54 protein-coding genes and 1 pseudogene (1 of these 55 cut by a window edge) are annotated in these 55837 nt (G+C 66.7%); 37 read left to right on the top strand and 18 right to left on the bottom strand.

The window, feature by feature from the left end:
• A pseudogene (locus tag QMZ16_RS14560) lies at positions 1-95 on the bottom strand (IS481 family transposase) (its annotated part extends 205 nt beyond the left edge of the window); the annotation flags it as partial.
• A gap of 266 nt (positions 96-361) precedes the next feature.
• Between QMZ16_RS14560 and QMZ16_RS14555 the strand changes: the two are divergent.
• Together QMZ16_RS14555 and cysE are read left to right on the top strand one after the other, a co-directional pair.
• Positions 362-1045, top strand: a complete 684-nt coding sequence (locus tag QMZ16_RS14555; protein WP_282603761.1) for a DUF2793 domain-containing protein — start codon at positions 362-364, stop codon at positions 1043-1045.
• 82 nt (positions 1046-1127) lie between these two features.
• Positions 1128-1949, top strand: a complete 822-nt coding sequence (gene cysE, locus QMZ16_RS14550) for a serine O-acetyltransferase (RefSeq protein WP_022707347.1) — start codon at positions 1128-1130, stop codon at positions 1947-1949.
• Here the strand turns inward: cysE and QMZ16_RS14545 are convergent.
• Together QMZ16_RS14545 and QMZ16_RS14540 are read right to left on the bottom strand one after the other, a co-directional pair.
• The gene (locus QMZ16_RS14545; protein WP_282603760.1) at positions 1946-3004 is read right to left on the bottom strand and encodes a quinone-dependent dihydroorotate dehydrogenase; all 1059 of its coding nucleotides are present in this window, start codon (positions 3002-3004) and stop codon (positions 1946-1948) included. The genes cysE and QMZ16_RS14545 overlap by 4 nt on opposite strands.
• A complete protein-coding gene (locus tag QMZ16_RS14540) occupies positions 3001-3336 on the bottom strand; it encodes a DUF952 domain-containing protein (protein WP_282603759.1) in 336 nt (111 codons plus the stop codon). Before QMZ16_RS14540 ends, QMZ16_RS14545 begins: the two co-directional genes overlap by 4 nt.
• A gap of 120 nt (positions 3337-3456) precedes the next feature.
• Here QMZ16_RS14540 and QMZ16_RS14535 point away from each other — a divergent pair, with 120 nt between their 5' ends.
• The 3 genes from QMZ16_RS14535 to dacB are packed head-to-tail and all read left to right on the top strand — an operon-like array spanning position 3457 to position 7091.
• Positions 3457-5055: a bifunctional metallophosphatase/5'-nucleotidase gene (locus QMZ16_RS14535; protein WP_282603758.1), complete on the top strand. Its 1599-nt coding sequence runs from the start codon at positions 3457-3459 to the stop codon at positions 5053-5055.
• Positions 5056-5109: 54 nt separating this feature from the next.
• Positions 5110-5700 (top strand): nicotinate-nucleotide adenylyltransferase, encoded by a 591-nt coding sequence (locus QMZ16_RS14530; RefSeq protein ID WP_282603757.1) that lies wholly within the window; start codon positions 5110-5112, stop codon positions 5698-5700.
• Positions 5697-7091: a D-alanyl-D-alanine carboxypeptidase/D-alanyl-D-alanine-endopeptidase gene (gene dacB, locus QMZ16_RS14525; RefSeq protein ID WP_282603756.1), complete on the top strand. Its 1395-nt coding sequence runs from the start codon at positions 5697-5699 to the stop codon at positions 7089-7091. Before QMZ16_RS14530 ends, dacB begins: the two co-directional genes overlap by 4 nt.
• On the opposite strand, the gene QMZ16_RS14520 is transcribed toward dacB, so the two are convergent.
• A complete protein-coding gene (locus QMZ16_RS14520) occupies positions 7082-7510 on the bottom strand; it encodes a tellurite resistance TerB family protein (RefSeq protein ID WP_022707341.1) in 429 nt (142 codons plus the stop codon). The genes dacB and QMZ16_RS14520 overlap by 10 nt on opposite strands.
• An 84-nt stretch (positions 7511-7594) precedes the next feature.
• On the opposite strand from QMZ16_RS14520, the gene QMZ16_RS14515 reads away from it, so the two are divergent.
• From QMZ16_RS14515 to QMZ16_RS14475, 9 genes are all read left to right on the top strand, one after another.
• The gene (locus tag QMZ16_RS14515; protein ID WP_282603755.1) at positions 7595-9172 is read left to right on the top strand and encodes a lysine--tRNA ligase; all 1578 of its coding nucleotides are present in this window, start codon (positions 7595-7597) and stop codon (positions 9170-9172) included.
• A gap of 147 nt (positions 9173-9319) precedes the next feature.
• Positions 9320-11611, top strand: a complete 2292-nt coding sequence (locus QMZ16_RS14510; protein WP_282603754.1) for a glycosyl hydrolase family 28-related protein — start codon at positions 9320-9322, stop codon at positions 11609-11611.
• A gap of 216 nt (positions 11612-11827) precedes the next feature.
• Positions 11828-13783, top strand: coding sequence for an acetate--CoA ligase (gene acs / locus QMZ16_RS14505; RefSeq protein ID WP_022707339.1), 1956 nt, complete (start codon positions 11828-11830; stop codon positions 13781-13783).
• Positions 13784-13912: 129 nt separating this feature from the next.
• On the top strand, positions 13913-14170 hold the full coding sequence (locus tag QMZ16_RS14500; RefSeq protein ID WP_022707338.1) for a DUF4212 domain-containing protein: 258 nt from the start codon (positions 13913-13915) through the stop codon (positions 14168-14170).
• A gap of 13 nt (positions 14171-14183) precedes the next feature.
• A complete protein-coding gene (locus QMZ16_RS14495; RefSeq protein ID WP_282603753.1) occupies positions 14184-15992 on the top strand; it encodes a sodium:solute symporter family protein in 1809 nt (602 codons plus the stop codon).
• A 57-nt stretch (positions 15993-16049) separates the two neighbouring features.
• Positions 16050-17858, top strand: coding sequence for a DUF294 nucleotidyltransferase-like domain-containing protein (locus tag QMZ16_RS14490; RefSeq protein ID WP_282603752.1), 1809 nt, complete (start codon positions 16050-16052; stop codon positions 17856-17858).
• Complete coding sequence (locus QMZ16_RS14485; RefSeq protein ID WP_022707335.1) at positions 17855-18355, top strand: hypothetical protein; 501 nt, start codon at positions 17855-17857, stop codon at positions 18353-18355. The genes QMZ16_RS14490 and QMZ16_RS14485 overlap by 4 nt, the downstream gene beginning before the upstream one ends.
• Positions 18348-18716, top strand: coding sequence for a response regulator (locus QMZ16_RS14480; RefSeq protein ID WP_022707334.1), 369 nt, complete (start codon positions 18348-18350; stop codon positions 18714-18716). Before QMZ16_RS14485 ends, QMZ16_RS14480 begins: the two co-directional genes overlap by 8 nt.
• Positions 18710-20554, top strand: coding sequence for an exonuclease domain-containing protein (locus tag QMZ16_RS14475; RefSeq protein ID WP_282603751.1), 1845 nt, complete (start codon positions 18710-18712; stop codon positions 20552-20554). Before QMZ16_RS14480 ends, QMZ16_RS14475 begins: the two co-directional genes overlap by 7 nt.
• Here the strand turns inward: QMZ16_RS14475 and QMZ16_RS14470 are convergent, their stop codons facing one another.
• The 4 genes from QMZ16_RS14470 to trpA form a co-directional block, all read right to left on the bottom strand.
• Positions 20555-20863, bottom strand: coding sequence for a hypothetical protein (locus QMZ16_RS14470; protein ID WP_282603750.1), 309 nt, complete (start codon positions 20861-20863; stop codon positions 20555-20557). It lies immediately after the preceding gene.
• Entirely contained in the window at positions 20863-21606 is a 744-nt protein-coding gene (locus tag QMZ16_RS14465; RefSeq protein ID WP_022707331.1) for a molecular chaperone DjiA, read from the bottom strand. Before QMZ16_RS14465 ends, QMZ16_RS14470 begins: the two co-directional genes overlap by 1 nt.
• Positions 21607-21668: 62 nt before the next feature.
• Complete coding sequence (locus tag QMZ16_RS14460; protein ID WP_282603749.1) at positions 21669-22178, bottom strand: GNAT family N-acetyltransferase; 510 nt, start codon at positions 22176-22178, stop codon at positions 21669-21671.
• Positions 22168-22965 carry a tryptophan synthase subunit alpha gene (gene trpA / locus QMZ16_RS14455; RefSeq protein ID WP_282603748.1) on the bottom strand — a complete coding sequence of 266 codons (798 nt, stop codon included), beginning with the start codon at positions 22963-22965 and terminating at the stop codon, positions 22168-22170. Before trpA ends, QMZ16_RS14460 begins: the two co-directional genes overlap by 11 nt.
• Before the next feature lie 144 nt (positions 22966-23109).
• On the opposite strand from trpA, the gene ychF reads away from it, so the two are divergent.
• A complete protein-coding gene (gene ychF / locus QMZ16_RS14450; protein WP_282603747.1) occupies positions 23110-24207 on the top strand; it encodes a redox-regulated ATPase YchF in 1098 nt (365 codons plus the stop codon).
• 72 nt (positions 24208-24279) lie between these two features.
• Here ychF and QMZ16_RS14445 read toward each other — a convergent pair whose 3' ends face one another.
• On the bottom strand, positions 24280-25923 hold the full coding sequence (locus QMZ16_RS14445; protein ID WP_282603746.1) for a D-alanyl-D-alanine carboxypeptidase family protein: 1644 nt from the start codon (positions 25921-25923) through the stop codon (positions 24280-24282).
• Between the two features lie 262 nt (positions 25924-26185).
• On the opposite strand from QMZ16_RS14445, the gene clpS reads away from it, so the two are divergent.
• From clpS to QMZ16_RS14430, 3 genes are read left to right on the top strand one after another with little or no spacing between them, the layout of a single operon-like run.
• Complete coding sequence (gene clpS / locus QMZ16_RS14440) at positions 26186-26503, top strand: ATP-dependent Clp protease adapter ClpS (RefSeq protein ID WP_028725793.1); 318 nt, start codon at positions 26186-26188, stop codon at positions 26501-26503.
• A 4-nt stretch (positions 26504-26507) separates the two neighbouring features.
• On the top strand, positions 26508-27527 hold the full coding sequence (locus tag QMZ16_RS14435; RefSeq protein WP_282603745.1) for a class I SAM-dependent methyltransferase: 1020 nt from the start codon (positions 26508-26510) through the stop codon (positions 27525-27527).
• On the top strand, positions 27524-28327 hold the full coding sequence (locus QMZ16_RS14430) for an SDR family oxidoreductase (RefSeq protein WP_022707324.1): 804 nt from the start codon (positions 27524-27526) through the stop codon (positions 28325-28327). The genes QMZ16_RS14435 and QMZ16_RS14430 overlap by 4 nt, the downstream gene beginning before the upstream one ends.
• On the opposite strand, the gene QMZ16_RS14425 is transcribed toward QMZ16_RS14430, so the two are convergent.
• The gene (locus QMZ16_RS14425; RefSeq protein ID WP_022707323.1) at positions 28324-28740 is read right to left on the bottom strand and encodes a hypothetical protein; all 417 of its coding nucleotides are present in this window, start codon (positions 28738-28740) and stop codon (positions 28324-28326) included. The genes QMZ16_RS14430 and QMZ16_RS14425 overlap by 4 nt on opposite strands.
• 77 nt (positions 28741-28817) lie before the next feature.
• Between QMZ16_RS14425 and hemF the strand changes: the two genes are divergently transcribed.
• Positions 28818-29672, top strand: a complete 855-nt coding sequence (gene hemF, locus QMZ16_RS14420; RefSeq protein ID WP_282603744.1) for an oxygen-dependent coproporphyrinogen oxidase — start codon at positions 28818-28820, stop codon at positions 29670-29672.
• 5 nt (positions 29673-29677) lie between these two features.
• A complete protein-coding gene (locus tag QMZ16_RS14415; protein WP_282603743.1) occupies positions 29678-30385 on the top strand; it encodes a hypothetical protein in 708 nt (235 codons plus the stop codon).
• Here QMZ16_RS14415 and parE read toward each other — a convergent pair.
• From parE to QMZ16_RS14400, 3 genes are all read right to left on the bottom strand, one after another.
• Positions 30382-32340: a DNA topoisomerase IV subunit B gene (gene parE / locus QMZ16_RS14410; protein ID WP_282603742.1), complete on the bottom strand. Its 1959-nt coding sequence runs from the start codon at positions 32338-32340 to the stop codon at positions 30382-30384. The genes QMZ16_RS14415 and parE overlap by 4 nt on opposite strands.
• 105 nt (positions 32341-32445) lie before the next feature.
• Positions 32446-33087, bottom strand: coding sequence for a glutathione S-transferase family protein (locus tag QMZ16_RS14405; RefSeq protein ID WP_282603741.1), 642 nt, complete (start codon positions 33085-33087; stop codon positions 32446-32448).
• 12 nt (positions 33088-33099) lie between these two features.
• A complete protein-coding gene (locus tag QMZ16_RS14400; protein ID WP_282603740.1) occupies positions 33100-34080 on the bottom strand; it encodes an alpha/beta hydrolase in 981 nt (326 codons plus the stop codon).
• Between the two features lie 118 nt (positions 34081-34198).
• Here QMZ16_RS14400 and QMZ16_RS14395 point away from each other — a divergent pair, with 118 nt between their 5' ends.
• Together QMZ16_RS14395 and QMZ16_RS14390 are read left to right on the top strand one after the other, a co-directional pair.
• A complete protein-coding gene (locus tag QMZ16_RS14395) occupies positions 34199-34858 on the top strand; it encodes a DUF1007 family protein (RefSeq protein WP_282603739.1) in 660 nt (219 codons plus the stop codon).
• The gene (locus tag QMZ16_RS14390) at positions 34855-35742 is read left to right on the top strand and encodes a hypothetical protein (RefSeq protein WP_282603738.1); all 888 of its coding nucleotides are present in this window, start codon (positions 34855-34857) and stop codon (positions 35740-35742) included. The genes QMZ16_RS14395 and QMZ16_RS14390 overlap by 4 nt, the downstream gene beginning before the upstream one ends.
• On the opposite strand, the gene hisG is transcribed toward QMZ16_RS14390, so the two are convergent.
• The 3 genes from hisG to hisS are packed head-to-tail and all read right to left on the bottom strand — an operon-like array spanning position 35739 to position 38955.
• Positions 35739-36416, bottom strand: a complete 678-nt coding sequence (gene hisG, locus QMZ16_RS14385) for an ATP phosphoribosyltransferase (RefSeq protein ID WP_282603737.1) — start codon at positions 36414-36416, stop codon at positions 35739-35741. The genes QMZ16_RS14390 and hisG overlap by 4 nt on opposite strands.
• The gene (locus tag QMZ16_RS14380; RefSeq protein WP_282603736.1) at positions 36413-37474 is read right to left on the bottom strand and encodes an ATP phosphoribosyltransferase regulatory subunit; all 1062 of its coding nucleotides are present in this window, start codon (positions 37472-37474) and stop codon (positions 36413-36415) included. Before QMZ16_RS14380 ends, hisG begins: the two co-directional genes overlap by 4 nt.
• Positions 37471-38955 (bottom strand): histidine--tRNA ligase, encoded by a 1485-nt coding sequence (gene hisS / locus QMZ16_RS14375; RefSeq protein WP_282603735.1) that lies wholly within the window; start codon positions 38953-38955, stop codon positions 37471-37473. Before hisS ends, QMZ16_RS14380 begins: the two co-directional genes overlap by 4 nt.
• Positions 38956-39012: 57 nt before the next feature.
• Here hisS and QMZ16_RS14370 point away from each other — a divergent pair, with 57 nt between their 5' ends.
• From QMZ16_RS14370 to uvrB, 14 genes are all read left to right on the top strand, one after another.
• Positions 39013-39231 (top strand): SlyX family protein, encoded by a 219-nt coding sequence (locus QMZ16_RS14370; RefSeq protein ID WP_022707315.1) that lies wholly within the window; start codon positions 39013-39015, stop codon positions 39229-39231.
• Positions 39232-39315: 84 nt separating this feature from the next.
• Positions 39316-40608, top strand: coding sequence for an adenylosuccinate synthase (locus QMZ16_RS14365; protein ID WP_022707314.1), 1293 nt, complete (start codon positions 39316-39318; stop codon positions 40606-40608).
• 17 nt (positions 40609-40625) lie between these two features.
• The gene (locus QMZ16_RS14360) at positions 40626-40835 is read left to right on the top strand and encodes a DUF2842 domain-containing protein (RefSeq protein ID WP_022707313.1); all 210 of its coding nucleotides are present in this window, start codon (positions 40626-40628) and stop codon (positions 40833-40835) included.
• On the top strand, positions 40832-41470 hold the full coding sequence (locus QMZ16_RS14355) for a thiamine diphosphokinase (protein ID WP_282603734.1): 639 nt from the start codon (positions 40832-40834) through the stop codon (positions 41468-41470). The genes QMZ16_RS14360 and QMZ16_RS14355 overlap by 4 nt, the downstream gene beginning before the upstream one ends.
• Before the next feature lie 81 nt (positions 41471-41551).
• A complete protein-coding gene (gene coaBC / locus QMZ16_RS14350; RefSeq protein ID WP_282603733.1) occupies positions 41552-42748 on the top strand; it encodes a bifunctional phosphopantothenoylcysteine decarboxylase/phosphopantothenate--cysteine ligase CoaBC in 1197 nt (398 codons plus the stop codon).
• Positions 42745-43788 (top strand): cysteine desulfurase family protein, encoded by a 1044-nt coding sequence (locus tag QMZ16_RS14345; RefSeq protein WP_022707310.1) that lies wholly within the window; start codon positions 42745-42747, stop codon positions 43786-43788. The genes coaBC and QMZ16_RS14345 overlap by 4 nt, the downstream gene beginning before the upstream one ends.
• A 43-nt stretch (positions 43789-43831) precedes the next feature.
• On the top strand, positions 43832-45352 hold the full coding sequence (sufB, locus tag QMZ16_RS14340) for a Fe-S cluster assembly protein SufB (protein WP_282603732.1): 1521 nt from the start codon (positions 43832-43834) through the stop codon (positions 45350-45352).
• A 68-nt stretch (positions 45353-45420) separates the two neighbouring features.
• Entirely contained in the window at positions 45421-46176 is a 756-nt protein-coding gene (gene sufC / locus QMZ16_RS14335) for a Fe-S cluster assembly ATPase SufC (RefSeq protein WP_282603731.1), read from the top strand.
• Complete coding sequence (locus QMZ16_RS14330; RefSeq protein WP_282603730.1) at positions 46176-47513, top strand: SufD family Fe-S cluster assembly protein; 1338 nt, start codon at positions 46176-46178, stop codon at positions 47511-47513. The genes sufC and QMZ16_RS14330 overlap by 1 nt, the downstream gene beginning before the upstream one ends.
• Entirely contained in the window at positions 47486-48004 is a 519-nt protein-coding gene (locus QMZ16_RS14325) for a hypothetical protein (RefSeq protein WP_282603729.1), read from the top strand. Before QMZ16_RS14330 ends, QMZ16_RS14325 begins: the two co-directional genes overlap by 28 nt.
• Positions 48001-48594 carry a Yip1 family protein gene (locus QMZ16_RS14320; RefSeq protein WP_282603728.1) on the top strand — a complete coding sequence of 198 codons (594 nt, stop codon included), beginning with the start codon at positions 48001-48003 and terminating at the stop codon, positions 48592-48594. The genes QMZ16_RS14325 and QMZ16_RS14320 overlap by 4 nt, the downstream gene beginning before the upstream one ends.
• Complete coding sequence (locus QMZ16_RS14315) at positions 48591-49802, top strand: cysteine desulfurase (RefSeq protein WP_022707304.1); 1212 nt, start codon at positions 48591-48593, stop codon at positions 49800-49802. The genes QMZ16_RS14320 and QMZ16_RS14315 overlap by 4 nt, the downstream gene beginning before the upstream one ends.
• Before the next feature lie 102 nt (positions 49803-49904).
• A complete protein-coding gene (locus QMZ16_RS14310; RefSeq protein ID WP_282603727.1) occupies positions 49905-51122 on the top strand; it encodes an FAD-dependent oxidoreductase in 1218 nt (405 codons plus the stop codon).
• A gap of 55 nt (positions 51123-51177) precedes the next feature.
• Positions 51178-53364 (top strand): excinuclease ABC subunit UvrB, encoded by a 2187-nt coding sequence (gene uvrB / locus QMZ16_RS14305; RefSeq protein WP_282603726.1) that lies wholly within the window; start codon positions 51178-51180, stop codon positions 53362-53364.
• On the opposite strand, the gene QMZ16_RS14300 is transcribed toward uvrB, so the two are convergent.
• Together QMZ16_RS14300 and QMZ16_RS14295 are read right to left on the bottom strand one after the other, a co-directional pair.
• A complete protein-coding gene (locus QMZ16_RS14300; protein ID WP_282603725.1) occupies positions 53361-53627 on the bottom strand; it encodes a hypothetical protein in 267 nt (88 codons plus the stop codon). The genes uvrB and QMZ16_RS14300 overlap by 4 nt on opposite strands.
• Positions 53628-53739: 112 nt before the next feature.
• Positions 53740-54279 (bottom strand): superoxide dismutase family protein, encoded by a 540-nt coding sequence (locus QMZ16_RS14295; protein ID WP_282603724.1) that lies wholly within the window; start codon positions 54277-54279, stop codon positions 53740-53742.
• Positions 54280-54411: 132 nt separating this feature from the next.
• Here QMZ16_RS14295 and QMZ16_RS14290 point away from each other — a divergent pair, with 132 nt between their 5' ends.
• Complete coding sequence (locus QMZ16_RS14290) at positions 54412-54723, top strand: ETC complex I subunit (protein WP_022707299.1); 312 nt, start codon at positions 54412-54414, stop codon at positions 54721-54723.
• Positions 54724-55837 lie beyond the last annotated feature (1114 nt).

Here is a 55837-nt window from a genome sequence, read left to right as displayed (position 1 = left end):
GGGAGGACCGTCGAACGAGGCCCCGTTGGACCGGTCTTACGATAATCGACCGTCTACCGTTTGCGCCACTTCGCGACCGTAGTGGGATTGATCCCCAGCTCCCAGCTCCCAGCTCCCAGCTCGCGGCTCAACGTCGCAAGCGAAGCTTGCGATCATTCGGGAAGGCCCTCTGACCGGTGGCGGGCCGCCCTCATTACTGCTGCTATGACGGCGTGCGTGGTTGTGGCGCCCCCATGACGAAATCGTCCCATAACGCTTTTCCAAGCTTGAGAAAGGATCACACTATCAAACCGTGCGATCAAACACCTACGGATACGGCCCCTTAGCAGGAAGAGATCTCGAATGAAACGGCGGCCTTGGCATGTCGCTGCTGCTGCCTGCGCGGGCGCAGAAGCATGTAACCGTGAACAAGGCGCTGATGCGCCTCGATGGGCTGGTGAACCTGGTGCTTGAGAGCGTTTCGGTCGCGACGCCGCCCGCGACGGTGCTGGACGGACAGTGCTGGAGCGTTCCCGACGGGGCGCAGGGTGCGTGGTCGGGGCAGGCCGGCATGGTTGCCATCGGCGCGAACGGGGGGTGGGTCTTTGTGGCCCCCCGTATCGGCATGCGCGGCTTCGTGCGGGACCGGGGCGCCGAGGCGGTCCATGACGGTTCCGAATGGGCCGTCGGAGCGATGACGATGGGCGCGTCCGGTTCCGGCATGATCGCCGGCATCGCCGAGGGAGAGGTCCTGCTGACCGCTTCAGGCACCGTCGTCAGCACCGTGGTCATCCCCGCCCATGCGATGGTGATCGGTGCCACGGCCCGCGTAACCGAGGCGATCACCGGCACCCTTGCCAACTGGCGTCTGGGCACGAGCGACGGCACGGACCGCTTCGGGAACGGGCTTGGCAAGGGGCAGGGATCCTGGGCGCGCGGAATGCTGGGGACGCCCATGACCTATTGGCAGGCCGAACCGCTGATCCTGACGGCCAATGGCGGGCAGTTCGCATCGGGGCGCGTGCATGTCGCGGTCCATTGGCTGGAACTGCGCCTGCCTTCCTGATCTCTCAAGGGCTTGCCCGGGTTCCACCCGGTACCCACTTGGTCTATGACCGATGGCAAGAAGGAACCGGGTGGGCCCCAGGATGAACATGCAGCACGCGAACAAGACACCGCTGAGCCTCGACCGAGATGCCATCTGGACGCAGCTTTGCGACGAGGCCCGTGCCGCCGTCGCCAACGAGCCGCTGCTGGGTGCGCTGATCCATGCGGGGCTGCTGCATCACCAGAGCCTCGAGGGGGCTCTGGCCTATCGGTTTTCGCTGAAGCTGGCCTCGGGCGAGATGAGCGAGCAGATCCTGCGCGAGATCGCCGACCAAGCCTATGCTGCATCCGAGGAACTGGGCGATGCGGCGCGGGCGGACCTGATGGCCGTCTATGACCGCGATCCGGCAACGCATCGGCTGCTGCAGCCGATCCTGTTCTTCAAGGGCTTCCAGGCGCTGCAGGCGTATCGCATGGCGCATTGGCTGTGGAACCAAGGCCGTCGCGACATGGCGTATTTCGTGCAGATGCGCTGCTCGGAATGCTTCGGGGTGGATATCCATCCGGCGGCGCGCATCGGGACCGGGGTGATGATCGATCACGCGCATTCCATCGTCATCGGCGAAACCGCCGTCGTGGGCAACGACGTGTCGATGCTGCACTCGGTGACGCTTGGCGGGACGGGCAAGGAGGATGGCGACCGCCATCCGAAGATCGGGCAGGGTGTGTTGATCGGCGCGGGTGCCAAGGTCCTCGGCAATATCGAGGTGGGTCACCATTCGCGCATCGCCGCCGGCTCGGTCGTCGTCCGCGAGGTTCCGCCCTGTAAGACGGTCGCGGGCGTTCCCGCGCAGATCGTGGGCGACGCGGGTTGCCCCGAGCCGTCCCACAGCATGAACCACCTGCTGGGCGGAGGCGACTAGGCCCAGTCGGCCGCGCCGCTTCCGGTCAGCTGTTCCAGGGTCATGCCCTCGGCCATCAGGCGTTGATCCAGCGCCTGCGCAAGGCGCGGTGCCAGCGACATCCCCTGATAGACAAGCGCGGAATAGACCTGAACCGCCGTGGCCCCGGCGCGCAGCTTCTGCCACACATCCTCGGGCGAGGAGATGCCGCCGACGCCGATCAGCGGCACCTTGCCCTCGGTTTCCTGCCACAGCCGTGCCAGCACGCGGGTCGAGCGTTCGAACAGGGGCTGCCCGGACAGGCCGCCCGCTTGACCGGCATCCGCGCTGGTCAGTCCATCGCGCGACAGGGTCGTGTTGGTCGCGATGATGGCGTTCACCCCGCAATCAAGCGCGACACCCGCGATCTGCGCGATCTCGGCATCCGACAGGTCGGGCGCGATCTTGAGGAATACCGGCAGCGCGGCATTCGTGGCGTCCCGCGTTCCGATCACGTGCCGCAGAAGGGCGGACAGGGCGTCGGCGCCCTGAAGGTCGCGCAGCTTCTCGGTATTCGGCGAGGACACGTTGACCGTGACGAAATCCGCCGTATCCGCTGCGGCGGCCAGAACCTGTGCGTAATCGTCGGCGCGGTCCTGGCTGTCCTTGTTCGCCCCCAGGTTCAGCCCGACGGGAATGCCGCGCGGGCGCGCCTGCATCCGCCCCACCACGGCATCCGCACCTTCGTTGTTGAAGCCGAAGCGGTTGATGATGGCCTTGTCCTGCGACAGACGGAACAGGCGCGGCTTGGGGTTGCCGGGCTGCGGTCGCGGGGTCGCCGCGCCGATCTCGACGAACCCGAAGCCGGATTTCATCAGGGGGGCGATGACCTTGCCGTTCTTGTCGTATCCGGCGGCAAGCCCGATCGGGTTCGGCAGATCCAGCCCCGCCAGCCGCGTCTGCAGGCGTGGACTGGTTACCGGCGCGCCCGCCGGCGGCACTAGCCCCGTCTGCAAGGCACGGATCGACAGGTCGTGCGCGCGCTCGGGGTCCATCCGGTGCAGCGCGGCAAGGCCCAGCTTCTCAATGATGCTCATTCCTCGACCCCCGTGATGTGGACGCCATCTGTCAGCGCGATCTCGCGCGACCAGATCACGTCCGACATGCGCAGGTTCCGGTAGAGATGCGGGAACAGCGCGCCGCCGCGCGATTCCTCCCACCTGATGTCCCGTTCCATGTCGTCGCTTTCGCAGGCCAGAAGCGTCAGGCCGGTTTCGTTCGCGAAATGCTTCGCAAGCGTTCCCGGCAGCTGCGCGGCCGTCGAAAGGTGAATGTAACCGTCGGCAAGATCGACGGGCGCGCCGGGCGTTTCGCCCCGCTGCTGCATGTCGGCCCATTCGGCCGCGCGGAATACCTTGTAGATCAGCATGCGGGCATTTGCCGTGCCGTGGCGTCGCCGGTCAAGCGCGAAGTCAGCTTCCGTTTGACCTGTGCCTGCGGGCGGGCCAATCTTTCGACGCCGACCGTCAGGGATTGGAAGGAATCACCCATGATCAGAAGCCTGTTCGCCGCGACCTCTGCGATTGCGTTGATGTCGGGGGCCGCACATGCCGACAGCGTGCTGCATATCCTGCACACCAACGATGTTCACAGCCGGATCGAGCCGGTCAACAAGTACGACAGCACCTGCGACGAGGAGACGAAGGCCGCGAACGAATGCTTTGGCGGCGTCGCGCGCATCGCTTCGAAGATCGCCGAACTGCGCCAGCAGATCGAGGCCGACGGCGAGCCGGTGATCGTGCTGGACGCGGGCGACCAGTACCAGGGCTCGATGTTCTACACGACCTACAAGGGCGAGGAGGTCGTCGAGTTCATGAACGCCATCGGCTATGACGCGATGGCGGTGGGCAACCACGAATTCGACGACGGACCTGAAGGGCTGGCAATGCTGGCCGACGGGGTCGAGTTCCCGGTCCTGTCCAGCAACCTGGACCTGTCGCAGTCGGACCTGAAGGACAAGGTCGTCAAGCAGGTGGTGATCGAGAAGGGCGACCAGAAGATCGGCATCATCTCGGCGCTGGCGACCGATACGCCCGAAACCTCGTCCCCCGGTCCCGACGTCATCTTCCAGGACGATATCGAAGCCCTGACCGCCGCCGCCGAGGCGCTGGAGGCCGAAGGCGTCGACAAGATCATCGCGCTGACCCATGTGGGCTATCTTCGCGATCAGGTCTTCGCAGCAGAGGTGCCGGGCATCGACGCGGTCATCGGCGGCCATTCGCACACGCTGCTGGGCCAGATGGAAGGTGCCGAGGGTGCCTATCCCACCATGGTCGGCGGGGTGGACGGCGTGCAGGTGCCCGTCGCGCAGGCCTATGCCTACAGCAAGTATGTCGGGCATCTGAAGCTGACCTTCGACGACGAGGGCAAGGTCACGGCGGTCGAAGGCCAGCCGATCCTTCTTGATGCCTCGGTTCCCGAGGACGAGGCCATCGCCGCCCGCGTGGCCGAGATGGCCGAGCCGATCGCCGAACTGCGCAGCAAGGTCGTGGCCCAGTCCGCCGCCACCATCGAAGGCGCACGCGAAGTGTGCCGTCAGCAGGAATGCGCGATGGGCAACCTTGTCGCGGATGCCATGCTGGCCCGCGTGGCCGACCAGGGCGTGACCATCGCGATCCAGAACGGCGGCGGGCTTCGCGCCTCGATCGACGAGGGCGAGGTGACGATGGGCGAGGTCTATACCGTCCTGCCGTTCCAGAACACGCTGGCCACCTTCCAGCTGACCGGTGCCGATATCGTCGCCGCGCTGGAAAACGGTGCCAGCCAGTACGAGGAACAGGCCGGCCGCTTCGCGCAGGTCGCGGGTCTGAAATACACCGTCGATCCGGCTGCCGAGGCAGGCGCCCGCATCAGCGACGTGATGGTCGAGAATGGCGAGGAATGGGTCGCGATCGACCCCGCCGCGACCTATGGCGTGACCACCAACAACTACATGCGTGGTGGTGGCGACGGCTATTCCATCTTCGCGCAGAACGGGCAGAACGCCTATGATTTCGGGCCGGATCTGGCCGAGGTCGTGGCCGAATACCTGGGCGCCGTCGATGGCGGCTACGAACCCTATACCGACGGGCGCATCACCGTGAAGTGACGCGTCTCGGCGCGGCCCGTTGGCAAGGCGGGCCGCGTCGGCTATTGCACCGGCATGAGGCATGGACTTCCCATAGCTATGGCCGGACAGCGGATCGGGATCCTTGGTGGTTCCTTCGATCCGCCGCATGACGGCCATCTCCAGATCACCTGCACCGCGATCGCGCGGCTTGGGTTGGATCGCGTCTGGTGGCTCGTCTCGCCCGGAAACCCCCTCAAGTCCCACGGCCCCGCGCCGATGCCCGAACGCATCGCGCAGGCGCGCGCATTGGCGCGCGATCCGCGCATCGTTGTCACGGATATCGAGGCGCGCATGGGAACGCGCATGACCGCCGACACGCTGGCGGGATTGCGAGCGTCCTATCCCGGCGTCGATTTCGTCTGGCTGATGGGTTCGGACAACCTCCTGCAGTTCGACCGTTGGGATCGCTGGCAGCAGATCGCGGGCTGCATGCCCTTCGCGGTCCTTGCGCGTCCCGGCACCCGGCTTGCGGCCCGCAACGCACGCGCGGCGCAGATCCTGCGCCCCCATCGACTGCCCGAGGGCGCGGCACGCATGCTGCCCGGCAGTTCCGCGCCGGCATGGGTCTTCCTGAACCTGCCGATGTCGCCTCTCTCCTCCTCCAGCATCAGGGCCATACGATGAGCCTTTCACGCCGCAGCTTTCTTCGCGCGGGGATCGCCTTCGGGGCCGCACCCGGGCTTGCGCTTGCCGATCCGCTTGCCATGAGTCCGCCGCTCAGACCCGCCATCGACGCTGGACGGGTCGTGGCCGCTGCCGGTCTGGCGGGCGAGGTGGGCCATGCGCTGCTGGATGCGCGCGGCGAAGCGCTGTCCCTGGGGCTGGCTGCGCGGCGCATGGCGCCTGCCAGCACGATGAAGGCGATCACCGCTGCCTTTGCGCTGGACCGGCTGGGACCAGCCCACCGCTTCCGCACGCAGATCCTGCGCGATGGCGATGCGCTTGTGCTGGTCGGAGGCGGCGATCCCGTGCTGAGCACCGACGATCTTGCAGCCCTTGCCGACGCGCTGGTCGCGTCCGGCGTGACGACGCCCGCACGTTTCGCGGTCTGGGGCGGGGCATTGCCGCAACTGCCGCAGATCACCCCCGAGCAGTCGCCGCACCTGGCCTACAACCCCTCGATCTCGGGGATGGTGCTGAACTTCAACCGGGTGCATCTGGGCTGGGGCTCGGGCGGGGCAGGCATGCAGCTTCAGGCACGTGCATCGCGGGAATCGCCGCGGGCCTATACCGTGACTGCGGCGGCGACGGATCAGGCGGCGCTGTTCGGCTATCGCGCGGACGAGGACCGGGAACACTGGACGGTGTCGCGCGGGGCGATCCGGCGCGCGGGCAGCAGGTGGCTGCCTGTCCGCCTGCCCGAACTCTATGCCGCCGATGTGTTCCAGACCCTGTGTCGCGCACGCGGTCTGGTCCTGCCCACCCCCGAGATCGCCACCCGCGCACCGCAGGGACCGGAGCTGGCAGGACATGACAGCCCGCCCGTGCTGGAACTGGTGCGCGACATGCTGAAATTCTCGACCAACCTGACCGCCGAGGTGCTGGGCCTGCACGCAAGCGGGCGTGCGGACCTTGGGTCGTCGGGGGCTGCGATGCAGGAATGGCTGGGGGATGCGGGGCAGGGGATGCGGCTGTCCGACCATTCCGGGCTGTCATCCGGCAGCCGGATCAGCGCCTTCGGCATGGCGCGGATCCTTGCGGGGCCGGGGCGCGACCTGGACCTGCCATCGGTCCTGAAGCGGAACCCCCTGTCCGAGGAACTGGGCGCCGATCCCGCGCAGACCCACGAGGTGCGGGCCAAGACGGGCACGCTGAACTTCGTGTCGAACCTTGCGGGATATGTCACGACGCGGGGCGGGCAGCAGGGCGTCTTTGCCATCTTCTGCGCGGATCCCGCGCGGCGCGATGCCTCGGTGGGGGCCGAACTGCCCGCAGGCGTCAGCACATGGACGAGGGCGGCGAAATCGCTGCAACGCGATGTGATCGCCGCCTTCGACGCGACGCTTCAGTCCTGAAGCGTCATGTGGCGCACCCGCGCCGACAGCTCGATCGCGGCGGCGTGCAGGCGGCTGATGTCCAGCTCCTCGCGGATCTCGGCCAGCATGCGGATCTCTCCGTCGTACAGGCGGCCGTCCGCCGCGCCCACGTCGCAGGCCAGGGCGTAGGCGGTCTCGTACAGACGTTCGGGCAGCGCATCGCGCAGCAGGCCGAACAGGGCGTCCAGCCCATCCTCTTCCTCGAACAGGGTCATCACCGTCTGGCTGACGGCGCGGATGCGCTGGTCGTCGTAATCGGCAAAGACCGGCGCGTGGTCGACCATGCGCTGGATCGCTACCAGCTCGGATGTGCGGATGTTGCTGTCAGAGGCGGAAACGGCCACCATCACGGCGACAAGGGCGTCGCAGGGCGACAGGGACGGCAGCTCGGAAGTCATCGGTTTCTCCTTGGTTCCTCATCAGATTATTGACGATGCCTGCGCCTTTCAATAAGCGGTCCGAGCATTCATAGGAGAGATGAGATGAGCACCCTGCGCGACGCCGCAATGCAGTCGAAGGCCTGGCCGTTCGAAGAGGCGCGCCGGGTCCTCAAACGCTACGAGAAGGCACCGCCCGAGAAGGGCTATGTCCTGTTCGAGACGGGCTATGGCCCCTCGGGTCTGCCCCATATCGGCACCTTCGGCGAGGTCGCGCGCACGACGATGATCCGTCGCGCGTTCGAGATCATCAGCGACATTCCCACGCGTCTCATCTGCTTCTCGGACGACATGGACGGGATGCGCAAGGTCCCCGACAACGTCCCCCAGACCGAGATGCTGCGCGAGCATCTGCAGAAGCCGCTGACCTCGGTTCCCGATCCCTTCGGCGAGTACGAGAGCTTCGGCCACCACAACAACGCGATGCTGCGCCGCTTCCTCGACACCTTCGGGTTCGAGTACGAGTTCATCAGCGCGACCGAATACTACAAGGCCGGGCATTTCGACGCGACGCTGCTGCGCGCCGCCGAGAAATACGACCAGATCATGGAAGTCATGCTGAAGAGCCTGCGCGAGGAACGCCAGCAGAGCTACAGCTGCTTCCTGCCGATCAGCCCCAAGACGGGCCGCGTGCTGTACGTGCCGATCAAGCATGTCGACGCCAAGGCCGGCACCATCACCTTCGACGAGGATGGCGAGGAGATCACCCTTCCCGTCACCGGCGGCCAGGTGAAGCTGCAGTGGAAGCCCGATTTCGGCGCCCGTTGGGCCGCGCTTGATGTCGATTTCGAGATGTACGGCAAGGATCACAGCACCAACACGCCGATCTATGACCGCATCTGCGAGATCCTGGGCGGCAGGAAGCCCGAGCATTTCACCTACGAGCTGTTCCTGGACCAGCACGGCCAGAAGATCAGCAAGTCGAAGGGCAACGGGCTGTCGATCGACGAATGGCTGACCTATGCCTCGACCGAGAGCCTGTCGTACTTCATGTACCAGAAGCCCAAGACGGCCAAGCGGATGCATTTCGACGTGATCCCGAAGGCGGTGGACGAATACCACCAGCAGCTGCGCGCCTTCCCCGATCAGACGCCGGAACAGCAGGCCGCAAACCCGGTCTTCCACATCCATGGCGGCAAGGTTCCGGCATCCGACATGGTCGTGCCCTTCCAGATGCTGCTGAACCTTGCATCCGTCGCGGGTTCGGCGGGCAAGGACGGGCTGTGGGGCTTCATGCAGCGCTATGCCCCCGAGGCCAGCCCGGAAACGCATCCGGGGCTGGACCAGGCCGCGGGCTTTGCCGTGCGCTACTTCAACGACTTCGTCGCGCCGACCCGCACCTTCCGCGAACCGACCGAGGTCGAGCGCCGCGCGATGGAGGATCTTGCCGGTCGCCTGGCCGCATGGGACCAGCCCGCCGATCCCGAGGTGCTGCAGTCGATGGTCTTCGCCGTCGGCAAGGAACACGGCTTCGAGCCGCTGCGCGACTGGTTCGCCGCGCTGTACCAGGTCCTGCTGGGTGCGGATCAGGGCCCGCGCTTCGGCGGTTTCATCGCGCTTTATGGTATCGACGAGACCCGTGCGCTGATCGAACGCGCGCTTGCGGGCGAACTGGTCGGCTGAGCCGCCAAGGCATGCGCCCCGTTGCGGCGGGGCGCGTTGCAACGCCCGCCGGGTTCAGCGGGCGTTAACCTTTTGTGAACTATCTCCTTTCGTCACAGCGCCGGGCGGTTTCGTCCGGCGGTCATGACGATCACGGGGGATAGCCTTATGAACATTGCCGTCACCAACGGGCTCTTGCTGATGCCGCCCGCCTTCCGGGCCGGGCTGAATGCGTGGTCGCAGACCAACGGCACGTCCGGCAGCGCGACCTGGGCCAATGCGGCCAATGCCGCGCTGATCCCCGCGGACCAGGATTTCGGCGCCTGCCTGGAAATCGTCAAGCAGCAGGGTACGACCAGCATCCGCTTCATGGGAGAGACGCCGATGATCCCCGGCGTCTATCTGCGCGTCTCGGCGCGGGTCAAGGCGGTGGCCGGTGCGCTGGCCTCGGCGCGGATCGGGGCCTGGGCCGGCAATGCCGCCCGCAACCACGTGTCCGGCCTGGTCGAGGTCGGCCCGGCCGTCCCCATGACCGCCTATGGCGACATCATCGAGGTCAGCGCGATCATCGGCGTCGGCGCGCGGTCGGGCGTGGACATGAGCTGGGGCACCGCGCCCAGCTTCGGTCATTTCGGGATCGATCTGGTCGGATCCAATGGGGGTGCCTTCCGCATCGAATCCCTGCGGATCGAGGATGTGACCGCCGCCTTCGTGCCGTCGCTGCTGGACTGGGTGGATGTCCGCGATTTCGGTGCCCGCGGCGACGGTGTCACGAACGACCGCGCGGCCTTCATCGCCGCCGACCGCGCCGCCAATGGCGGGCAGGTCGTGGTCCCCGAGGGGAACTTCCTGATCTCGGGCGACATGTCCATCGACAGCCCGATCCGCTTCAAGGGGCGCATCACCACGCCCACCGCCACCCGCGTGGCCTTCATGCAAAGTTTCGATTTCCCCACCTATGCCAAGGCGTTCGGCGACGAGACGCTTGGCCTGAAGAAGGCGATCCAGGCGCTGCTGGGATATACCGATCATGTCGCGCTGGACCTGTGCGGTCGTCGCGTGGACCTGGACGAACCGATCATGGTCGACGAGATCGCGCCGGGTCTGGGCGGTTTCGCCAACCGCCGCGTGATCCAGAACGGCTCGATCCTGGCCAAGCCGGGGGCCGCGTGGAACAAGGGCAGCTGGACCAGCAGCGGCACCTATGATCCGTCGAAACCGCTGATCCTGAGCAATGTCGGCAATGTCGCCGCGATCGAGATCGGCAGCCGCGTCATCGGCAACGGCGTCGGCCGAGAGGTCTATGTCGCGGGCCGCAACATCGCGCAGAAGACGCTGACCCTGTCGCAGCCGCTCCATGGCGGGGCGGGGACGCGGAACTACAGCTTCGAGCGCTATCGCTATCTTCTGGATTTCACCGGCACCGAGATCAGCAAGCTGCAACTGAGCAATATCGACTTTGCCTGCGACGGGGTCGCAAGCGCCGTCATGCTGCCCGCCAAGGGCGAGCTGATCCAGTTCCGCGACTGCCACTTCACCAAGCCCCGCGACCGTGCGATCACCTCGGTCGGGCGGGCGTGCCAGGGTATGCAGGTGGACGGGTGCGAGTTCCTGTCCTCGGACCTGGACCTGCCGGTCGCGCAGCGCAGCACCATCGGCATCAACGTGAACGCGAACGACGTGAAGATCCGCGGCAACCGCTTTGTGCGTTTCGCGCATTTCATGGTCGCGAATGGCGGCGGCCACATGATCTCGAACAATCACTGGTTCCAGGGGGACGGTTCGGGGCAGGGGCTGCGCAATGCCGGGCTGGTGCTGACGCTGACGAACATCCAGACGACCGTTTCCGACAATTATGTCGACAACGCCTCGATCGAGTGGACGAACGAGCACAGCGCCACGCCCGATTTCCGCGGCAACGAATACAGCTTCGGCGGGCTGACGGTGACGGGGAACACGTTCCTTTGTTCCGACACGGCGTCCTGGTTCACCTGGATCACGGTGAAGCCCTATGGCACGGGGCATTTCATCCAGGGGCTGATGGTCGTCGGCAACGTTTTCAAGGCGCTTTACGGCGACGTGGACCGGATCGACCGGGTGGATACCTCGATCGCGGATCTGGATTACAACCGGATGCGGAACCTGCAGTTCGAGGCCAACACCTTCAACGGGATCAGCACCTATGTCGCCAACCCGCTGATGGTCCAGTACAGCCAGAACAGCGCGGCAAGCACGTGGACGCTGCCGGTGATCCAAGGGCTGCCGTTCCAGGGCTGGGCCAAGTCCGTCCTGTCGGTCGTGAACGAAAGCGCGATGTTCAACGGCTCGGGGCAGCGGATCGACGCGACCCCCTATGTTCAGGCCGAGCAGGGCGGCAGCAAGCGCCAGTTGCGGCTGCAATGGTCCCAGCCGACACGCGGCAGCGTCAGCGTCTATGCCCGGATGGACCGCCCGCAGTAAGGGCGCATGCAAGGTGGGGCCGCGCATGTCGCGGCCCTTTCTGTTGTGAAGGGTTTACTTGTCGGACGTCTTTTCGGTCAATTTGTTTACAGAAAAATCCTTTTGAAAAAATGACTTAACGCATCGCTGTCCATGTGTTTAACATATCCCCGGAAGGCGGGTCGGAACCTTGCGTCGCTGCAGCACCGGGTTCCGCCCCCACGAGGAGGGGAACACATGACGGCCGAACAGATCCAGAAACATCCGATTCCGCAGGGTTTCGACAACGCCCATGCAGGCCCGCAGGATTATGCGCGGCTCTATGACGAATCGGTTTCGGACCCTGAGGGGTTCTGGGCGCGCGAGGGCAGGCGCCTCGACTGGATGACGCCCTTCACCAAGGTGAAGAACACCGACTTCACCTTCGGGCAGGTCGATATCAAGTGGTTCGAGGATGGCGTGCTGAATGCCAGCGTGAACTGCGTCGACCGCCATCTGCCCGCACGCGCGGACCAGACCGCGATCATCTGGGAACCCGACGATCCCAAGGATCCGGCGCAGCACATCACCTATGCCCAGCTGTCCGAGAACGTGAACCGCTTCGCGAACGTCCTTCTCAGCCAGGGGATCATGCGGGGCGACCGGGTCATCATCTATCTGCCGATGATCCCCGAGGCCGCCTATGCGATGCTGGCCTGCGCACGGATCGGGGCGATCCATTCGATCGTCTTCGCCGGGTTCTCGCCCGATGCGCTGGCGAACCGCGTGAACGATTGCGGCGCCAAGATCGTCATCACCGCCGATACCGCCCCGCGTGGCGGGCGTCGCACGAACCTGAAATCGAACACCGACGCGGCGCTGCTGCACTGTTCCGACAAGGTGCGCTGCCTGGTCGTCAAGCATACGGGCGACCAGACGACCTGGATCGAAGGCCGCGATGTCGACGTCAAGGAACAGATGAAGCATGTCAGCCCGGACTGCCCGCCCCGCCCGATGGGGGCCGAGGATCCGCTGTTCATCCTCTATACCTCGGGGTCGACGGGCAAGCCCAAGGGCGTGGTGCACACGACCGGCGGCTACATGGTCTATGCCGCGATGACGCATCAATACACCTTCGACTATCACGACGGTGACATCTTCTGGTGCACGGCGGATGTCGGCTGGGTGACGGGCCACAGCTATATCATCTATGGCCCGCTGGCGAATGGCGCGACGACGCTGATGTTCGAAGGCGTGCCGACCTTCCCCGACGCGGGCCGCTTCTGGGAGGTGTGCGACAAGCACAAGGTCACGCAGTTCTATACCGCGCCGACCGCGATCCGCGCGTTGATGGGCAAGGGGACCGAGTTCGTCGAGGGGCACGACCTGTCCAGCCTGCGCATCCTGGGGACCGTGGGCGAGCCGATCAACCCCGAGGCCTGGAACTGGTACAACGACAATATCGGCAAGGGGAAATGCCCCATCGTCGATACCTGGTGGCAGACCGAGACCGGCGGCCACCTGATCACGCCCTTGCCCGGCGCGACGGAGACCAAGCCCGGATCGGCCACCGTTCCGTTCTTCGGCATCCGCCCCGAGATCCTGGACCCCAGCAGCGCCGAGGTGATCGAGGGCAACGGGGTCGAGGGCGTCCTGTGCATCGCCGACAGCTGGCCGGGCCAGATGCGCACGGTCTGGGGCGATCACCAGCGCTTCATGGAGACCTATTTCCAGCAATATCCCGGCTACTACTTCACCGGCGACGGCTGCCGCCGCGACGAGGACGGGTATTACTGGATCACCGGCCGCGTGGACGACGTCATCAATGTCAGCGGCCACCGCATGGGCACCGCCGAGGTCGAGAGTGCCCTTGTCGCCCACGAGAAGGTCGCCGAGGCCGCGGTCGTCGGTTACCCGCACCAGGTCAAGGGGCAGGGCATCTATGCCTATGTCACGCTGATGAACGGGATCGAGCCTTCGGACGATCTGCGCTCCGAGCTGGAGAAATGGGTCCGCAACGAGATCGGCCCCATCGCCAAGCCCGACCTGATCCAATGGGCGCCCGGCATGCCCAAGACCCGTTCGGGCAAGATCATGCGCCGCATCCTGCGCAAGATCGCCGAGAACGACTATGGCAGCCTGGGCGACATCTCGACCCTGGCCGAGCCCGAGGTCGTCGAGGACCTGATCGAGAACCGCATGAACCGCGGCTGAACGAGATACGCGCGCGACGAAGGAGGAGCGTCGCGCGCGCCAACCGTTCCCGGCTGACCCGCCGGCCAGGGAACGCGACAAGCGAAAGGGGCGGGACCGACATGCCTGAACAGGGAGGGACCTCAGGACATGACTGACAAGCAATCTTCGAACGCCTATTGGCAGGCGAATGTCCGGATCATCTGGATATGCCTCGCGATCTGGGCGCTGGTATCCTACGGCTTCGCCATCATCCTGCGCCCGCTTCTGTCGGCCATCAAGATCGGCGGAACCGACCTCGGGTTCTGGTTCGCCCAGCAGGGGTCGATCCTGGTCTTCATCGCGCTGATCTTCTTCTATGCCGCGCGGATGAACAGGCTGGACCGCGATCACGGCGTGGACGAGTGAGGGGGAACCAGACATGAGCCAGTTTACCCTGAACCTCATCTTCATCGGCCTCAGCTTCGCGCTGTATATCGGCATCGCGATCTGGGCCCGCGCCGGTTCGACCGCCGAATTCTATGCCGCCAACCGCGGCGTCGGGCCGGTCATGAACGGCATGGCGACGGCCGCCGACTGGATGTCGGCCGCGTCCTTCATCTCGATGGCGGGGCTGATCGCCTTCACGGGCTATGACAACTCGACCTTCCTGATGGGCTGGACGGGCGGCTACGTGCTGCTTGCGATGCTGCTGGCGCCCTATCTGCGCAAGTTCGGCAAGTTCACCGTGCCCGAATTCATCGGCGACCGGTTCTACAGCCAGACCGCGCGGATCATCGGCGTCATCTGCCTTCTGATCATCTCGATCACCTACGTGATCGGCCAGATGACCGGTGTCGGCGTCACCTTCTCGCGCTATCTCGAGGTGTCGAACTCGACCGGTCTGTGGATCGGGGCGGGGCTCGTCTTCGTCTATGCCGTGCTTGGCGGGATGAAGGGCATCACCTACACGCAGGTCGCCCAGTACATCGTGCTGATCATCGCCTATACGATCCCGGCGGTCTTCATCGCGATGCAGCTGACCGGCCATGTGCTGCCGCAGACGGGCCTGTTCGGATCCCTGAACGAGGGCGGCGGCAAGTTCCTGGCGACGCTGGACCAGGTGGTCACGGATCTGGGCTTCAAGTCCTATACCGGGCATCACAAGTCCACGCTGGACATGGTGCTGTTCACGCTGGCCCTGATGATCGGCACGGCGGGTCTGCCGCATGTCATCATCCGCTTCTTCACCGTGCCGAAGGTGTCGGATGCGCGCAAGTCGGCGGGCTGGGCGCTGGTCTTCATCGCGCTGCTCTATACCGTCGCGCCTGCGGTCGGTTCGATGTCGCGCTTCAACCTGACCGCCACCATGTGGCCCGGTGCCGAAAGCGGGCAGACCTTCAGCCAGCCCGCCGTGTCGCTGGACGCGATCGAGAACGATCCCGAAAAGGCGTGGATGCGCAACTGGCAGGTCACCGGTCTTCTCAACTGGGAGGACAAGAACGGCGACGGCATGATCCAGTACTACAACGACGGCGCCGAGAACGAGGCACTGTCGGCCGTCATCGCCGAGCAGAACCTGCAGGGGAACGAGCTGACGACCGTGAACAACGACATCATGGTCCTTGCCAACCCCGAGATCGCGAACCTGCCCGGCTGGGTCATCGCCATCGTGGCCGCAGGCGGCCTTGCGGCGGCGCTGTCCACGGCGGCAGGCCTGCTTCTGGCGATTTCGGGCGCGGTCAGCCACGACCTGGTGAAGGGCGCGATCAACCCCAACATCAGCGAGAAGGGCGAACTTCTGGCGGCCCGCATCTCGATGGCGGTGTCGATCCTGGTCGCGACGATGCTGGGTCTGAACCCGCCGGGCTTCGCGGCCCAGACGGTGGCGCTGGCCTTCGGTCTTGCCGCAAGCTCGATCTTCCCGGTGCTGATGATGGGCATCTTCTCGAAACGCATCAACAAGCAGGGCGCGATCTTCGGCATGCTGGCGGGCATCCTGTCCACGCTGCTGTACATCTTCACCTACAAGGGTTGGTTCTTCATCGCGGGCACCAACATGCTGGAGGACACGGCAGCCAACTGGGTGTTCGGCATCTCTCCGGCGTCCTTCGGGGTGATCGGCGCGCTGATCAACTTCGGCGTGGCCTATGTCGTGTCGAACGCCACCGAGGAGCCCCCGCTGGAGGTGCAGGAGCTGGTCGACAGCATCCGCGTGCCGCGCGGCGCGGGCGATGCGGTCAGCCATTGACGACAATGCCCGCCCCCGGTCGACGGGGGCGGGCAGCTTGCGGATGGGGAAGGGCGCATGACGACGGATATCGCGGGCTTCATTGCCACCGTGCATCCCTATGACGGCCTTGGGCAGGACGAGCAGGCGCGTGTCGCCCGTTCCTTCGGCCAAAGGGAATTCGCGGCGGGGCAGACGATCTATGCCTTCGGGGAACGCCTGCCGGGGATCTATCTGATCCGGTCGGGGCGGGTCGTGGTCACCGACCGCAATGGCGACAGCGTGTCCCAGCTGGGCCCGCGCAACAGCTTCGGCGAACGCGGCCTGCTGCGCGACGGCGTCGCCGTCACCACCGCCACGGCCGAAGAGGATTGCCGCATCCTGATGCTGCCGCGCGAGGAATTGCAGGGGCTGATCCGCGATCACCGCAGCGTCGCGCGCTTCTTCGATCGGGGGCGAGGGCCGGGGCGTTCGTCGGATCTGGCCGCGCTGAAGGTGCAGGACCTGCTGACCCGCGCGCCGCTGTCCTGCGCCCCCGACACCCCCGTGATCGAGGCTGCGCGCAAGATGCGCGATGCGGGGATCAGCAGCCTCGGCGTGACCTCGGGCGGGGCGCTGATCGGGCTGCTGACGATCCGCGACATGTCGAACCGCGTCGTGGCCGAGGGGCTGGACATGCGCCGCCCCGTGTCCGAGGTGATGACGCCCGACCCGATCACGCTTGCACCCGATGCGCTTGGCTATGATGTGCTGAACGTGATGCTGGAACGTCGCGTCGGCCACCTGCCGGTGGTCGAGGACGGGCGCTTCGTCGGCATGATCAGCCAGACCGACCTGATGCGCGTGCAGGCCATCTCGGCCCCCGGTCTCATCCGCGAGATCGCGCAATCGGGCAGCGCTTCCGAGATGGCGCGCGTGACCGCCCGCATCCCCGAACTGCTGGTCCAGCTGGTCAAGGCCAACCAGCGGCACGAGATCATCACCCGCATGATCACCGACGTGGCCGACGCGGTGACGCGCCGCCTGCTGGATCTTGCGGCGCAGCGTCTTGGCCCGGCGCCTGCCGCCTGGTGCTGGGCCGCCTGCGGCAGCCAGGGGCGGCAGGAACAGACCGGCGTCAGCGATCAGGACAACTGCCTGATCCTGGCCGAGGGGGCCGATCCCGACGATCCGTGGTTCACCAATTTCGCGGGCCTGGTCTCGGACGGGCTGGATGCCTGCGGCTATGTCTATTGCCCCGGCGACATGATGGCGACGAACCCGCGCTGGCGTCAGCCGCTGCCGGTCTGGCAGGGCTATTTCCGTGACTGGATCGCCCATCCCAGCCCCGAGGCGCAGATGCTGTCATCCGTGATGTTCGACCTGCGTGCCATCGGCGGCGATGCCGCACTGCTGGCCGGTCTGCAGCGCGACACGCTGGCCGCGGCCTCGAAGAACTCGATCTTCGTGGCGCATATGATCGCGAATTCGCTCAAGCATCGCCCGCCGCTCGGGCTGATCGGGGGGTTTGCGACCATCCGTTCGGGCGAACATCGCAACCATATCGACATGAAGCACAACGGCGTCGTGCCGGTGACCGACCTTGCCCGCGTCTATGCCCTGCAGGGCCGGATCGGCTCTGTCAACACGCGCGCAAGGCTCGAGGATGCCGAGGATCGGCAGGTGATCTCGGCCTCGGGGGCGCGGGACCTGATCGCGGCCTATGACATGATCCAGACGGCGCGGCTGGACAACCAGGCGCAGCTTGTGTCGGCGGGGCGCAAGCCCGACAACTATCTCTCTCCGGCGGACCTGCCGGACTTTGAACGCAGCCACCTGCGCGACGCCTTCGTCGTCGTGCGGGGGATGCAATCGGCCATCGGCCATGGAAAGGGAATACTGCAATGACGGGCGTGGGTGTCGAACTTCTGGGCGTGATCGCGGTGGGGATCGGGGCGGCGGCGCTCGGCTATGCGCTGATGCACCTGGCGCGCAAGCTGGGCCTGGCACCGGCGCCCTGGCTGCTGCCCGCCGCCATCGGCCTTGCGATGGTGGGGTATTCGATCTGGAACGACTATGCCTGGTTCGGGCGGGCGCAGGACCGCCTGCCGCAGGGCTCGCAGGTGCTGCTGGTCGGTCGCGACAGCCAGCCCTGGGCCCCCTGGACCTATCTTGCACCGGTCGAGGTGCGCTTTGCCGCGCTGGATCCCGCCACCGTGCAGCCGACCGATCAGGGCAACCGCCAGGCCGAGATCATCCTGGTCGAACGCCGCGGCCAGACGCTGGTCGTGCCGCAGCAGTTCGACTGCACCGGCGGGCGCATCCGCCCCGCGCGTGGCGATTGGGTCGATGCGCCGCGGGACGACGTGGCCTTTGCCGCCGTCTGCGGGTCCGCAAATGGCTGACATCCTGATCATCGAGGATGAGGACAACATCGCCGCCGCGCTGGACTTTCTGCTGACCCGCGACGGCCATCGCCACGACCGCATGCCCTGCGGCGAGGGCGCGGTCGATCGCATCCGCCGCGACCGGCCCGACCTCGTGCTGCTGGACGTGATGCTGCCCGACATCTCGGGCTATCAGATCGTGCAGGACCTGCGCGCGGATCCGGCGCTGGCCCATACGCGCGTGCTGCTGATGACCGCCCGCGGTTCCGTGGTCGAGCGTCGCAAGGGGCTGGCACTTGGGGCCGACGGTTTCATCGCCAAGCCGTTCGAGCTGAACGAGCTGCGCGCCGAGATCGCGCGGCTTCTGGCCGAATGCTGAGACTTAGGCTGCTGCTGCTGTGTGTCGCTGCGCTGGCAGCGGCGGCGGTCCTGACGGTGGCTGCGCTGTGGATCGCGGCCACGGGGCGGGGGGTGGACGCGATCATCCAGGCCGGGCTTGTGCTGGGCTTCGGATTGACGGGCACGCTGACGGCGCTGTGGTATGTGCTGGACCGCAACGTCGCCCGCCCGATCGAGGGGGTGGCAGGCGCGCTGCGCACGGGGCGCGATCCGGCGGACACCCGATGGCTGGGCGATCTGGGCCCCGCCGCCACCGAGGCCGCCCGCGCCCGCGCCGAGAGCACCCGCGCCCTTGCCGACGCCATCGAGGATCACGCCGCCGAAACGCTGCGCGAAAAGGCCGCGTTGGAGGAGATCCTGGCCGATTTCGGCGCGGGTGCCGTGATGATCGACCGGCGGGGGCGCGTGGTGTTCTACAACGCCTCGGCTGCGCGATTGCTGCCGGGGCTGGGCTTGGATCAGCCGCTGGACCGGCATCTGCAGGGGGCGGGGATCCACGCCGCCGAGGGGCGTCTTGCCGCGGGGGCGACGGCCACGGACCTTGCCTGCCTGACCCATGCAGGTCGTCACCTGTCCGGGCGATTGCGGGTGATGGATGCGGGCCGCCTGTTGATCCTGCGCGACGCCCTGCGACACAACCCCGACCGCGACCGGATCGAGGCGTTGCGGCGTCACGCCTCGTCGCTGGTGCCGATGCTGGATGCGCTGGACGGCCCGATCCCGCCGCAGCTGGCGCAGGCGATCCGCTCCGAGGGACGCGGCCTGGCCGCCGCCCTGCACGAGCTGACGACCGATGCGCAGGCGACGCCGAACACGGCCCGCCCGTCCGAGATATTCGCGGGCGTTCCGACGGATATGCTGCCGGACCTGCGCCTTCGGGCGGATGCGGATTCGATGAATGCGCTGATCGTCGCGCTGGCGGCGCGCCTGCCCGATGCGGTCGCGCGAATGCGGATCACCGCCCCGGACGAGGTTCAGGTGACCATCGCAGGCTCTGGCCCGCCCGTCGCGATGGACGATCTGGAGCGATGGCTGCGCGAATGCCCCGACCCCGCGCAACCGGACCTGGACGGAGCCGAGATCCTGGCCCGCCACGCCACCGGCATCTGGCCCGAGGGCGCCGCCCTGGTAATGCCCCTTCAGGTCGCGCCGGAAATGGGCAGCGATCACGGCGTCACCTATGATTTCGCGCTGGCGCGGCGGGGTGCGGCCTCGGACCGGCTGGGCGATCTGACCTGCGTGGTCTTCGACACCGAGACGACCGGCCTTTCGACCGAGGATCAGATCGTCCAGATCGCCGGTCTTCGCATCGCGCGCGGCCGCCTGACCGGCGAGAGGTTCGAGACGCTGGTGAACCCGGGCAGACCGATCCCGCCGGGCTCGACCCGCATCCACGGCATCACGGATGCGATGGTGGCGGACGCCCCTGACCTGACCGCCGCCCTGGGGGCGTTCCGGCATTTCTGCGACGATGCTGTGCTGATCGCCCATAACGCGCCCTTCGACATGGGCTTTCTTCGGCGGGCGGCACCCCGGACGGGCGCGCGTTTCGACAATACCGTGCTGGACACGGTCGCCATGTCCGCGATGATCTGGGGCGTCTCGGCGGATCACAGCCTCGACGCCCTGACGAGCCGTCTGGGCATCGCGATCCCGCCCGATGCACGTCACACGGCGATGGGCGACAGCATCGCCACCGCCGAGGCGTTCCTGCGCCTTATCCGCGCGCTGGAAGGCAAGGGCATCACGCGACTGGAGCAGCTGCTGGCCGAGGCGCGCAAGCATCGCCGCCTTGTGGCCGATGCCAACATGCAGTGATCACAGGCTGATCTGCGGCTGGTCGGGGTCGATGGGCGTCGGGGCGTCGGGCGCGTCATCCCGGCGGCGCAGAAGGATGTCGCCGTTCGGCAGCGTCTCGGGGGCGTGGAAGTTCCGCGGATCGTCGATCCGCTCGGCCAGGCCGCCGATGATGGGCCCAAGATGCTCCAGCCCCTCGGACAGGGTGCCGAGGTCGGTGCCGTTCAGCATGTTGTCAAAGAGGAAGCGCATGATCCCTTCGGGCTCGGCCTGCGCAGGACCGGCAAGCGCGATGGCGGCGACCATGGCAAGGCGCCGCCGGGCCCGCATCACGCGGCCCCCTGCGCCTGCGTTTCCGAATGCATGTTGCGGAACTGCTCCCACGCCTCGTTGAGGCGGCGGGTCCGGGCCTCGGCCAGGCGGATCGCCTCGGGGGGCAGGCCGCGACCGATGGCGCGGTCGGGATGGCTTTCGCGCAGCAGTTCACGCCAACGCTTGCGGGCCTCGGCCAGGGGGGTGTCGGGTTTGACACCCAGCATCTGGCAGGGCGGGCAGGCGGCGCCGGGATCGTGCCGGTGACGCATCTGCGCGATCTGGATCGGCGTGATGCCGAAGATCGCGCCGACATTGTCCAGAAACTCGATCTCGGCCTCGTGCAGGTCGCCATCGGCCACGGCGATCACGAACAGGCCCTCGAGCACGTCGATCAGCACGGGATCGGCGGGAGCGAACATCGCGGCGATGCGGCGTGCCCATGCGTCATAGCCCGCGACATCCTGGCGGGCCAGGTCGAAGACGCGGGCTGCGTTCTTCTCCTCGGCGCGGGGGATGATGAAGACGCGGCGGAAGGCTGCAACCTCGGACCGGGCGACGGTGCCGTCGACCTTGGCCAGCTTGGCCCCCAGTGCGATCACCGCGATGGTGAAGGCGACCGAGCGTTCGGGCGGGGTCGCCGCGCGGCGCGATTGCAGGAAGGCCGCCATGCGGTCGCCGATGCGCTGCCAGAAGCTGCGCGGCTTCGGCAGTTCAGGGCAGGGCCCGCGGCAGAAATCTGGCGTGTGACAGCAATCCATACCACCAAGTCTAGCGTCAAACGCGGTGCGGCGATAGGGGCGCATTTGTCACGCATTGGCGATCAGCCCTGCAGATCGCGCCCCATGAAGACAAGGTCGTGATATTGCCCGAACTTCCATCCGGCAGCCGGGATGCGGCCCCATTCGGCATAGCCCATGGCCCGGTGGAACCCGATGGACGCCGTGTTCGACGCGGTGATCCCGCCGATCATCAGCCGATGACCTGCCGCGCGGGCGTGATCCTCGATCCCGCGCAGCAGCAGGCGGCCGACGCCATGTCCGCGGGCCTCGGGGGCGGCGTTGATGCTGTGCTCCATGCTGCGGGAGTAGCCGGCGCCGCCGCGGAACTGGTCGTAGGTCGCGAAGCCCAGGACCCGTTCCCCCCGCACCGCCACGAGGAACGCGCGCCCGTTCGCCAGGCGCGTGCGGATGATGCCCGACACCTCGTCGGCGCAACGCTCGGTCGGCCAGAACGAGATGGCGGTGTCGCGGATGATCGGGTTCCAGATATCCGCGACGGCCCGCGCATCGTCGGGCGTGGCTTCCCTGAGGCGTATCGCCTCAGCCTGCATGCGCGCCACTGGCAAGCGAGCGGACGAAGTCCAGCACCTCGGGGACGGGGCGGCCTTCGCCGATCATCTTGACGATGGCGCTGCCGACCACGCAGCCATCCGCGACCGCGGCGATGTTCTGCGCGGCGTCCGGGGTCGAGATGCCGAAGCCGACCACGACTGGCAGACCCGCGGCGGCGCGGATGCGCGCGACCTCGGGGGCGACCTCGGCCGCGTTGGCCGCGGGGCCGCCGGTGATGCCCGTCACGCTGACATAATAGACGAAGCCCGAGGTGTTCTTGACCACGGCGGGCAGGCGGCGGTCGTCGGTCGTGGGCGTCGCAAGGCGGATGAAGTTCAGCCCGGCGCGGGTCGCGGGCAGGCACAGCTCGTCGTCTTCTTCCGGGGGAAGGTCGACGATGATCAGGCCGTCGATGCCGGCCTCCTTGGCCTCGGCCACGAAGCGGTCGACACCGCCCTGCCGCGCATAGATCGGGTTGTAATAGCCCATCAGCACGATCGGCGTCGTGTCGTCGCCCGCGCGGAAATCGCGGACCATCTGCAGCGTGCGATCGACCGATCCGCCATTGGCCAGCGCGCGCTGGCCCGCGGCCTGGATGGTTGCGCCATCGGCCATCGGGTCGGTGAAGGGCATCCCCAGCTCGATGATGTCGACCCCGGCTTCGGGCATGCCGCGCATGATCTGCAGCGCGGTGGCGTCGTCGGGGTCGGACGCCATCATGTAGGCGACGAACGCCTTCTTGCCCTGGGCGCTCAGCGCTTCGAAAGTCTGCTCGATTCTGGTCATCTCTGCCCCCGCATTCTGTTGCTGACAGCACTAGCCCCCTTGGGGGCCGCGCGCAATGCGAAGGCGCCCGGCAGGCTGGACTTGCGCGCGCGGTGCGCGTAACAGCGGCGCCAAACCAGTTCCGCCAATACAAAGGGGGCCGCAATGGGCTTTCGCATGGGGATCGTCGGGCTGCCGAATGTCGGCAAGTCCACCCTGTTCAACGCGCTGACCAAGACCGCCGCGGCGCAGGCGGCGAATTTTCCCTTCTGCACGATCGAGCCCAACGTGGGCGAGGTCGCCGTGCCGGACCGCCGTCTGGACACGCTGGCCGGCATCGCGACCAGCAAGCAGATCATCCCGACGCGCATCACCTTCGTGGATATCGCAGGCCTCGTGAAGGGCGCCAGCAAGGGCGAGGGTCTGGGCAACCAGTTCCTGGCCAATATCCGCGAGGTCGACGCCATCGCGCATGTGCTGCGCTGCTTTGCCGATGACGACGTGACCCATGTCGAGGGCCGTGTCGATCCCATCGCCGATGCCGAGGTGATCGAGACCGAGCTGATGATCGCCGACATGGAATCGATCGAACGCCGGCTGGCCAACCTGCAGCGCAAGCTGAAGGGCGGCGACAAGGAGGCCGCCGAACAGCAGGGCCTTCTGCAGCGCGCGCTTGCCGTGCTGGAAAACGGCAAGCCCGCCCGCACAGTCGAGATTTCCGAGGACGAGCAGAAGGCATGGGACATGCTGCAGCTGCTGACGGCAAAGCCCGTCCTCTATGTCTGCAATGTCGACGAGAACGAGGCTGCCGAGGGCAACGCGCTGTCCGACAGGGTGGCGCAGATGGCCGCCGAGCAGGGCGCGGGCCATGTCGTGATCTCGGCCAAGATCGAGGAAGAGATCAGCCAGCTGGACGCCGAAGAGGCCGAGATGTTCCTGGGCGAGATGGGCCTGACCGAGGCGGGCCTCGATCGCCTGATCCGCGCGGGCTACGACCTGCTGGGCCTGCAGACCTATTTCACGGTCGGCCCCAAGGAGGCGCGCGCCTGGACGATCCGCAAGGGCACGCTGGCACCGCAGGCTGCGGGCGTGATCCACGGCGATTTCGAGAAGGGCTTCATCCGCGCCGAGACGGTCGCCTATGACGACTATGTCGCGGGCAATGGCGAAAGCGGCGCGCGCGAGGCTGGCAAGCTTCGCGTCGAAGGCAAGACCTACGAGGTCAAGGACGGCGACGTCCTGCACTTCCTGTTCAACGCCTGATCGCGCGGTCGGGTGAAACGAAAAGGGCCGCAGCGATCGCTGCGGCCCTTCTTCTTTGTCCTGCGTGCCGGATCAGTTGCCAATCACGCTGCAATCCTGCGAACGGCTTGCCAGGCGACCGCAGGCCAGTTCGGCATCGGCCTTCGACAGGCGGGTGAAGCGCGGCTCCCACCCGCGGGGGGTGTCTGCGACATGGCGGTCGGCGCCGTTGAACAGCTTGCCGTCCTGCAGCGCCAGCTGGACCAGCACGTCGCGCGCCTCGTTGCGGGTGCGGAACAGGCCGAGCGCGATGCCGAAGCTGCGGCCGCTGTCCGGCGGGCGGCTGACGATCTCCAGCGCGGCGGCATCGCTCAGGTCGCCTTCGCCCATCGCGGCCAGAATCACCGTTTCCGAACGGCGGCGCGGTGCTGCCGAACGTTCCAGCGTCAGGTCGCCATTGGTGACGGTGCCTGCGGGGGCGGCGGTCGCCACCTCGGCCTCGCGCTCGGGCGAGGGTTCGGGGCGGGTCGATGCCTCGATCACGGGGCTGGCAAGGCTGGCCGATCCGCCATCCGAGGCGACGGCCTGCGCGATCGCGGTCTCGACCGCATCGCTGCGCCCGCCGGGACGCGAGCGGGGACGCGCACTGGCCGCCAGCGCCAGCGTGCTGGTCGCGGCCTGCGTGGCGCCTGCGGTCGCACGGGCCAGCGCCTCATCAAGGCTGACGGTCGGCTCGGCTGCGGCTGCAACCAGGCTTGCGGCAGCGGCCGGGCGCGCTGCGGGCGCGGGCGAGCTGTCGAGCACGATGCGCTGCGGTTCGGGGCGCGTGGCCTCGGGCTTGGGTTCGACCTGCGCGCGGCGGGTCGTCGCCTGCACCAGCATGCGCGGCTTGGCCGGGCGCGTCTCGCGGACGCGGTCGGGCACGCGACCGAAGCTGTTGTCCAGCAGTTCGGCCATGGTCTGGTTGCGCTGCGCCGTCGAGGTGCCGCCGAAGACGGTCGCGATCAGGCGCTTGTTCCCGCGCTGCGCCGAGGCCGTCAGGTTGAAGCCCGCCGCACGGGTATAGCCCGTCTTGATGCCGTCCGCGCCCGCGTAATCGTCGAGGAAGCGGCGGTTCGTCGACGAGACCTGCGTGACGCCCGCATCGGCCGAGCGGCGCGAGAACAGGTTGTAGTATTGCGGGAAGTCGTAGAACAGGTGACGGCCTAGGATGCTCATGTCGTGGGCGGTCGAGAAGTGCCCCTCGGTCGTCAGGCCGTGGGCGTTGCGGAACTGGGTGTTGTTCATCCCCAGGGCACGCGCCATCTGCGTCATCTGCGCGGCGAATGCCTGTTCCGACCCCGCGATGCCTTCGCCGATGGTCGTGGCGGCGTCGTTGGCCGACTTGATCGCCGCCGCGCGCAGAAGATAGCGCAGCTCGATCTGCTGGCCCGCGCGCAGGCCCAGCTTCGAAGGAGGCTCGGCCGCGGCGTTCGACGACACGGTAAAGCGCGAATCAAGCCGGACCTGTCCGCTTTCGACCGCGCTGAACGCCAGGTACAGGGTCATCATCTTCGTCAACGAGGCCGGATGGAGCCGCGTATCCGAGTTCTGTCGATAGATGGGCTGGCCGGTGCGTGCGTCCATGACATAGGCCGCAAAGGGTGCCGCCTGGACGGGCCGGACCACCGTGCCGATCAGCAGGGCGGTCACCAACGCAAACCAGCAGAGCCGGTGCAAGGATTTGAATCGGGTCACTGTCGCTGTCTTTCTGCCTCGTGCGGGCCTGTCGTTGATCGCATGCCCGTCGTTAATAGAGGGATAATATCACGCATCTTTTCTCCTTGAAACACTGGATTGTTCCAATTTGCGCCAACCCGCCGCAGGGGGCCTGCGGGATGCGTTTCCGGCAGGGGCTTTCATCTGCCGCAAACTTACCTATATTCGGGTGTCTGACGGCATATGCCGCAAACCGGTTCAGCAGCATTTCAGGAACGATCAGGCACCGATGACGCATTGGATGAGCGATCCCGACCAGCCCGATGATCAGTCCGACCTGGCGGTCAAGCCCAAGACGCGACCGCAGCGGCCTCCGATGTACAAGGTGCTGCTTCTGAACGATGATTTCACGCCGATGGAATTCGTGGTCCATGTTCTCGAACGGCTCTTCCACATGAGCCACGCCCAAGCGATCGAGATCATGCTGACCGTCCATCGCAGGGGGGTCGCCGTCGTCGGCGTCTTCTCGCACGAGGTGGCCGAGACGAAGGTCGCCCAGGTGATGGAGCTGGCCCGGCGCCAGCAGCATCCCCTGCAATGCACCATGGAAAAAGAGTAATCACGTGACCCAATCACGACTGGAACTTGCCTTCCCCCAGGGCATGCCCGAGGGGAAGATGTTGTTCGTGGGCGCTAGCGCGGGCGATGATCTGCGCGCCCTCGACACGGACCGCGTGACGGTCCTTCAGCGCCATTTCCCGGATCATGCCGGATTGACGGCACGCGGTATCGCCGCCGTAACGGGGCTTGACGACCAGCGCTTCGACGCCGCCATCGTGCGGCTGGCGCGTGCCAAGGCGGCGGCCCATGCCGACATCGCGCTGGCCGCCAGCCGCCTTGCACCCGGCGCATCGCTGTGGATCGACGGCCAGAAGACGGATGGCGTCGATGCCATCCTCAAGGAAATGCGCAAGCTGGCCCCCGTGGACGAGGTGACGAGCAAGGCGCATGGCAAGATCTTCCGCGTCGAGGTTCAGGCCGGCGACTGGATCCCCGCCGACTGGCATGCCCGCGAAAATCAGGCCGCGCCGGGCTTCATCACGCTGCCGGGGGTCTTCTCGGCCGACGGGATCGATCCGGGCTCGGCCCTGCTGGCGCAGCATCTGCCCGAGAAACTGCCGACCCGCGTCGTCGATCTGGGCGCGGGCTGGGGCTGGCTGTCCGCGCAGGCGCTGGCCCGCAAGGGCGTGACCGAACTGCACCTGGTCGAGGCCGACCACGCCGCCATCGAGAGCGCGCGCCGCAACATCGACGATCCGCGCGCGCATTTCCACTGGGCCGATGCGCGCGATTTCCGGCTCAAGGATCCGGTGAACGGCGTCATCATGAACCCGCCGTTCCACCAGGGGCGTCAGGCCGACCCCAAGCTGGGCGCCTCGTTCATCGCCACCGCTGCGCGCATCCTGACCGGCGCGGGCCGTCTGTGGATGGTCGCGAACCGGCATCTGCCCTACGAGGCCGTGCTGGCCGATCATTTCGGGCAGGTCCACGAGATCGGCGGCGACAACCGCTTCAAGGTGATCGAGGCGACCGCCGCAGGGCGCGGCACCGCCACGCTGACCCGCAAGGGGTCGCGTCGATGACCCTGTCGATCCAGGGCAAGGTCGCCATCGTGACCGGCGCCGCACGCGGCGTCGGCCTGGCCATCGCCCGCCATTTCGTGGAACGCGGCGCGATGGTGATGTTCGCCGATTGCGAGGATGCGGCCCTTGCGGCGGCGGTCTCGGATTACGACGAGGACGGCACGGTCCAGCGTTTCGCGGGCGACATGTCGCAGAAGCTGGTGATGGCGAACCTGCTGTCGGCCACGCTGGACGCCTTCGACCGGGTGGACATCCTGGTCAACGCGCATCGCTTCGTGCGCGACAGCGACCCCCTCGCGACCGACATGGACACGCTCGAGGAGATGCTGCGCCAGAACCTCATGTCGCAGATGCGCCTGTCCCAGCTGGTCGCCAAGCGCATGATCCGCCAGAGCGAGAGCGATAGCGACGGCACCTCGGCGGGGGCCATCGTCAACATCTCGACCCTGGCCGCGCGGCGTCCGATCCCGTCGATGCTTGGGTATTCCATCGCCTGCGCGGCGCAGGAACAGGCGACGCGCGGGCTGGCGCTGGCACTTGCGCCGCACCGCATCCGGGTGAACGGCGTCAGCTTCAGCAGCGTCATGTCGCATGAACTGCAATGCGCGCTGAAGGACGACCCCGAGAAGCGCAGCCAGATCATCGCGGGTACGCCGATGGGCCGCATCGCACCCGCCGACGAGGTTGCCGAGACGGCGCAATACCTTGTCAGCGACGGCGCGCGCTTCGTCACCGGCCAGATCGTGACTGTCGATGGCGGTCGCAGCCTTGCCGATCCGGTGACGGCGCAGATCCTCTAGGTTTCTTCCGGGAAGGCGGCGCGGCAGGCCCTGACGGCGCTTGCCGCACCCTGCGCCAGCGCGGCCTTGCGCGCCGCAAGGTTGTCGCGCTTGCGCGTTTCCACCAGCGGGTCGATGGGCACGCGGTAGCGTTCCTCGTCCACGTAATCGCGCCAGCATCCGCGCGTGACGGTCACGGCCTTGCCGTCCTTGTCGCGCCGGATGTCGCGGCATTGGCCAAAGCGCGTGCGGACGACCTGCCGCTCCTCCCAGGCATAGCCGCGGGCGATGTTGCCCTCGACCTCGGCCAGAAGGGCGCTGACGGTGCGATATTCGTCGGTATTGCGGCTGATGCAGCGTTCCTGCGGGGTTCCGCAGGCGGCGATCAGCAGGGGCAGGGACAGGATCGCCCATGGGGCGGTGTTGCGACGCATGGCGGCTCTCTTTACAGCGGTGATACAGCTTAGCTGCCCGTTCCGGGCCTATGCAAATCACGAATGGGGACAATCCGATGGACGACCAGCGCCAAAGAGCAGCCACCTGGTTCCACGAGCTTCGCGACCGCATCGTCGCGGCCTTCGAGGCGCTGGAGGATCGCGCGCGCGGCGACGCCGCGCCGGGCCGGTTCGAGGTGACGCCGACCACCCGCGCCAACGATGGCGGCGGCGGCATCATGTCGGTCATGCGCGGCGGTCGGGTCTTCGAGAAGGTCGGCGTGAACTGGTCCGAGGTCCACGGAACGCTGCAACCCGCAGCCCAGAAGGCGATGGCCGCCCGCGGCGTGCCGGGCATCGAGGCCGATCCGCGCTTCTGGGCCAGCGGCATCAGCCTGGTCGCCCATATGCAGAACCCACATGCGCCCGCGGTCCACATGAACACGCGCATGTTCTGGACCCCCGGCGCGTGGTGGTTCGGCGGCGGCGCCGATCTGAACCCCTGCATCGAATACCCCGAGGATACCGAGCATTTTCACCGGACCATGCAATCCGCCTGCGACCCGCATGACGAGGGATATTACGACCGCTTCAAGGCCTGGGCGGACGAGTATTTCTTCATCCCGCATCGCGGTCGCGCACGCGGCGTCGGCGGCATCTTCTTCGACGATCTGAACAATGGCGACTGGGAACCCGACTTCGCCTTTACCCGCGATGTCGGCTCGGCCTTCCTGCCGGCCTTCCTGCCCCTGGCCGAGGCCCGCAGCCGGCAGCCCTTCTCCGAGGATGACCGCGACACGCAGTTGATCCATCGCGGGCTCTATGCCGAATACAACCTCGTCTATGACCGCGGCACGAAGTTCGGGCTGGAAACGGGCCACAACCCCGACGCCGTGCTGATGAGCCTGCCGCCGCTGGCGAAGTGGGTCTGACCGGCATGGATCGCCCGTGGGAGCATCTGGACAGGCTGGCCGGTCGCGATGCCGCCTCGGCGGTCGCGGGCTATTGCCATCTGCAGCTGGTCCACCTGAAGCATCAGGAACGGATCTATTCTGGTCTGTTCGGGGATCAGCAGCGGGTCGAGGTGATGAACGCGGCTTCGGGTCCGGTGGCCAAGGTCATGCAGGATGCGCTGTTCGACATGATCGTGCTTGGTATCTGCCGCCTGCTGGATCCGGCGGGGCCTGCGAGAAAGCCGGTCAGAAACCTGACCTTCGCGCTGTTGATAGACCTGCTGCCGATGCCTGATCGGCAGGACGAATATCATGCCGAACTGAAAAAGTTGCGGGCGGATGCGGCTTCGCTTCTTGATCGGCGGAACAAGCATATCGCGCATGCGGACAGCGCAGCAGTCGAGGAAGGTGCAGAGGTCGGGTGGGTCAGCGTCAGGCAGATCAAGACTGCGCTCGACGACATGCACGATCTGCTGCGCAGGATCTGCGTGAATGAACTTGGTGAGCAGCTTTCCGGTTGGGAGCCGAATGACCACCACGAACTGCAGTTTCTGCGCGCCTTGGCGTTCGGAAACGCCGCGCGCGAGCAGAAACTTATCGCGTGGGAAAAAGCAGCCATGGCGGCGCTGCCCGAAGACCTGCCCGATCCCGAAGACATCTATCCCGAGTGGCTTCGCAGCCCTTTGGGTTAGACGTCCAGTTCCTCGACGAAGCGCGCGTTTTCCTGGATGTATTCGAAGCGCAGCTCGGGCTTCTTGCCCATGAGGCGTTCGACCAGGTCGCCGGTCTCGCCGCCCTCGTCGTCGTCGATGCTGACGCGGATCAGCTTGCGCGTCTTGGGATCCATCGTCGTGTCGCGCAGGTCCTTGGCGTCCATCTCGCCCAGACCCTTGAAGCGCTGGACGTCGATCTTGCCGCGACCGCCCAGACCCTTCTGCATCATGCGCTCCTTCTCGGCGTCGTCGGCGACATAGACGCGGTGCGCCCCCTGCGTCAGGCGATAGAGCGGCGGGCAGGCCAGGTACAGGTGCCCGCGATCGATCATCGGGCGCATCTGCGTGAAGAAGAACGTCATCAGCAGCGACGCGATATGCGCGCCGTCCACGTCAGCATCCGTCATGATGATGATCTTGTCATAGCGCAGGTCGTCGATGTTGAACTTGGACCCCAGCCCTACGCCAAGCGCTTGGCACAGGTCGTTGATTTCCTGGTTCGCACCCATCTTGGACGAGGCCGCGCCAAGAACGTTCAGGATCTTGCCGCGCAGGGGCAGCAGGGCCTGTGTCGCGCGCTGGCGTGCCATCTTGGCGCTGCCGCCCGCGCTGTCGCCCTCGACGATGAACAGCTCGGTCCCCTCGCGGTTGGTCGCGCTGCAATCGACCAGCTTGCCCGGAAGGCGCAGCTTCTTGGTCGCGGTCTTGCGGGCGGTTTCCTTTTCCTGCCGGCGGCGCAGGCGTTCCTCGGCCCGCAGGACAAGGAAGTCCAGGATCGCGCCCGCCGATTTCGTGTCCGAGGCCAGCCAGTTGTCGAAATGGTCGCGGACGGCGTTCTCGACCAGGCGCTGCGCCTCGACGGTGGCAAGGCGGTCCTTGGTCTGGCCCACGAATTCGGGTTCGCGGATGAAGCAGCTGACCAGCGCGCATCCGCCGGTGATCAGGTCGTCGCGCGTGATCTGCGCGGCCTTCTTGTTGTTCACCAGCTCGCCATAGGCGCGGATGCCCTTGAGGATCGCGGCCCAGAAACCGGCCTCGTGGGTGCCGCCCTCGGGGGTGGGGACGGTGTTGCAATAGGACTGGATGAACCCGTCGCGCGACGGCGTCCAGTTGATTGCCCAGTCCACCTTGCCGGGCGCGTTGAAGCGCTTGAAATCGACGCTGCCGCTGAAGGGACGCTCGGCATAGGTGCTGGAGCCTGCCAGCGTCTCGTTCAGGTAATCGGCCAGCCCGCCGGGGAAGTGGAAGGTCGCCTCGCGTGGGGTCTCGCCGTCGTCGATCTCGGTCTTCCAGCGGATCTCGACGCCGCTGAACAGGTAGGCCTTGGATTTCACCATCTTCATCAGCCGCGCGGGCTTGAAGCGGTGATGCCCGAAGATCTGCTCGTCGGCGTGGAAGGTGACGGTGGTGCCGCGACGGTTGGGCGCGGCGCCGATCTTCTGGACCGGACCTTCGGGAATACCCCGGCTGAAGCGCTGCTCGAACAGTTCCTTGTTGCGCGCGACCTGCACGACCATCAGGTCCGACAGCGCATTCACGACCGATGCGCCGACCCCGTGCAGACCGCCCGAGGTCTGGTAGGCATCGCCCGAGAACTTGCCGCCCGCGTGCAGCGTGCACAGGATCACCTCGAGCGCGGACTTGCCGGGGAACTTGGGGTGCGGGTCGATCGGGATGCCGCGCCCGTTGTCGCGCACGACGACGCTGAAATCGGCCAGCAACTCGATCTCGATGCGGCTGGCGTGACCGGCGACGGCCTCGTCCATCGAGTTGTCGAGGATTTCCGCGACAAGATGGTGCAGCGCGCGTTCGTCCGTGCCGCCGATATACATGCCGGGGCGCTTGCGAACTGGCTCCAGCCCCTCCAGCACCTCGATCGAGGATGCCGAGTAGCTGTCATTGTTCACGTCGCCCGAAAGAAGGTCGTCGGCCATGTGTCTGTCGTCCTGTCGTCTGGTCTGGCGGCGGTTATCTCATGGCATGGGGCGGGGCGGCAAGGGCTTGTGGTCGCGCCGGTGCCGCGCCGCAAGGGGTGCCACCTAAACGGGCTCAGCCAAGCGGGCCTCCCACATGCGCAGGAAGCCGGGCCGCGCCTGGCAGCCGGCCAGCCATTCGGTGATCGCGGGCCAGGCGTCGCGCAGCCGCGCGTCGTTCCAGCCGTAACGGATCACCTCGGCCATGTTCAGATCGGCCACGGTGAAGCGGCCCCCGACAAGATGGCCGTTCGCGGCCAGATGCGCGTCGAGCACCTTCAGCGGACGTTCCAGCCGCTCGATCGCCTCGTCGATGATCTCGCGATCCTCGTCGGTGGCCTCGGGGCGGGTCAGCATCTGGATGGTCAGGGCGTCGTCCTCGATCGCAGTCGCGGCATAGAAGGACCATTGCAGCATCTGCGCGTCCTCGGCCGGGGTCGCGGGGGCGACGGGGCCGCCATGCTTGCGCGCAAGGTGCAGGGTCGCCGCCATGCTTTCGGACAGGACGAGCCCGTCATCCTCGATCACCGGGATCGCGCCTGCGGGCGAAAGCGCCACAAATTCCGGGCTGCGCGTGCTCAGCGCGTCGGGATCGGCGGTGCGATAGCCCTGGATGACCGGCACCTGCCGGAAGGGCAGGTCCAGTTCGTGGCAGAGCCAGATGATGCGCGAGGCACGCGAGCGCGTGACGCCGTGAATGACCAGCATGGGGGTTCCTCGTCAGTTTCGGGCAGCTTGGGGCGTGTCGGGCAGCGATGCAAGCAATCCGGCGCGCATCGCGGCGCGGTCGATGGCATCCACCACCGATTGCGGATCCGCATGCTGCGGCATGTGGCCGATGCCCGGCAGGATGGTCAGGTTCGCGTTCGGCAGATCGCGCGCAAGGGGCACCGCGTGGACCTGTGCGGGAACGACGTGATCCTCGGCGCCGTGCAGGATCTCGACCGGCAGGTCCAGATCCGCGTATCGCTGCGACATGACGCGCAGGAAGGGGCGCAGCTGGGTGATCTGCCGCGCGTTGTTGCGATAGTTCGCCCGCCGCGCCGCAAGCCCCACGCCGATATGGTCGGCATAGCCCGCGGGCACGGCATCGGGCGCGAAGATCCCGGCCATGATCCGGTCGCCAAGCGACATGGGCGCCAGCGCGGTCATCAGGGGCGGGCCGACCCGGTTGCCGATGGGCGTGCCGACAAAGCGGTACCAGCCCTGCAATTCGCCGGGCCACGGTTCGGTCGCGCCCGACACGACGACCAGCGCCGCCGTGTCGGACGGCGCGCGCATGCCCCAGGCCATCGCCACCGCCCCGCCATAGCTGTGACCCATGACGATGGGGTCGCGCACGTCCAACTGGTCCGCCGCCCTGCGCAGGAACTCGGCCTGCGAGATCGGGCTGTGGTTCTGTGCGCCGATATCGTCGCTGAAGCCCAACCCCGGCCTGTCGAACGCGATCACGCGATAGCGGCCCTTCAGCCGGTCGATCAGGTCGAAGCTGAAATCGCGTAGGTTGCCGCTGGCCCCGTGCAGCAGGATCAGGTCCGGACCCTCTCCCTCGATCATCACATGCACGCGGCGGCCATCCACCTCGATGAACTGCCCCGAGGGCGGGTGCGTCGCCTCGAAGCCGCGTTCGCGTTGCGTGGCGCGCGCATCGACCAGCGCGCATCCGCCCAGGGCCACGAACAGACTTGCGATACCCAGCATCCTTTTCCACCCCCTCATCGGCAATCCTTCACCCGATCGCGCCACCTGTCGGCGCGGTGATTTGCATTGCACCCCGTTTGCGCCTAACTGGACCCGCCATTCAAGACGGAACGACGCGATGACCCTTCGCCACGCAGCCGCAATCGCATCCCTTGCCGCCCTGCCGCAGATCGCCGCCGCGCATCCGCACGTGTTCATCGACGCCTCGCTGGCGCTGGAATACCGCGACGGCAAGCTGGCCCAGATCGCGGTCGAGTGGAGCTATGACGAGCTGTATTCGCTGCTGATCATCGAGGATATGGGCCTCGATCCCGATGGCGACGGCGTCCTGACCGAGGAAGAGAACGGCGCCATCCAGGGCTTCGACGGAGATTGGGAAGAGGGCTTCGACGGGCGGCTGTTCCTGCAGGCGAACGGCGCCCCCGTCGCGCTGGAGGATCCGCGCGATTTCACCGCGACCTATCAGGACGGGCGCCTGGTGTCGCGCCACGTGCGGCCCGTGACGGGCGATGCGGGGGTTTCGGACGACGTGAAGATCGAGGTCTACGACCCTGAATATTATGTGCAATTCTCGATCACCGAGGATGCCGCGGTCACGGGCGCAGATTGCGCGACGCGGCTGCTGCCGGGCGATCCCTATGCCGCGGCGGATGCCTATGCGCGGGCGGTGGCGGATGCGCTGGCCGAGGACGATGCCGCCTCGGCCGAGATGCTGGCCGTCGATATCGGCGCGACCGGCGCGGATGCGCTTCTGGTCGAATGCGAGGCAGGGGCATGACGCGCGCGCTGTCCGCCACGGGTCTGATCGTGGGCGCCGTGGCTCTGGTTCTGTGGCTTGGCGGCGGCCTTGCGGGGATCGAGCATTGGGCCGCCTCCGTCCAGCGCGAAACGCAGACCCTGATGGCAGGTGCCTTGCGCGGCTTGCGTTCGGGTCAGCCCGGCGCCGTCTGGTCGCTGGTCGGACTATGCTTCGCCTATGGCGTCGCACATGCCGTGGGGCCGGGGCATGGCAAGATGGTGATCGGCAGCTATGGCTATGGCGCCGATGTGCCGATGATGCGGCTGGGCGTGCTGTCGGTCGCATCCTCGCTGGCGCAATCGGCCATGGCGGTGATCGTGGTCTGGGCGGGCATCACCCTGCTGGACCTTGGACGAGAGCAGCTGACCGACCTGACCGAGCGCCGGATGGCCGATATCAGCGCGCTGATGGTCACGGGCGTCGGGCTGTGGCTGGCATGGCGCGGCATCCGGCAGCTGCGCGCGGCGGCGCGGGCGCAGGATCACCACCACCACCATCACCACGACGGCTGCGGCTGCGGTCACGCCCATGGGCCAAGCGCGGCGCAGGTCTCGCAGGCGCGGGGGCTGCGCGACGGTCTGCTGGTCGTGGCCAGCATCGCGGCGCGGCCCTGCACGGGGGCGCTGTTCGTGCTGATCCTGACCTGGCGGATGGGCATCTTCGGCATCGGGGTGCTGGGCACCTTTGCCATGGGGCTGGGGACGGCGCTGGTGACGCTGGCGGTCGCGATGCTGTCGGTCTGGGCGCGACGCGGCAGCGCAGCGGCGGTTGCCGACGGTGCCGCCGCGCGCTGGCTGCCCGGGATCGCGCAGCTTGCGGCAGGGCTGCTGGTCGCCGCCCTGTCGCTGGTTCTGCTGGTCTAGGCCGCGCCCAGCTGCGTCAGGAACGCCTGCATCGCCGGACCCATCGCCGCACGGTTGGCAAACAGCGTCGCCTGGGACCGCAGGACCGGTTCCTCGTCCAGGATCCGCAGGTTGTTCGCGCGCAGCGTCGCCCCGGACGAGGTGATGTCCGCGATCGCCTCGGCGGTCTGGTTCGCGACCGTGCCTTCGGTCGCGCCCTGGCTGTCGACCAGCTGGTAATCCGCGACCTCGTGCTCGGCCAGCCATGCGCGGACCAGACGGTGATACTTGGTCGCGATGCGCAGCCGGAAGCCGTGCTGGGCGCGAAAATCGCGGGCAATGGCGGCAAAATCGTCCAGATCGCGGCAATCGCGCCAGCAATCGGGCACGGCGATGATCAGGTCGGCATGGCCGAAGCCCATCGGGGCGACCTCGGACACCAGGTCGCGCCAGCCGGCCAGCTTCTCGCGCACCAGGTCGGTGCCGGTCACGCCCAGCTCGATCCGGCCCGCGGCCAGTTCGCGCGGGATCTCGCCCGCCGACAGCAGGACAAGCGAGACGCCCTCGGCCCCCTCGACCCGTCCCGCATATTCGCGGTCCGAGCCGCTGCGCGACAGGGTGACGCCACGATCCGCGAACCAGTCGAAGGTCTGTTCCATCAGCCGCCCCTTGGACGGCACGCCAAGGCGGATCATGCTGCGCCCTCCAGTTCGGCAACAAGGCCGGGGCGGATGATGCCGCCGACGGCGGGAATTTCGCGGCCCTTGCCCAGCACCCGCGTCAGCGCGTCATAGCGCCCGCCCGACGCCACATCGGGCCAGCCCGCGCGGTCGGCGGCAAAGCTGAAGGTGAAGCCGTCGTAATATTCCAGCGTGGTGCGCCCGTGGCTGGCATCGAAGGTGATGGCCGACAGGTCGATGCCGCGATCCGCGATGGCCTGAAGCCGCGCCGCGATGCGGTCCACGGCAGGGGCGATCGCGGGCATGTCCTGCGCCAGATCGCGCAGCAGCGGCGTGACCTGATCGGCGGGGGCCTGTAGCGCGAACAGGCGGTCCAGGCGTTCCGACCAGATCGGCGCCAGCGGCGCGACGGCGGCATCGGCGTTCAGCCGCGCGATGCGGCGGATCATCTCGTCCTCGGACCGCAGGCCCGCCCAGGGGGCGTCGCTTTCCGGGAAATCGCGCGGGGTCGTCGGCTGACCGAAGCGCGCCAGAAGGCGGCTGAAGCGGCCGGGCCGCCAGATGTGGTGCATCAGCGCATCGCGCCGCGCGTCGGGCAGGGGCAGGGCCGCCACGGCGTCCAGCAGCAGGCCCATATCCCCGATCTCGGCCCGCAGGTTCAGCGGCGCAAGCAGGTCGTGGAACAGCGCGAACAGTTCGGCATCGGCATTGGGATCGCGGCTGAACAGCTCGAACCCGGCCTGAAGATATTCGTTGTCGCGCGGATTTTCGGGATGGGTGTCGCCCATGTCCTGCTTGCGGAAAACCTCGCCCAGGTAACAGTAGCGGGCGGGTTCCGCGCCGTTCTGCATATGCGCCTGCACGACCGGGACGGTGAAGTCCGGGCGCAGCATCATCTCGCCCCTGATCGGGTCGGCGGTGACATAGGCGCGGGCGCGGATATCCTCTCCGTACAGGTCCAGCAGGCTTTCGGCGGGCAGCAGCAGGTCGGGCGCGACCTCGACCCCACCCGCATCGCGGAAGGCGGCCAGAAGGCGCTGGCCGACGCTCTGCTTGTCGCGCTTGGGGATCATGAGAGGATCCGCCGCACTTCAGCCACCAGATCGGCGCGGGCGACCTCGGTCTGGGCGGGCTGGGATTTCCATTCGTCCAAGGAGGCCTCGGCCGCGATCTTCGCACCCAGGATCAGGTCCTTGACCTGCACGACGCCGCGCTCGGCCTCGTTGCCGCCCTGGATGATGGCGACGGGTGCGCCGCGCTTGTCCGCGTATTTCAGCTGGTTACCGAAATTCTTCGGATTGCCCAGATAGACCTCGGCCCGGATGCCCGCTGCGCGCAGTTCCGCGGCCATGGCCTGGTAATCGGCCATGCGGTCGCGATCCATCACGGTCACGACGACCGGACCCTGGCTGTCGGCACCCGCCAGCCCCTTGGCGCGCAGCGCGGCCAGCAGGCGGTCCACGCCGATGCTGACGCCGGTTGCGGGGACCTTCTGGCCGGTGAAACGCTCGACCAGGCCGTCATAGCGACCGCCACCCGCGACGCTGCCGAACTGCCGCTTGCGGCCCTTCTCGTCCAGGATCTCGAAGGTCAGTTCGGCCTCGAAGACGGGGCCGGTGTAATAGCCAAGGCCCCGCACGATCGAGGGGTCGATCACGGCCCGATCCTCGGCTACGCCCATCGCGGCCAGCATGTCGGCGATCTGCGACAGCTCGTCCACGCCCTCGGCGCCGATGGCCGATGCGCCGACGGCGGCGCGCAGGTTCGCCAGCGTGGCCGCGTTGTCGTCGCCCTTGGACGTCAGGAAGGCCAGCACGGGCTGGGCCTGGTCCACCGACAGGCCGACGCCGTCGATGAAGGCGCCGCTGTCATCCTTGCGGCCTTCGGTCAGCAGGGCCAGCACGCCGTCGCGGCCCACCTTGTCGAACTTGTCGATCTGGCGCAGCACGTCCTCGGCCTGGTCGGCGCGGACCTCTGCGGCCTCGAGCACACCGTTCAGGACCTTGCGGTTGTTGATCCGCACGATGTAGTCGCCGCGCGCGATCCCCACGCCTTCCAGCGCATCGGCCAGCATGGCGCAGATCTCGGCATCCGCCGCGACGGACGCGCTGCCCACCGTGTCGGCATCGCATTGATAGAACTGGCGGAAACGGCCCGGGCCGGGTTTCTCGTTGCGCCAGACGGGGCCCATCGCGAAGCGGCGATAGGGGCTGGGCAGATCGTTGCGATACTGCGCCGCCACGCGCGCCAGGGGCGCCGTCAGGTCATAGCGCAGCGCCAGCCAGTCGCCCGCGGTGCCGCCACCGGGGACGGCCTCCTCCTGCCAGGCAAAGACGCCTGCGTTGGGGCGGTCCACGTCGGGCAGGAACTTGCCCAGGGCCTCGACCGTCTCGACGGCGCTGGTCTCCAGCGGCTCGAACCCATGGCGATGATAGATCTCGGCGATGCGGTCCAGCATCGCCTTGCGTTCCGTCACCTCCGCACCGAAATAGTCGCGAAAGCCCTTCGGCGTCTCTGCCTTGGGGCGGGGCTGTTTCTTCTGGTCTTTTGCCATGGTCTTGCTGCCTTTAAGGGGCCAAATCCGGGAAAGGCCTTAAAGGAAGGGAACGACATGGACAAGAACGCAGAGGCACGGATTACCGAGCTGGAGGAAAAGCTGGCCTACCTGACCCGCGTCACCGAGGACCTGTCCGAGGTGATCGCGCGCCAGGACCGGATCATCGACCGGCTGGCCGCCCGCATGCAGATGCTGATGGAGGTCGAGGCGCAGCGCCAATCCGAATCCGACGGCTCGATCCCGCTGGCCGATCAGAGGCCCCCGCACTGGTAAGGGCGTTTTCAGTGCTTTCACAGCGGGGCGCGATGCGCTAGAGCCGGGGCGAAAAGCAGTTTCGGTAAAACGGAAGGACGGCTCATGGCCAACGTGGTGGTTGTCGGCGCCCAGTGGGGCGACGAAGGGAAGGGCAAGATCGTGGACTGGCTCAGCGAACGCGCTGATGTCATTGCGCGCTTCCAGGGCGGCCACAATGCCGGCCATACGCTGGTCATCGGCGACAAGGTGTTCAAGCTGTCGCTGCTGCCCTCGGGGATCGTGCGCGAAGGCAAGCTGGCCGTGATCGGCAACGGCGTGGTGCTGGACCCCTGGGCGCTGTTCTCGGAAATCGACAAGCTGACCGGGCAGGGCGTCAAGATCTCGACCGAGAGCCTGATGATCGCGGAAAACACGCCGCTGATCCTGCCGCTGCACCAGGACCTGGACAAGCTGCGCGAGGAAGCCGCGGGCAAGGCCAAGATCGGCACCACCGGTCGCGGCATCGGCCCGGCCTACGAGGACAAGGTCGGCCGCCGCTCGATTCGCGTGGCGGATCTGGGTGACGAACAGACGCTGGACGATCGCCTGGACCGCCTGCTGGCCCATCACGACGCGCTGCGTCAGGGCCTGGGCGCCGAACCCATCGACCGCGACGCGCTGAAGGCCAAGCTGCAGGAAATCGCGCCCAAGCTGCTGCCCTATGCCCAGCCGGTCTGGAAGACCATGGCCGAGGCCCGCAAGGCCGGCAAGCGCATCCTGTTCGAAGGCGCGCAGGGCAGCCTGCTGGATATCGATTTCGGCACCTATCCCTATGTCACCTCCTCGACCACGATGTCGGGCGCGGCGGCGTCGGGCACCGGCATGGGGCCGGGCGCGATCGATTTCGTGCTGGGCATCGTCAAGGCATACACCACGCGCGTGGGCGAAGGCCCGTTCCCGACCGAACTGGACGATGCCGACGGTCAGCGCCTGGGCGAGCGCGGCCATGAATTCGGCACCGTGACGGGTCGCAAGCGTCGCTGCGGCTGGTTCGATGCGGTCCTCGTGCGCCAGACCTGCGCCATCAGCGGCGTGAACGGCATCGCGCTGACCAAGCTGGACGTGCTGGACGGGTTCGAGAAGCTGAAGATCTGCGTCGGCTACGAGATCGACGGCGTGAAATACGACTATCTTCCGACCGCCGCCGCGCAGCAGACCCGCGTCACCCCCATCTACGAAGAAATGGACGGCTGGCAGGAATCGACCGCCGGGGCGCGCAGCTGGGCCGATCTGCCCGCCGCCGCGATCAAGTATGTCCGCCGCGTCGAGGAACTGATCCAGTGCCCCGTCGCGCTGCTGTCCACCAGCCCCGAACGCGACGACACCATCCTGGTGACCGATCCCTTCGCGGACTGATCCGGAAAGGAACCGCCATGAAGCTTCAGACGCGCAAGAGGCTGTCCATCCTGGTGCTGGTCGTGCTGATGCCGATCTATGTGGTCGTGGCGGTTTCGCTGATGAACTGGCTCGACGCCCGTTTCGGGCGTCAGCCGATCCTGGTCGAGGTCGGGATCTACATCCTGCTGGGCGTGCTGTGGGCCTTTCCGTTCAAGCGCATCTTCAGCGGGGTTGGGCGCGAATGATCGCCCATCCCGAAGGCGTCACCGTCATCGGCGGCGGTGCCGTCGAGGGGGACGATCTTGCGCAGGCGCTGGCCGTCGCGCCCGTGCTGGTGGCCGCCGATGGCGGGGCCGACAGCGCGCTGCGGCTGGGCTGCATGCCCGATGCGGTGATCGGCGATCTGGACAGCGTCAGCGACGAGGCCCACGCCCGGATCCCCCCGGAACGCATCCACCATGTCGCCGAGCAGGACAGTACCGATTTCACGAAATGTCTGCGCCGCATCCGCGCGCCGCTGGTCATGGCGGTGGGCTTTGCCGGCTTGCGGCTGGACCACAACCTTGCCGCGCTGACCGCGATGGTCGCGCCCGATGCGCCGCGGGTCGTGATGCTGGCGCCCGATGACGTGGTCCTTGCCGCGCCCGCCCGGATCGCGCTGGACCTGCATGCGGGCACGCGCGTGTCGCTGTTCCCGATGGGGCCCGCAACGGGGCGCAGCAGTGGCCTCGAATGGCCCATCGACGGCATCGACTTCGCGCCCGCAGGCCGCGTCGGCACGTCCAACCGCGCGACGGGTCCGGTCGATCTGCAGATCGACGGCCCGATGCTGATCATGCTGCCGCGCGACTGCCTGCGGCAGGTGCTGGCGGCTCTTTGAGGCCGTTCCGTTTCGCGCCGCCTATCGCTTGCGATAAGGCGGGGCGGTCGTTATCTCTGCCGGATCACGGGGATGGGTGCCATGCAACCGAAGCGCATACTTCTGATCGTGGGCGGGGGGATCTCGGCCTACAAGATCCCGCAGCTGATCAGGCTGATGCGGGCCGAGGGGCTGTCGGTGACGCCCGTCCTGACGCAGGCGGGCGCGCAGTTCACGACGCCCATGACCCTGTCGGTGCTGGCCGGAGAGCCGGTGCATGACGCGCTGTTCGACATCGGCATCGAGGCCGAGATCGGCCATATCCAGCTGTCGCGCAATGCCGATCTTGTCGTGGCCGCCCCGGCGACCGCGGACCTGATGGCCAAGATGGCGCAGGGCATCGCCAACGACCTTGCCACGACCCTGCTGCTGGCGACCGACAAGCCCGTTCTGATCGCACCGGCGATGAACGTGCGGATGTGGGACCACCCCGCGACCCGCCGCAACCGCGAGACGCTGGCCCGCGACGGCATCCTGTCGGTCGGGCCGGACAGCGGCGACATGGCCTGCGGCGAATACGGCCCCGGACGCATGGCCGAACCCGAGGCCATCGTGGCGGCGATCCGCGACGCGCTTGCCCCGCATCCGCAGCCCCTGGCCGGGCGGCACGCGATCGTCACCTCGGGGCCAACGCATGAACCGATCGACCCGGTGCGCTATATCGCGAACCGGTCCTCGGGGGCGCAGGGGACAGCCATCGCGGCGGCGCTGCGCGATCTGGGGGCGCGGGTCAGCTTCGTGACCGGCCCGGCCTCGGTCGCCCCGCCCGATGGCGTCGGCGTCGTCCGGGTCGAGACCGCCCGCCAGATGCGCGACGCGGTGCAAGCCGCGCTGCCCGCCGATATCGCCGTCATGGCAGCCGCCGTCGCGGATTGGCACGTGACGAACGAAAGCGGCCTGAAGATGAAGAAGGACGGCAGCGGCAATCCGCCCGCGCTGGAGATGGCCGAGAACCCCGACATCCTGCGCTGGCTGTCGAACGACGCCAGCAGGCCCAAGCTGGTCGTGGGCTTCGCCGCCGAGACGCATGACGTGATCGCCCACGCGACGGCCAAGCGCCTGCGCAAGGGCTGCGACTGGATCGTGGCCAACGATGTCAGCCCCGCGACGGGCATCATGGGCGGCACGGAAAACGCGGTGACGCTGATCACTGACGCGGGCCCCGAAGAATGGCCCCGGATGGACAAGGACAAGGTCGCGGCACGGCTTGCGGCCCGGATTGCGGAGGCGCTGGAATGACGCGCGACTATCTCGACTGGAATGCCACGACGCCGATCCGCCCCGAGGTCAAGGCCGCCATGATCGAGGCGCTGGACATCGCGGGCAACCCGTCCTCGGTCCATACCGAGGGGCGCGCGGCCAAGATGGCGCTGGAGGGCGCGCGGCAGCGCCTTGCAAGCGCGCTTGGGGCGGACGGGGCGGATGTGGTCTTCACCTCGGGGACGACCGAGGCCGCGTCGATGGTGCTGGGCGGCGGCGGTTTCCACTGCGCGCCGGTCGAACACAGCGCGATCAAGGTCTGGTGCGAACAGGACCTGGCGGTGGACGGCGACGGCATCGTCACGGTGGCCGACCCCGCCCGGACCAGCCTGCAGCTGGCCAACAACGAAACCGGCGTGATGCAGAAGCTGCCCGAGGGGCTGCACAACAGCGACCTGACGCAGGCCTTCGGCAAGGTGCCGATGGCCTTCAACTGGATGGGCATCACGGCCGGTTTCGTCAGTGCGCACAAGCTGGGCGGACCCAAGGGCATCGGCGCGCTGATCCTGCGCAAGGGGACCGAGGTGCCCGCCCTGATCCGCGGCGGGGGCCAGGAACAGGGCCGCCGTGCAGGGACCGAGAACCTCGTGGGGATCATCGGGCTTGCCGCCGCCGCCGAGGCCGCGCAGAAGGATCTCGAGGCCGGTCTGTGGGACGAGGTGCGCGCGCGCCGCGACATGCTGGAGGCGCGGATCTGCGACATCGCGCCCGAGGCCGTGGTGGCCGGAAAGAACGCACGACGCTTGCCTAACACCTCGTGCATTCTTACATCCGGCTGGAAGGGTGAAACGCAGGTCATGCAGATGGATCTTGCGGGATTTGCCATCTCGGCGGGTTCGGCCTGTTCTTCGGGCAAGGTCCGGGCCAGCGGCGCGCTGCAGGCAATGGGGTTCGACGATCAGCAGGCCCAATCGGCGATCAGGGTTTCGATAAGCCCCGCTTTGGGTGACGATCAGATCAACCGATTTGCGGACGCCTGGGAAAAGGCTTATAGGCGCTGGCGCAGCCGACATGCGTGACGGAACGGGCGGGCAGGGGCCCGCCATCGAGGAAGGAAAGAGAATGACGGAAGCCACCGATCTGGACGTGCGCGAAGGCGTCGACCGCGAGACGGTCGAAACTGTCCGCAACATGGGCAGCTACAAGTACGGCTGGGACACCGAGATCGAGATGGACTATGCCCCCAAGGGGGTGAACGAGGATATCGTCCGTCTTATCTCGGAGAAGAACAACGAACCGGAATGGATGACCGAGTGGCGGCTGGAAGCCTTCCGCCGCTGGCAGACCATGACCGAGCCGAAATGGGCGATGCTGAACTATCCGGAAATCGACTTCCAGGATCAGTATTACTATGCCCGCCCCAAAAGCATGGAAGAGAAGCCGAAGTCGCTGGACGAGGTGGACCCCAAGCTGCTGGCGACCTATGAGAAGCTGGGCATCCCGCTGAAGGAGCAGATGATCCTTGCGGGCGTCGAGGGCGCGGACGAGGCTCCTGCGGAAGGCCGCAAGGTCGCCGTGGACGCGGTCTTCGACAGCGTCAGCGTCGGCACCACCTTCAAGGACGAGCTGGCCAAGGCCGGCGTCATCTTCTGTTCCATCAGCGAGGCGATCCGCGAGCATCCCGAGCTGGTGAAGAAGTACCTGGGCAGCGTCGTTCCGCAGTCTGACAACTTCTTCGCGACGCTGAACAGCGCCGTCTTCTCGGACGGGTCCTTCGTCTATGTCCCGCCGGGCGTGCGCTGCCCGATGGAGCTGTCGACCTATTTCCGCATCAACGCCGAGAATACCGGCCAGTTCGAGCGGACGCTGATCATCGCCGACAAGGGCAGCTATGTCAGCTATCTGGAAGGGTGCACCGCGCCGCAGCGCGACACCAACCAGCTGCATGCCGCCGTCGTCGAGCTGGTCATCCTGGAAGATGCCGAGGTCAAGTACTCGACCGTCCAGAACTGGTTCCCCGGCGACGAGGAAGGCAAGGGCGGCATCTACAACTTCGTGACCAAGCGCGCCGATTGCCGCGAGGCACGGGCCAAGGTGATGTGGACGCAGGTGGAGACCGGTTCGGCCATCACCTGGAAATACCCGTCCTGCATCCTGCGCGGCGATGAATCGCAGGGCGAGTTCTACTCGATCGCGATCGCCAACAACTTCCAGCAGGCCGATACCGGCACCAAGATGATCCACCTGGGCAAGAACACGCGTTCGCGCATCGTGTCCAAGGGCATCTCGGCCGGCAAGGCGCAGAACACCTATCGCGGCCTGGTGACGATGCACCCCAAGGCCACGAACAGCCGCAACTATACCCAGTGCGACAGCCTGCTGATCGGCGATCAGTGCGGCGCCCACACGGTGCCCTATATCGAGGTCAAGAACACCTCGAGCCGGGTCGAGCACGAGGCGACCACCAGCAAGGTGGATGACGACCAGCTGTTCTACTGCCGGTCGCGCGGCATGGACGAGGAAGAGGCCGTCGCGCTGGTCGTGAACGGGTTCTGCCGCGAGGTCCTGCAGGCGCTGCCGATGGAGTTCGCCATGGAAGCGCAGTCGCTGGTCGCGATCTCGCTTGAAGGTTCGGTCGGCTGAGGCCGCCACGCAAAATTCGATGATGGTGCCGCGGGACGGCACCGCCGCCACCATCCGATGAGGAAGATATGCTGAAGATTGATAACCTGCACGTGAAGCTGGAAGAAGAGGACAAGCAGATCCTGAAGGGTCTGAGCCTCGAGGTCCCCGCCGGTCAGGTCCACGCCATCATGGGTCCGAACGGTTCGGGCAAATCCACCCTGTCCTATGTCCTGTCGGGCCGCGATGGCTACGAGGTCACCGACGGCGACGCCTCGCTGGACGGCGAGAGCCTGCTGGAGATGGAGCCCGAGGAACGCGCCGCTGCCGGCCTGTTCCTGGCATTCCAGTACCCGGTCGAGATCCCGGGCGTGGGCAACATGACCTTCCTGCGCACCGCGGTGAACGCGCAGCGCAAGGCGCGCGGCGAGGAAGAGCTGTCCTCGGCCGAGTTCCTGAAGATCGTGCGCGAGAAGGCAAAGGAGCTGCAGATCAGCCCCGAGATGCTGAAGCGTCCGGTCAACATGGGCTTCTCGGGCGGTGAGAAGAAGCGCAACGAGATCCTGCAGATGGCCATGCTGGAACCGCGCATGTGCATCATGGACGAGACGGATTCGGGCCTGGATGTCGACGCGATGCGCCTGGTGTCCGAAGGCGTGAACGCGCTGCGTTCGCCGGACCGCAGCTTCCTCGTGATCACGCACTATCAGCGCCTGCTGAACCACATCCAGCCGGATGTCGTGCACATCATGTCGAACGGTCGCATCATCAAGTCGGGCGGCCCCGAGCTGGCGCTGGAAGTCGAAGAGAACGGCTATGGCGACCTGCTGGCGGAGGCCGATTGATGACTGAAGCAGCCGTGAAAACCAAGGACGAGGTGACGCCGCAGGTTTCCGGCGCACCGAAGGCCGCGGACGCGCTGGAGGCACGCCTCGCCGCGCTGCCGCTGCCCAAGGGCGGCTGGTCGGCCGATGCCCGCTCCGAGGCGCTGGCACGTCTGCGCGACATGGGCCTGCCCGGTCCGCGCGACGAATACTGGCGCTTCACCGATCCGCGTCCGTTCAACGCCCCCGAGGCCAAGCCGCTGCCGATCGCCGATGGTGCATCGCCGCTGTTCACCTCGCGCGACAAGCTGACGCTGGTCTTCGTGGATGGCGTCTTCGATCCCTCCGCCTCGGACGACCTGTCGCTGGAAGGGGTCGAGATCTCGACCCTGAAGGGCACGCATGACGATGCCGACCACTGGGCCAAGGGGCTGTACGGTGCGCTGGAGACGGCGGGCCAGAAGCCTGCCGCGCGTCCCTTCGCCGCGCTGAACACCGCCGCCGCGCAGGACGGCCTGTTGATCCGCGTGACGGGCACGCCCTCGAAGCCGATCCACGTGCTGCATCGTCGCGGCTCGGACGACGCCGACGTGGTCTGGCACCACGTCATCCGCGTCGAGGAAGGCGCCGAGGCGACCCTGCTGGAGACCGGCACCGTCGGTGCGCGTTCCAACGGCGTGATCGAGGCCGATCTTGCCAAGGGCGCACGCCTGCACATGATCGCGGCCAAGCGCGCGGCGGATCCGAAGATCGGCATCTCGCATATCTTCGCCCGCGTGGACGAAGGCGCCGCCATCAAGAGCTTCGTGCTGTCGGTGAACGGCAACGTCATGCGCAACGAGGCGATCATCGACATGGTCGGCGACGATGCGGTCGCGCATGTGGCGGCGGCGGTTCTGGGCGACCAGAACGTCGGCCCGTTCCACCATGACGACACCGTCTTCATCACCCATGGCGCGCTGCGCGGCGAAAGCCGCCAGGTGTTCAAGAAGGTGCTGAAGAACGGCGCCACCGGCGTGTTCCAGGGCAAGATCCTGGTCAAGCCCGGCGCGCAGAAGACCGACGGCTACCAGATCAGCCAGGCGCTGCTTCTGGACGAGCGCAGCCAGTTCCTGGCCAAGCCCGAGCTGGAGATCTATGCCGACGACGTGGCCTGCTCTCACGGGTCGACCACGGGCGCCATCGACGAGGACGCGCTGTTCTACTTCCGCTCTCGCGGGATTCCGCGCGAACGCGCCATCGTCTTCCTGGTCCTGTCCTTCCTTGCCGACGCGCTGGAAGAGGTCGAGGACGAGGGCCTGCGCGACGAGATCAACGAACGGCTTGATGCGTGGCTGACGGATCGCCCGCAGATCTGAGCGCGGCGCGCGGCGGCATGCTCCGCCGCGTGCTTGCAAGCTGGTGGGCCCCGCGCCGGGTGGTGCGGGGCCTTGCCGACATTCCCGATACCACGCTTCTGGTCGTCGTCATGCTGGCGGGGCTGATGCAGCTGGTCTCGCAGGCCCCCGGCCATGCCCGCGCGGCGCAGATCGACCCCTCGATCCCGCTGGACGCCCGCATGGGGGGTGCGCTGATGGGTTCCCTTTTCATGCTGCCGCTTCTGGCCTATTTCGTGGCGGGGCTGTCGGGCCTGCTGCTGCGCGTGACGCCGTGGCGGATCGACCCGCGCCACGCCCGGCTTGCGCTGTTCTGGGCGCTTCTGGCGGCGGCGCCTGCCTCGCTTCTGGCGGGGCTGACGGCGGGTTTCGTGGGGCCGGGGCCCGCGCTTACTCTGACGCGCGCGATCGCGGGTGTCGGTTTCCTTCTGATCTGGGGCGCCGGTTTCCGGGCGCTGACGAGGCGGCAATGAGTTTCGACGATTTCAAGCACCTTGTGCGAACCACCTTCCGCGATCCCGATGCGGCAGCAAGGCAGCTGATGGGGCTGGACCTGCCGATGCAGGCCCGCTGGATGGCGCTGGTGCTGGCGGTGTCGGTCTCGGCGCTGATGGCGTTCCTCGTCTCGTCGATCTTCCCTGCGCCCGAGGGGGCCGAGGCCCCGATGCTGTCGGTCGTCCGCCAGCCGTTGATGCTGGCTGCGATGCAGATGGCCGCGATCGTGATGGGCGCAGGGCTGATGGCCGGTGTGGGACGGATCTTCGGCGGCAGGGGGACATTCCCCGACGCGCTGATTCTGACCGTCTGGATCGAGGTCCTGCTGCTGATCGTGCAGGCCGCGCAGGTCGTCCTGTCGCTGGCCGTTCCGCCCCTTGCAAGCATCGCGGGGATCATGGCCATCGCGCTGTTCCTGTGGCTGACGGTCCAGTTCACGAAGGCCCTGCACGGCTTCACCAGCGGGCCCAAGGTGCTGCTGGTGATGTTCGTCACCCTGATCGCGATGGGCACCGTCCTGTCCTTCCTGGCCGCCGCGCTCGGCCTCATGCCGGAGATGCCGCAATGAGCTTTGACATCGACGCCGTCCGTGCCGATTTCCCGATCCTGTCGCGCCAGGTGAACGGCCGTCCGCTGGTCTATCTGGACAGCGGTGCCAGCGCCCAGAAGCCGCAGGTCGTGATCGACGCGATCACCCGCGCCTACGAGGGCGAATACGCCAATGTCCATCGCGGGCTCCACTATCTGTCGAACCTTGCGACCGACAATTACGAGCGCGTCCGCGGCACCATCGCCCGCTTCCTGAACGCCCCGGCCGAGGACGAGGTGATCTTCACCAGCGGCTCGACCGAGGGGATCAACCTTGTCAGCTATGGCTGGGCGGCCCCGCGCCTTCAGGCGGGCGACGAGATCGTGCTGTCGGTGATGGAGCATCACGCCAACATCGTGCCCTGGCATTTCCTGCGCGAACGGCAGGGCGTCGTCCTGAAATGGGTCGAGCCCGAGCCCGATGGCAGCCTGCCTGCCGAAAAGGTGCTCGAGGCCGTCGGCCCGCGAACGAAGCTGATCGCGGTCACGCATATGTCGAACGTCACGGGCACCGTGGTCGATGTCGCGGCCATCGCGCGTGGAACGGACGTTCCGGTGATGGTCGATGGCAGCCAGGCGGCGGTGCACATGCCGGTCGATGTCGCGGCGCTCGGCTGCGATTTCTACTGCATCACGGGGCACAAGCTCTATGGGCCTTCGGGTTCGGGCGCGATCTGGATCAGCGCCGAACGGCAGGCCGAGATGCGGCCCTTCCTGGGGGGCGGCGACATGATCCGCACCGTGGGCCGGGACGAAGTGACCTATGCCGATCCGCCGCTGCGGTTCGAGGCCGGCACGCCGGGCATCGTGAACCAGATTGGCCTGGGTGCCGCGCTGGAATACCTGATGGGCCTCGGGATGGAGAACGTGGCAAGCCACGAACGCGGGCTGCGCGACTATGCCCGCGACCGGCTGCGCGCGCTGAACTGGCTGCAGATCCAGGGCGATGCGGCGGACAAGGGCGCGATCTTCTCGATGACGATGGAGGGGGCGCATGCGCATGACATCTCGACCATCCTCGACAAGAAGGGAATCGCCGTCCGCGCGGGCAGCCACTGCGCCATGCCGCTGATGGAGTTCTTCGGCGTCAGCGCCACCGCGCGCGCCAGCTTCGCGATGTACAACACCAAGGCAGAAGTCGACGCTTTGGTCGAAGGATTGACGTTCTGTCGCGAACTTTTCGCCTGAATCTTGCAAAGATTCGCAAACAGGCCGAAGAATTCACGTTAGACCTTGCCGGAAGAAGGCCGCATCTGCATCCCTTGTCGCAAGATCGACAAGGAGGCAGGCATGGCCGAGATTCTGGTTCTGGGTGCGGGTATGGTCGGCGTCACGACGGCGCTGTCCCTGCAGGAGCGTGGTCACGACGTGACCATTATCGAACGCAACGTCCCCGGACGCGAGACCAGTTACGGCAATGCCGGCCTGATCCAGACCGAGGCGGTCGAGCCCTATGCCATGCCGCTGGCGCCGGGCGCGCTGCTGCAGATCGCGATGGGGCGCGGCTTCGACGTCAAGTGGACGCCCTCGGGGCTGATGTCGCAGATGGGCGCTGTCTGGAGCTATGCGCTGAACTCGCTTCCGGCCGCGCATCGGCGGGCGTCGCAGACCTGGGGCAAGCTGATCCGCCAGTCCACCGACCGCCACGCGCCGCTGATCGCGGCGTCGGGTTCGGACAACATCATCCGCAAGAACGGCTTCATCGAACTGCACCGGACGCCCGCGAAGTTCGACAAGGGTGCCAAGGCGGTCGAGCGTTTCCGCACCGATTTCGGCGTGGACGCGCGGCTGCTGACCGGTGCCGAACTGCGCGCGATCGAGCCCTCGATCAAGGTTGAGGTTCAGGGCGCAACCCATTGGATGGACGCGTGGAATTGCTCGGACCCCGGCGGCCTGGTCGCGGCCTATGCCGCGCTGTTCCAGAAGCGCGGCGGGCGGATCATCAACGGCGATGCGGGCGATCTGCATCGCAAGGGCGCCGCTTGGATCGCGGACGAGGCCGAGGGTGAACATGCCGTCATCGCGCTTGGCCCCTGGTCGCCCGCCATCACCGAACGCTTCGGCCTGCGCGTGCCGATGGTCTACAAGCGCGGCTATCACCGGCATTACCACATGGAGCTGCCGCCGCAGCACCCGATCGCGGATTTCGGCAACTCGGTCGTGCTGTCGCCCATGCGTCGCGGCCTGCGCATCGCGACCGCGGCGGAACTGACCTCGCATCCGCGCCTGACCCCGCCGCAACTGAAGCATGGCGAGAAGGCCGCGCGCGAACTGTTCGACGTGGGCGCCCCGGTCGAGGCCGAGCCCTGGACCGGACGCCGCCCCTGCATGCCGGACATGCTGCCGCTGGTCGGGCGGGTTCCGGATCAGCCGAACCTCTGGGCGCATTTCGGGCATGGTCATCAGGGCTTCACCCTTGGTCCGGTCACGTCGGAGATCCTCGCGGACGAGATCTCGGGCGGGCAAGGTTGGGACGCCTTGCAACCTTCGAGGCTGAAGCGCGGTTGATCTGACGCCCCGCAACGCACATCTTGGGGGCCAGTCCGAACGGAACGGGAACCTCATGGGTCACAACAACACGAGCGCGCCTGTCCAGCGCTTTCCCGAAGTCACGCGCCCCAAGCTGGAAGGGGGCAAGCGTTTCGTCATGAAATCCGAGTTCCAGCCCGCGGGCGACCAGCCGACAGCCATCAAGGAGCTGTCGGCGGGCGTCGTCTCGGGGGAACGCGATCAGGTCCTGCTGGGCGCCACCGGCACCGGCAAGACCTATACCATGGCGAAGATCATCGAAGAGACGCAGCGCCCGGCGATCATCCTTGCGCCTAACAAGACGCTGGCCGCGCAGCTTTACGGCGAATTCAAGGGCTTCTTCCCCGACAACGCGGTCGAATATTTCGTCAGCTACTACGACTATTACCAGCCCGAAGCCTATGTGCCGCGCAGCGATACCTATATCGAGAAGGAATCGCAGATCAACGAGGCCATCGACCGGATGCGCCACAGCGCGACGCGCGCGCTGCTGGAACGCGACGACGTGATCATCGTCGCCTCGGTCAGCTGCATCTACGGCATCGGCTCGGTCGAGACATATTCGGCAATGACGCAGGACATGATCGTCGGCGAAAGCTATGATCAGCGCGAATTTCTGGGTCAGCTGGTGGCGCAGCAATACAAGCGGCTGGACGCGGCCTTCCAGCGCGGCAGCTTCCGCGTGCGCGGCGACCTGGTCGAGGTCTGGCCCGCCCACCTCGAGGATCGCGCCTGGCGGTTCGACTTCTTCGGCAACGAGCTGGAGGCGATCACCGAATTCGACCCGCTAACCGGCACGAAATCGGACAGTTTCAAGCAGATCCGCATCTATGCCAACAGCCACTATGTCACGCCGCGCCCGACGATGCAGCAGGCCGTGAAGGGCATCAAGAAGGAGCTGGCCGAGCGTTTGAACGTCCTGCAAGAGGAAGGCAAGCTGCTGGAGGCGCAGCGCCTGGAACAGCGCACCAACTTCGACATCGAGATGCTGGAGGCGACCGGCGTCTGCAACGGCATCGAGAACTACAGCCGCTATCTGACGGGCCGCGCGCCGGGCGAGCCGCCCCCCACGCTGTTCGAATTCATCCCTGACAACGCCATCGTCTTTGCCGATGAAAGCCATGTCAGCGTGCCGCAGATCGGCGGCATGTATCGCGGCGACTTCCGGCGCAAGTTCACGCTGGCGGAACACGGCTTCCGCCTGCCCAGCTGCATGGACAACCGCCCCCTGAAGTTCGAGGAATGGGACGCGATGCGCCCGCAATCGGTCTTCGTGTCGGCCACCCCCGCGCAGTGGGAAATGGACCAGACGGGCGGCGTATTCACCGAACAGATCATCCGTCCCACCGGCCTTCTGGACCCCCAGATCGAGATCCGCCCGGTCGAGATGCAGGTCGACGACCTGCTGGACGAGGTGCGCCGCGTCACCGCCGCCGGTTACCGGACCCTGTGCACCACGCTGACCAAGCGCATGGCCGAGGATCTGACCGAATACATGCATGAACAGGGCATCAAGGTCCGCTACATGCACAGCGACATCGACACGATCGAGCGGATCGAGATCCTGCGCGACCTGCGACTTGGCGCCTTCGACGTGCTGATCGGCATCAACCTTCTGCGCGAGGGGTTGGACATTCCCGAATGCGGGCTGGTGGCGATCCTCGATGCCGACAAGGAAGGCTTCCTGCGGTCCGAGACCTCGTTGATCCAGACCATCGGGCGGGCGGCGCGGAATGCCGACGGCCGCGTCATCATGTATGCCGACCGCGTCACCGGCAGCATGGAACGCGCCATGGCCGAGACCGAGCGCCGCCGCGAGAAGCAGATCGCCTATAACGAGGAACACGGGATCACGCCGCAGACCGTGCGCAAGAATGTCGAGGATGTCCTTGCGGGGCTGTGGCAGGGCGATACCGACCAGTCGCGCGTCACCGCCAAGGTCGAGGGCGCGAAGGTCGGCGCGAACCTGCAGGCACATCTGGATGCCCTGCGCGAGCAGATGCGCAAGGCCGCCGAGAACCTGGAGTTCGAGGAGGCTGCCCGCCTGCGCGACGAGGTCAAACGCCTCGAGGCGGTGGACCTGGCGGTGTCGGACGATCCCCTGGCCCGCCAATCCGCCATCGAGGAAGCGACCGAACAGGCGACGCGCAGCGCCGGTCGTTCATCCGCGGGGCGGGCAGGTCAGCGGGGCGGGAACAAGCGTTCCAAGCGGCGGGCCTAGCCGCAGCTGACGCGGCCGATCCAGCCCTTCGGGTCGGTGTGCAGGGTCAGGCGGGCCGGGTTCGTCGCAGGCGGAACCGGCCGGCCATAATCCACCAGGCGCACCTGAAGCGCGGGCGGAAAGCTGACCTCGCCCCAGTTCATGCCGACGACCCGTGCATGCCTGGCCGGATTGCAGACGCGATCTGCCACGGTATAGCTGGGCCCCGAGGCGCAGGCACCCAGGGCGGTCACGGCGGCCAGAAGGGCAAGGCGGATTTTCACGCGGGAACCTCTTGCTTGTCAGGTCTTGAACGCCATTCCGGCGGTGTCGTTCCCATCATAACCCGTTTTGCGGCATTGTAAAAAAACGGGGCCCCGAAGGACCCCGCTTGCCTCATTGGCTGGCAGAGGCAAGGACCGCGCAGGCCATCCTGCCGCCCGCATCCCCCGAGGGCTGCGATTCCATGTCGTCCATGCCCTGATGGATCATGAAGGACGTGCCGTCCGCGTCGACGACCTGTTCCGCGCCAAGGTCAGGTACGAAATACTCGACCGTCAGCATGCCGTTCTCGGGAACGTGGACATTGGGCAGGTCCCCCAGATGCGGCCCGTTCTCCGAATTCACGCCATGCTCGCGGCCTTCGCCTGCCAGATGGCCGCCCGCGCTCTTGAACTCGGGGCCCTCGCACAGGCCGGTCTCGTGCAGATGCGCGGCAAAGGTGCCTGCTGGCACGTCGGTCAGCTCGATCTTCAGGTGCATCATCCCCGAGGGCGTGGGCATCGCGGTGATGGTGCCGTGGGGCTGACCCTCGGGGCCTGCGATATCCGCGCTCATGGCCTCGGTGCTGTCCATGGGGGCGGTCGAGTGGGCCGCGTGCTCGTCGGCAAGGGCAGGGGTTGCGGCAAGGATGGCGGCGGCGGTCAGGCGAAGCATGGAAACCTCCTTCGTGGTCATGTGCAGACCCAACGGCAGCGCGACCGATCCGTTCCTGCGGCATTCTCGGGACTTGAAGCACCGCTCGATTGCGGCGATACAAAGGCCGAACCCTGTTCGAGGAAGACACCCATGCGCGTCCGTATCTACCAGCCTGCCCGCAACGCGATGACCTCGGGGATGGCCCGCACGCGTGGCTGGCTGCTGGAATACCCGCCCGCCGATGCCCGTGAGATCGACCCGCTGATGGGCTGGACCAGCAGCGACGATACGCAGTCGCAGGTTCGCCTGCGCTTCGACACCCGCAAGCAGGCCGAGGATTACGCCCGCGAACGCGGTCTGGACTATGTCGTGCAAGAGCCGCACAAGCGCAGCCAGAACGTCCGCCCCCGCGGCTATGGCGAGAACTTCGCCACCGACCGCCGCGCCCCCTGGACGCACTGAGATCTTGTAAATCGGGATCAAGTTGCGGCCGAATAGGCCACAACATCCGGCCGAAGTCTATTTTGAAGGACGTGGATGCACCCGCTTTCAGACAGCTTCGCGGTTACTCCTTTCGGCATCTGGTCCAGTGAGACGCTTCGACCGACCATTAGCTCTCAGGTGGACTGGCTTGGACAGTGCGCATGTTGCTCCTGTTGAAGCCACTGAACTGAGACGACAATCGCTTCGGCGAGGCAGCCGAGAGATGCAGATGCAGATGCATGCGCAAACGGAAGCATAAGTCTGCGCAAAGGGTGTCAAGGGCGAAACGTACCGCCTGGTGCCCCCGAGCGACTCTCTGAAAGACGGTGATACAGGCGTTGGCGCTAATGCTCCGGCTCCTTCCGCGTATGGAGAGGATCAGGCGGAATGCCGTTGTGTTCTCCCCGTATGAGCCTGAGCATGGCGCAGTGGGGCTGGCTTGCGATAGTGAGACCCTGGACACGAGGTCGCTTGGAAGCGGTGGGAACCCCGATGAAGACCATGAAGCCGACGCAAGCTGTCGCTACGATCCTGAGCCGATATCAGCGGCAGAGAAATTGTCAGGTGCCCGTCACAACGACAGATATCTACGCCAACACCATTGCTCGCGTCTGAGGAGACGACGTTGACCTCGACCCGGTCGAACGGGGCCTCATCCACCTCAAGCGCCAGAAGGTGATTTCCGGCAGAAGACTGGTCACCCTTCTTGCTCGCCATCAGCGCGAGATCAGACCTGAGTGACGCTTCCCGAGGCTTTCTTGGGGTACTGGGCTCAACACCAGATAGGAATACACCAAGTGTCATCGCTCTTGGGAGCGCATCGCTTGCTTCGAGGGGCCATAGTCACCGCTCACGCCCGGCGCTGACTGATAATCTGCCCTGGCTTGAAGGGCGGAAAGCTGCCGTTCGCGGCACTCGCAAGCTATCGAGCTGCCTCGAACGTTAGCTGACATTGGCGTCGCGCATACATCCGCACGCAAAGGCTTCTTGCGCCTTTGACATTTTCAACAGCTAACTAGGCTCCAGACTCGTTAATTTTCAAAGCCAGAAGATGACAGTTGCGGCGAGAGCGACGGCGGACAGAAAGACCCTC

The organism is Paracoccus sp. PARArs4, from assembly GCF_947311865.1.
GTDB classification, from domain to species: domain Bacteria; phylum Pseudomonadota; class Alphaproteobacteria; order Rhodobacterales; family Rhodobacteraceae; genus Paracoccus; species Paracoccus zeaxanthinifaciens.
The sequence above is the reverse complement of the archived record's forward strand: the minus strand, read 5'-3'. Positions and strand labels throughout refer to the sequence as shown.

Excerpts from the sequence above, each read along its gene's own strand:
- QMZ16_RS14495 (WP_282603753.1), top strand. The coding sequence starts at position 14,184 with ATGAGCCAGTTTACCCTGAACCTCATCTTCATCGGCCTCAGCTTCGCG.
- QMZ16_RS14370 (WP_022707315.1), top strand. The coding sequence starts at position 39,013 with ATGGACAAGAACGCAGAGGCACGGATTACCGAGCTGGAGGAAAAGCTG.
- hisG (WP_282603737.1), bottom strand. The coding sequence starts at position 36,416 with ATGATCCGCCTTGGCGTGCCGTCCAAGGGGCGGCTGATGGAACAGACC.
- QMZ16_RS14480 (WP_022707334.1), top strand. The coding sequence starts at position 18,348 with ATGGCTGACATCCTGATCATCGAGGATGAGGACAACATCGCCGCCGCG.
- dacB (WP_282603756.1), top strand. The coding sequence starts at position 5,697 with ATGAGCCTTTCACGCCGCAGCTTTCTTCGCGCGGGGATCGCCTTCGGG.
- cysE (WP_022707347.1), top strand. The coding sequence starts at position 1,128 with ATGAACATGCAGCACGCGAACAAGACACCGCTGAGCCTCGACCGAGAT.
- QMZ16_RS14395 (WP_282603739.1), top strand. The coding sequence starts at position 34,199 with ATGACCCTTCGCCACGCAGCCGCAATCGCATCCCTTGCCGCCCTGCCG.
- QMZ16_RS14315 (WP_022707304.1), top strand. The coding sequence starts at position 48,591 with ATGAGCTTTGACATCGACGCCGTCCGTGCCGATTTCCCGATCCTGTCG.
- sufB (WP_282603732.1), top strand. The coding sequence starts at position 43,832 with ATGACGGAAGCCACCGATCTGGACGTGCGCGAAGGCGTCGACCGCGAG.
- uvrB (WP_282603726.1), top strand. The coding sequence starts at position 51,178 with ATGGGTCACAACAACACGAGCGCGCCTGTCCAGCGCTTTCCCGAAGTC.
- QMZ16_RS14415 (WP_282603743.1), top strand. The coding sequence starts at position 29,678 with ATGGATCGCCCGTGGGAGCATCTGGACAGGCTGGCCGGTCGCGATGCC.
- QMZ16_RS14355 (WP_282603734.1), top strand. The coding sequence starts at position 40,832 with ATGATCGCCCATCCCGAAGGCGTCACCGTCATCGGCGGCGGTGCCGTC.
- trpA (WP_282603748.1), bottom strand. The coding sequence starts at position 22,965 with ATGACCAGAATCGAGCAGACTTTCGAAGCGCTGAGCGCCCAGGGCAAG.
- QMZ16_RS14540 (WP_282603759.1), bottom strand. The coding sequence starts at position 3,336 with ATGCTGATCTACAAGGTATTCCGCGCGGCCGAATGGGCCGACATGCAG.
- hisS (WP_282603735.1), bottom strand. The coding sequence starts at position 38,955 with ATGGCAAAAGACCAGAAGAAACAGCCCCGCCCCAAGGCAGAGACGCCG.
- sufC (WP_282603731.1), top strand. The coding sequence starts at position 45,421 with ATGCTGAAGATTGATAACCTGCACGTGAAGCTGGAAGAAGAGGACAAG.
- QMZ16_RS14330 (WP_282603730.1), top strand. The coding sequence starts at position 46,176 with ATGACTGAAGCAGCCGTGAAAACCAAGGACGAGGTGACGCCGCAGGTT.
- QMZ16_RS14520 (WP_022707341.1), bottom strand. The coding sequence starts at position 7,510 with ATGACTTCCGAGCTGCCGTCCCTGTCGCCCTGCGACGCCCTTGTCGCC.
- QMZ16_RS14405 (WP_282603741.1), bottom strand. The coding sequence starts at position 33,087 with ATGCTGGTCATTCACGGCGTCACGCGCTCGCGTGCCTCGCGCATCATC.
- QMZ16_RS14515 (WP_282603755.1), top strand. The coding sequence starts at position 7,595 with ATGAGCACCCTGCGCGACGCCGCAATGCAGTCGAAGGCCTGGCCGTTC.
- QMZ16_RS14390 (WP_282603738.1), top strand. The coding sequence starts at position 34,855 with ATGACGCGCGCGCTGTCCGCCACGGGTCTGATCGTGGGCGCCGTGGCT.
- acs (WP_022707339.1), top strand. The coding sequence starts at position 11,828 with ATGACGGCCGAACAGATCCAGAAACATCCGATTCCGCAGGGTTTCGAC.
- QMZ16_RS14500 (WP_022707338.1), top strand. The coding sequence starts at position 13,913 with ATGACTGACAAGCAATCTTCGAACGCCTATTGGCAGGCGAATGTCCGG.
- QMZ16_RS14360 (WP_022707313.1), top strand. The coding sequence starts at position 40,626 with ATGAAGCTTCAGACGCGCAAGAGGCTGTCCATCCTGGTGCTGGTCGTG.
- QMZ16_RS14295 (WP_282603724.1), bottom strand. The coding sequence starts at position 54,279 with ATGCTTCGCCTGACCGCCGCCGCCATCCTTGCCGCAACCCCTGCCCTT.
- QMZ16_RS14460 (WP_282603749.1), bottom strand. The coding sequence starts at position 22,178 with ATGCAGGCTGAGGCGATACGCCTCAGGGAAGCCACGCCCGACGATGCG.
- QMZ16_RS14530 (WP_282603757.1), top strand. The coding sequence starts at position 5,110 with ATGAGGCATGGACTTCCCATAGCTATGGCCGGACAGCGGATCGGGATC.
- QMZ16_RS14310 (WP_282603727.1), top strand. The coding sequence starts at position 49,905 with ATGGCCGAGATTCTGGTTCTGGGTGCGGGTATGGTCGGCGTCACGACG.
- QMZ16_RS14470 (WP_282603750.1), bottom strand. The coding sequence starts at position 20,863 with ATGCGGGCCCGGCGGCGCCTTGCCATGGTCGCCGCCATCGCGCTTGCC.
- QMZ16_RS14345 (WP_022707310.1), top strand. The coding sequence starts at position 42,745 with ATGACGCGCGACTATCTCGACTGGAATGCCACGACGCCGATCCGCCCC.
- QMZ16_RS14320 (WP_282603728.1), top strand. The coding sequence starts at position 48,001 with ATGAGTTTCGACGATTTCAAGCACCTTGTGCGAACCACCTTCCGCGAT.
- ychF (WP_282603747.1), top strand. The coding sequence starts at position 23,110 with ATGGGCTTTCGCATGGGGATCGTCGGGCTGCCGAATGTCGGCAAGTCC.
- coaBC (WP_282603733.1), top strand. The coding sequence starts at position 41,552 with ATGCAACCGAAGCGCATACTTCTGATCGTGGGCGGGGGGATCTCGGCC.
- QMZ16_RS14485 (WP_022707335.1), top strand. The coding sequence starts at position 17,855 with ATGACGGGCGTGGGTGTCGAACTTCTGGGCGTGATCGCGGTGGGGATC.
- hemF (WP_282603744.1), top strand. The coding sequence starts at position 28,818 with ATGGACGACCAGCGCCAAAGAGCAGCCACCTGGTTCCACGAGCTTCGC.
- QMZ16_RS14510 (WP_282603754.1), top strand. The coding sequence starts at position 9,320 with ATGAACATTGCCGTCACCAACGGGCTCTTGCTGATGCCGCCCGCCTTC.
- QMZ16_RS14430 (WP_022707324.1), top strand. The coding sequence starts at position 27,524 with ATGACCCTGTCGATCCAGGGCAAGGTCGCCATCGTGACCGGCGCCGCA.
- QMZ16_RS14465 (WP_022707331.1), bottom strand. The coding sequence starts at position 21,606 with ATGGATTGCTGTCACACGCCAGATTTCTGCCGCGGGCCCTGCCCTGAA.
- parE (WP_282603742.1), bottom strand. The coding sequence starts at position 32,340 with ATGGCCGACGACCTTCTTTCGGGCGACGTGAACAATGACAGCTACTCG.
- QMZ16_RS14535 (WP_282603758.1), top strand. The coding sequence starts at position 3,457 with ATGATCAGAAGCCTGTTCGCCGCGACCTCTGCGATTGCGTTGATGTCG.
- QMZ16_RS14545 (WP_282603760.1), bottom strand. The coding sequence starts at position 3,004 with ATGAGCATCATTGAGAAGCTGGGCCTTGCCGCGCTGCACCGGATGGAC.
- QMZ16_RS14490 (WP_282603752.1), top strand. The coding sequence starts at position 16,050 with ATGACGACGGATATCGCGGGCTTCATTGCCACCGTGCATCCCTATGAC.
- QMZ16_RS14365 (WP_022707314.1), top strand. The coding sequence starts at position 39,316 with ATGGCCAACGTGGTGGTTGTCGGCGCCCAGTGGGGCGACGAAGGGAAG.
- QMZ16_RS14555 (WP_282603761.1), top strand. The coding sequence starts at position 362 with ATGTCGCTGCTGCTGCCTGCGCGGGCGCAGAAGCATGTAACCGTGAAC.
- QMZ16_RS14475 (WP_282603751.1), top strand. The coding sequence starts at position 18,710 with ATGCTGAGACTTAGGCTGCTGCTGCTGTGTGTCGCTGCGCTGGCAGCG.
- QMZ16_RS14425 (WP_022707323.1), bottom strand. The coding sequence starts at position 28,740 with ATGCGTCGCAACACCGCCCCATGGGCGATCCTGTCCCTGCCCCTGCTG.
- QMZ16_RS14290 (WP_022707299.1), top strand. The coding sequence starts at position 54,412 with ATGCGCGTCCGTATCTACCAGCCTGCCCGCAACGCGATGACCTCGGGG.
- clpS (WP_028725793.1), top strand. The coding sequence starts at position 26,186 with ATGAGCGATCCCGACCAGCCCGATGATCAGTCCGACCTGGCGGTCAAG.
- QMZ16_RS14400 (WP_282603740.1), bottom strand. The coding sequence starts at position 34,080 with ATGCTGGGTATCGCAAGTCTGTTCGTGGCCCTGGGCGGATGCGCGCTG.
- QMZ16_RS14380 (WP_282603736.1), bottom strand. The coding sequence starts at position 37,474 with ATGATCCCCAAGCGCGACAAGCAGAGCGTCGGCCAGCGCCTTCTGGCC.